The 57,671-nt window shown below is 57.1% G+C and carries 39 protein-coding genes, 1 tRNA gene and 1 pseudogene (2 of these 41 running past the window's edge); 8 read left to right on the top strand and 33 right to left on the bottom strand.

The window, feature by feature from the left end:
- Together istB and istA are read right to left on the bottom strand one after the other, a co-directional pair.
- Positions 1–374, bottom strand: the 5' portion of a protein-coding gene (gene istB, locus B0G52_RS15930; protein WP_094045998.1) for an IS21-like element helper ATPase IstB. 370 nt of this gene lie to the left of the window's left edge; 374 of the gene's 744 nt are visible here — the first part of the coding sequence; the start codon lies at positions 372–374; the stop codon falls past the left edge of the window.
- A gap of 3 nt (positions 375–377) precedes the next feature.
- The gene (gene istA / locus B0G52_RS15925) at positions 378–1,931 is read right to left on the bottom strand and encodes an IS21 family transposase (RefSeq protein WP_094045996.1); all 1,554 of its coding nucleotides are present in this window, start codon (positions 1,929–1,931) and stop codon (positions 378–380) included.
- Between the two features lie 642 nt (positions 1,932–2,573).
- Here istA and B0G52_RS15920 point away from each other — a divergent pair.
- Entirely contained in the window at positions 2,574–3,917 is a 1,344-nt protein-coding gene (locus B0G52_RS15920; RefSeq protein ID WP_094045994.1) for an RNA-binding domain-containing protein, read from the top strand.
- 5 nt (positions 3,918–3,922) lie between these two features.
- On the opposite strand, the pseudogene B0G52_RS36200 reads toward B0G52_RS15920, so the two are convergent.
- Positions 3,923–4,057 (bottom strand): annotated as a pseudogene (locus B0G52_RS36200) (chromosome condensation regulator); the annotation flags it as partial.
- Positions 4,058–4,157: 100 nt separating this feature from the next.
- Positions 4,158–5,642 (bottom strand): competence protein CoiA, encoded by a 1,485-nt coding sequence (locus B0G52_RS15910; protein WP_094045992.1) that lies wholly within the window; start codon positions 5,640–5,642, stop codon positions 4,158–4,160.
- Positions 5,643–5,990: 348 nt separating this feature from the next.
- Here B0G52_RS15910 and B0G52_RS15905 point away from each other — a divergent pair, with 348 nt between their 5' ends.
- Both B0G52_RS15905 and B0G52_RS15900 read left to right on the top strand, forming a co-directional pair.
- Positions 5,991–6,260: a helix-turn-helix domain-containing protein gene (locus tag B0G52_RS15905; protein ID WP_094045990.1), complete on the top strand. Its 270-nt coding sequence runs from the start codon at positions 5,991–5,993 to the stop codon at positions 6,258–6,260.
- Positions 6,261–6,337: 77 nt separating this feature from the next.
- Positions 6,338–7,567 carry a site-specific integrase gene (locus tag B0G52_RS15900; protein WP_094045988.1) on the top strand — a complete coding sequence of 410 codons (1,230 nt, stop codon included), beginning with the start codon at positions 6,338–6,340 and terminating at the stop codon, positions 7,565–7,567.
- Between the two features lie 42 nt (positions 7,568–7,609).
- Here B0G52_RS15900 and B0G52_RS15895 read toward each other — a convergent pair.
- The 4 genes from B0G52_RS15895 to B0G52_RS15880 all read right to left on the bottom strand — a co-directional run bounded on the left by B0G52_RS15895 (position 7,610) and on the right by B0G52_RS15880 (position 11,392).
- Positions 7,610–7,697 (bottom strand) — tRNA-Leu (locus tag B0G52_RS15895).
- A gap of 114 nt (positions 7,698–7,811) precedes the next feature.
- Positions 7,812–8,462 carry a helix-turn-helix transcriptional regulator gene (locus B0G52_RS15890; RefSeq protein ID WP_094045986.1) on the bottom strand — a complete coding sequence of 217 codons (651 nt, stop codon included), beginning with the start codon at positions 8,460–8,462 and terminating at the stop codon, positions 7,812–7,814.
- A gap of 34 nt (positions 8,463–8,496) precedes the next feature.
- The gene (gene ppdK / locus B0G52_RS15885) at positions 8,497–11,208 is read right to left on the bottom strand and encodes a pyruvate, phosphate dikinase (protein ID WP_094045984.1); all 2,712 of its coding nucleotides are present in this window, start codon (positions 11,206–11,208) and stop codon (positions 8,497–8,499) included.
- Entirely contained in the window at positions 11,198–11,392 is a 195-nt protein-coding gene (locus B0G52_RS15880) for a GapA-binding peptide SR1P (RefSeq protein ID WP_094045982.1), read from the bottom strand. The genes ppdK and B0G52_RS15880 overlap by 11 nt, the downstream gene beginning before the upstream one ends.
- Positions 11,393–11,603: 211 nt before the next feature.
- On the opposite strand from B0G52_RS15880, the gene B0G52_RS15875 reads away from it, so the two are divergent.
- Positions 11,604–13,709 carry a catalase gene (locus B0G52_RS15875; protein ID WP_094045980.1) on the top strand — a complete coding sequence of 702 codons (2,106 nt, stop codon included), beginning with the start codon at positions 11,604–11,606 and terminating at the stop codon, positions 13,707–13,709.
- Positions 13,710–13,739: 30 nt separating this feature from the next.
- Here B0G52_RS15875 and B0G52_RS15870 read toward each other — a convergent pair whose 3' ends face one another.
- From B0G52_RS15870 to B0G52_RS15855, 4 genes are all read right to left on the bottom strand, one after another.
- Positions 13,740–18,263, bottom strand: coding sequence for a DUF7948 domain-containing protein (locus B0G52_RS15870; protein WP_158223731.1), 4,524 nt, complete (start codon positions 18,261–18,263; stop codon positions 13,740–13,742).
- A gap of 99 nt (positions 18,264–18,362) precedes the next feature.
- Positions 18,363–18,923: a flavodoxin family protein gene (locus B0G52_RS15865; protein WP_094045976.1), complete on the bottom strand. Its 561-nt coding sequence runs from the start codon at positions 18,921–18,923 to the stop codon at positions 18,363–18,365.
- Between the two features lie 185 nt (positions 18,924–19,108).
- Positions 19,109–21,178 (bottom strand): OmpL47-type beta-barrel domain-containing protein, encoded by a 2,070-nt coding sequence (locus B0G52_RS15860; protein ID WP_094045974.1) that lies wholly within the window; start codon positions 21,176–21,178, stop codon positions 19,109–19,111.
- Between the two features lie 12 nt (positions 21,179–21,190).
- A complete protein-coding gene (locus B0G52_RS15855) occupies positions 21,191–23,302 on the bottom strand; it encodes a hypothetical protein (protein ID WP_143762572.1) in 2,112 nt (703 codons plus the stop codon).
- A 372-nt stretch (positions 23,303–23,674) separates the two neighbouring features.
- On the opposite strand from B0G52_RS15855, the gene B0G52_RS15850 reads away from it, so the two are divergent.
- Positions 23,675–24,448 carry an IclR family transcriptional regulator gene (locus B0G52_RS15850; protein ID WP_233162703.1) on the top strand — a complete coding sequence of 258 codons (774 nt, stop codon included), beginning with the start codon at positions 23,675–23,677 and terminating at the stop codon, positions 24,446–24,448.
- Between the two features lie 63 nt (positions 24,449–24,511).
- Here B0G52_RS15850 and B0G52_RS15845 read toward each other — a convergent pair whose 3' ends face one another.
- Positions 24,512–25,339: a helix-turn-helix domain-containing protein gene (locus tag B0G52_RS15845; protein WP_158223730.1), complete on the bottom strand. Its 828-nt coding sequence runs from the start codon at positions 25,337–25,339 to the stop codon at positions 24,512–24,514.
- A 172-nt stretch (positions 25,340–25,511) separates the two neighbouring features.
- On the opposite strand from B0G52_RS15845, the gene B0G52_RS15840 reads away from it, so the two are divergent.
- A complete protein-coding gene (locus B0G52_RS15840; RefSeq protein ID WP_094045967.1) occupies positions 25,512–26,891 on the top strand; it encodes an ABC transporter substrate-binding protein in 1,380 nt (459 codons plus the stop codon).
- 663 nt (positions 26,892–27,554) lie between these two features.
- On the opposite strand, the gene B0G52_RS15835 is transcribed toward B0G52_RS15840, so the two are convergent.
- Genes B0G52_RS15835 through B0G52_RS15800 form a run of 8 tightly spaced genes read right to left on the bottom strand, consistent with a single transcriptional unit; the run spans position 27,555 to position 39,671 of the window.
- A complete protein-coding gene (locus B0G52_RS15835) occupies positions 27,555–28,538 on the bottom strand; it encodes a carbohydrate ABC transporter permease (RefSeq protein ID WP_094045965.1) in 984 nt (327 codons plus the stop codon).
- A complete protein-coding gene (locus B0G52_RS15830; RefSeq protein WP_094045963.1) occupies positions 28,535–29,431 on the bottom strand; it encodes a carbohydrate ABC transporter permease in 897 nt (298 codons plus the stop codon). Before B0G52_RS15830 ends, B0G52_RS15835 begins: the two co-directional genes overlap by 4 nt.
- Positions 29,428–31,659, bottom strand: a complete 2,232-nt coding sequence (locus B0G52_RS15825; RefSeq protein ID WP_094045961.1) for a DUF5696 domain-containing protein — start codon at positions 31,657–31,659, stop codon at positions 29,428–29,430. Before B0G52_RS15825 ends, B0G52_RS15830 begins: the two co-directional genes overlap by 4 nt.
- A complete protein-coding gene (locus B0G52_RS15820; protein WP_158223729.1) occupies positions 31,652–33,700 on the bottom strand; it encodes a YIP1 family protein in 2,049 nt (682 codons plus the stop codon). Before B0G52_RS15820 ends, B0G52_RS15825 begins: the two co-directional genes overlap by 8 nt.
- Before the next feature lie 27 nt (positions 33,701–33,727).
- A complete protein-coding gene (locus B0G52_RS15815) occupies positions 33,728–34,585 on the bottom strand; it encodes a carbohydrate ABC transporter permease (protein ID WP_094045957.1) in 858 nt (285 codons plus the stop codon).
- On the bottom strand, positions 34,586–35,557 hold the full coding sequence (locus tag B0G52_RS15810; RefSeq protein WP_094046030.1) for a carbohydrate ABC transporter permease: 972 nt from the start codon (positions 35,555–35,557) through the stop codon (positions 34,586–34,588).
- A 5-nt stretch (positions 35,558–35,562) separates the two neighbouring features.
- The gene (locus B0G52_RS15805; protein WP_094045954.1) at positions 35,563–38,541 is read right to left on the bottom strand and encodes an extracellular solute-binding protein; all 2,979 of its coding nucleotides are present in this window, start codon (positions 38,539–38,541) and stop codon (positions 35,563–35,565) included.
- The gene (locus B0G52_RS15800; RefSeq protein WP_094045952.1) at positions 38,538–39,671 is read right to left on the bottom strand and encodes an ABC transporter ATP-binding protein; all 1,134 of its coding nucleotides are present in this window, start codon (positions 39,669–39,671) and stop codon (positions 38,538–38,540) included. The genes B0G52_RS15805 and B0G52_RS15800 overlap by 4 nt, the downstream gene beginning before the upstream one ends.
- 239 nt (positions 39,672–39,910) lie before the next feature.
- On the opposite strand from B0G52_RS15800, the gene B0G52_RS15795 reads away from it, so the two are divergent.
- Both B0G52_RS15795 and B0G52_RS15790 read left to right on the top strand, forming a co-directional pair.
- Complete coding sequence (locus B0G52_RS15795) at positions 39,911–41,302, top strand: extracellular solute-binding protein (RefSeq protein ID WP_158223728.1); 1,392 nt, start codon at positions 39,911–39,913, stop codon at positions 41,300–41,302.
- Positions 41,303–41,326: 24 nt separating this feature from the next.
- Complete coding sequence (locus tag B0G52_RS15790; RefSeq protein ID WP_094045948.1) at positions 41,327–41,707, top strand: RidA family protein; 381 nt, start codon at positions 41,327–41,329, stop codon at positions 41,705–41,707.
- 84 nt (positions 41,708–41,791) lie between these two features.
- Here the strand turns inward: B0G52_RS15790 and B0G52_RS15785 are convergent, their stop codons facing one another.
- The 12 genes from B0G52_RS15785 to B0G52_RS15735 all read right to left on the bottom strand — a co-directional run.
- On the bottom strand, positions 41,792–42,547 hold the full coding sequence (locus B0G52_RS15785; RefSeq protein ID WP_094045946.1) for a LamG domain-containing protein: 756 nt from the start codon (positions 42,545–42,547) through the stop codon (positions 41,792–41,794).
- Positions 42,544–43,338: a creatininase family protein gene (locus tag B0G52_RS15780; RefSeq protein ID WP_094045944.1), complete on the bottom strand. Its 795-nt coding sequence runs from the start codon at positions 43,336–43,338 to the stop codon at positions 42,544–42,546. Before B0G52_RS15780 ends, B0G52_RS15785 begins: the two co-directional genes overlap by 4 nt.
- 28 nt (positions 43,339–43,366) lie before the next feature.
- Positions 43,367–44,206, bottom strand: a complete 840-nt coding sequence (locus B0G52_RS15775) for an SMP-30/gluconolactonase/LRE family protein (RefSeq protein WP_094045943.1) — start codon at positions 44,204–44,206, stop codon at positions 43,367–43,369.
- A gap of 15 nt (positions 44,207–44,221) precedes the next feature.
- Positions 44,222–44,971, bottom strand: coding sequence for an SDR family NAD(P)-dependent oxidoreductase (locus tag B0G52_RS15770; protein WP_158223727.1), 750 nt, complete (start codon positions 44,969–44,971; stop codon positions 44,222–44,224).
- A complete protein-coding gene (locus B0G52_RS15765; protein ID WP_094045939.1) occupies positions 44,952–47,294 on the bottom strand; it encodes an FAD-dependent oxidoreductase in 2,343 nt (780 codons plus the stop codon). Before B0G52_RS15765 ends, B0G52_RS15770 begins: the two co-directional genes overlap by 20 nt.
- A 76-nt stretch (positions 47,295–47,370) precedes the next feature.
- On the bottom strand, positions 47,371–49,605 hold the full coding sequence (locus B0G52_RS15760; RefSeq protein ID WP_094045937.1) for an NHL repeat-containing protein: 2,235 nt from the start codon (positions 49,603–49,605) through the stop codon (positions 47,371–47,373).
- Positions 49,606–49,626: 21 nt separating this feature from the next.
- Positions 49,627–50,730: a hypothetical protein gene (locus tag B0G52_RS15755; RefSeq protein WP_233162700.1), complete on the bottom strand. Its 1,104-nt coding sequence runs from the start codon at positions 50,728–50,730 to the stop codon at positions 49,627–49,629.
- A gap of 261 nt (positions 50,731–50,991) precedes the next feature.
- Complete coding sequence (locus B0G52_RS35610; RefSeq protein WP_158223726.1) at positions 50,992–51,153, bottom strand: hypothetical protein; 162 nt, start codon at positions 51,151–51,153, stop codon at positions 50,992–50,994.
- A 1,152-nt stretch (positions 51,154–52,305) separates the two neighbouring features.
- Complete coding sequence (locus B0G52_RS15750) at positions 52,306–53,274, bottom strand: NAD(P)-dependent alcohol dehydrogenase (protein ID WP_094045933.1); 969 nt, start codon at positions 53,272–53,274, stop codon at positions 52,306–52,308.
- A gap of 99 nt (positions 53,275–53,373) precedes the next feature.
- The gene (locus B0G52_RS15745; protein WP_094045931.1) at positions 53,374–55,971 is read right to left on the bottom strand and encodes a winged helix-turn-helix domain-containing protein; all 2,598 of its coding nucleotides are present in this window, start codon (positions 55,969–55,971) and stop codon (positions 53,374–53,376) included.
- A gap of 36 nt (positions 55,972–56,007) precedes the next feature.
- Positions 56,008–57,027 (bottom strand): FecCD family ABC transporter permease, encoded by a 1,020-nt coding sequence (locus B0G52_RS15740; protein ID WP_233162698.1) that lies wholly within the window; start codon positions 57,025–57,027, stop codon positions 56,008–56,010.
- A protein-coding gene (locus tag B0G52_RS15735; RefSeq protein WP_369827072.1) for a FecCD family ABC transporter permease crosses the window boundary here: on the bottom strand, positions 57,024–57,671 show its 3' portion. 342 nt of this gene lie beyond the right edge of the window; only the last 648 of its 990 coding nucleotides appear in the window; its start codon lies beyond the right edge, outside the window; it ends in the stop codon at positions 57,024–57,026. The genes B0G52_RS15740 and B0G52_RS15735 overlap by 4 nt, the downstream gene beginning before the upstream one ends.

Here is a 57,671-nt window from a genome sequence, read left to right as displayed (position 1 = left end):
CAAGCGGAGATCCCCAGCGCGCAGCCGATATAGGTTTTCCCGGCACCGGATGCACCCATGATAATGACATTATGCTTCTCATGAACGAAGTTGCCGGTAGATAAACGCAGAATTTGAGCTTGATCCAGCCTCCGGTCTACATGGTATTCGATATCTTCAACGCAGGCGTTTGGATAACGAAGTGTCGCCTTCTTGATGAGCTTGTCCAGGTGATTGTTCTTCCGCCGGATCCACTCTGCGTCGACAAGAAGTCCAAGCCTTTCTTCAAAGGATAGGGAACCAAACGACGGCGTCTGTATCTGCTCTCGGAATTGTTCTGCCATTACGCTAAGCTTCATGCTAATGAGTTTGCTGATTGTCGTCTCGCCCGCCATTGACTAGTTCCTCCCGTAATAACTTGCGCCACGCGTGAAGCCATGCGGATTTGAGGGGCGATTGCCAGAGTCGATATCTGCCGCTGTCGCTTGCTCCGCCACTACCATGTCCTGACCGGACTTGAGAATGGTGCTGACATGCTTAAAGCTGGGGTTCGGCGTATAGCTCAGCGCTTTCTCACAGGCGGATTCTACGCGAACAAGCGAATATCTGTCTGCGAGCTTAAGAAGCCCCATACAAGCCTTGTATCCCTGTTGCTCAACGCGATGTCCGGTTAGTAGGGCTCGGATAACCGTAGTCGTGTAGGGTCCGAGTTTCTCCGCCCAAGCGATGAAACGCTCGGCGTTCCACTGAACGTACTGCTTATGCTTGTCCGGCATGTGGTCGGCAAGTGTGTGATATTGTCCGGAGCGGCCGTAGAGACGAGGATGCGAACAGATGCGATGATGGTTGTAAAAAACCTCGATCACGCCGCGGGTAATGCGCACGTCTACCTTGTGCTTGATATATTCATAGGGAACGCTGTAATGCATCTTGTCGACAGCTATGTGATAATTAAACTGTACGGTAGCGACTTTCCAGGTGGCGCACTCGTACGCAGAAGGGGGCAGCGGCAATAGGGCGTGTTTCTCCTCGTCAAGAAACGCGCTCAGGCGGCTACCTTGCTTTTTCTGAAACGGTCGTTTATTGAACGACGTCAACTTCTCATCGATGGCTAAGTTCAGTTCTGTCAATGTAAAGAAGGTTTGCTGGCGCAATGCAGCCAGAATCCAAGTGGAAATGATGCCGACCGTGCCTTCGACGCCGGGCTTGTCCTTAGGCTTGCGAACACGAGCGGGGATGACGGCCGTACCGTAATGCTCCGCCATTTCGTGATACGTCTTGTTAATAACGGGAGAATACCAGGAGGATTTTTCGACGCCGGTCTTGAGGTTGTCCGGCACGAGTATTTTAGTAACGCCGCCGAAATAAGCAAATGCGTTGACATGAGCCGTAATCCAGCTTTCTTGATTCTGGGACAAGAAGCCCTCCACGTAAGCGTACTGACTGCAAGACAGTGCGGCGACGAAGATGTAGACCGGGAGCAGTTCGCCCGTTTCGACATCTACGATTTTCGCTGTCTGGCCAGCCCAGTCGACTTCCAGTTGCTCACCAGGCTTGCGCTGAATATGCATTGTGGCTTTCGTCGTCGCAGCGTATTTGCGGTAGTAGTTGCAGAATTGCGTATACTTCAATGGGATTTCGTGACTTAACCGGCATACCTCGCAATACTCGCTCCAAAGCAGACTGAGCGTGACGCCGCTTTTAGCCAATTCCCGATGGATGTATTCGACATCCGGGATTTTTCGTGAGGAGACCTGCGCTTTTTCGGGGAAAAGCAGATACTGCAGATCCGCATCCGCTACATCCTCAGGTAGCGGCCAAGTCAGTTCCCTCTCACTTGCACGACTCAACACCTCGGATACGGTGTTTCGCGAGCATTGGCAACTTGATGCAATGCTCCGCTGGCTGAGCCCCATGCTGCTCAGCCGCAAAATGTCTCGATACTTGGTCATTCGGTGACCTCCCGCTGTAAATTTGCGTTCCGCTTCCGGATACGCATGCCTCCATTGTAGTGGAGACATTCAGCGGTGTGGCTCTCACGATTAACATCGTGGCTCTATTTCATTAACAAGGTGGCTCTCACTCATTAACTCAATGGCTCTATGGCTCCGAAATATTCAAGGCATGCGGGGAACGTACCGGATGAGTGGTTATGTAATTGTCAAAGAACGGTCGAGGTCGTGTCCCTCTACCATCCGTTTCATTTTTGAAGTCAAACCGGACCCTTCTTTCAAAAAAATCGGACATAAAAAACGCAGTACCAAACTCGAAATAGAGAGTTCGATACTGCGACGGTTTATTAAAGGAACTACTGTTAAGAGTAACTGAACCATTAAACTCGTAGGCTGAGAAAATATAGCATCAGCTAGAAACAGTATTAAGAACGAGTAAAATAGTTGAAGATCATTCGTGCCTTATCTCAAATGAGGACAAAAATTTATTCCAAGTTGATGGTATGATTATGGTATGTAGTAATCCAAAATTCCTTTTACGTCAGAATCAGAACACCAAGAAGCCAACATACATTGTCTAACATAGCATGAACGGAAGGTCATCTTTGTTTTCAATTTATTTTTGGAGAAGAGGGAGATCTTATGCTAGAAAAAATAATGATTAACAACTTCGGACCATTTAAAACTTTTGAAATGAACTTTAATAAAAATATTTCTTTTATTGTGGGTAGAAATGGATCTGGGAAAACACAATTATTAGGTGCTATTTTGTCTGTTTTTTATGGCAGACATTCCATTAAAACTATTAATTCATCCGCTAAAGAAGATATGCATATTTCATTGAGTTTTAAGCTACATGATAGTCAAATTGAAGTGATAAGGAGTTCTTCAGACGGCAAGTTATTTTTAGAGAATCACACACGTAGTGTTTCTAACGATAGAATATCCCAACTAAGAAAAATTGATATAGGTGAGTATGAGCCAATAATTATAAGTCATGAAAATAATTTATTAAATTTTGATATAGACCTTGTGAAGAAACATCTTTTCCAATTGAAGCTTGATAATGATGCAATGCAATTTTTGCTGAATATAATTAATCGAGTTGAGCAAACAAAAGTAAAAAATGCATATCTAATAAACTCTGGTGGAGAAAGATACATTCTAAAGTTACTGGGACTATTGTCTTTTGCATTAGAAGATAAGAAAAAGCTAATCTTAATTGATGATTTTGGAGGTTTACTTGATTCTTATTCATTTTCACTTCTATTGAGTTTATTGGACTCAATATCAAGGGATATACAAATAATTCTAGTTATGAGCAGTTACCACTTAGAGTCTTTACAATTGAAACAGTCCATTGAAATACTCCATGAAACAAATTACAGCGATAGCAGCAAGAGAAGTAAACATGGATTCAATTATGATTTTTGGGATTCTGATTTATTCATTAAAAACCAACTTTCAAACTCCCTTAATAACAAAAATAATTTAGTTCAATACGTGATAAATTCCAAAGTTGAATTCGAAGAGAACATTGATATGGAATTTAAAGAAGTTAAAGGAATAAATCCAATTGATTCTATTATTAGTAGTGTGGATCAATATGTTGTAGCATACCTAAATGTTAAGAGAAATAAAATCGGAAAAATTTTATGGGGTATTAGTGATGATAGGACTGTTGTGGGAGTCAGGCTTGAATATAGAGAAAGAGATAAATTAAAACGAGATGTGGTCAACAAGCTTTCTCAAATATCCCCTCCTGTACCAAGTCAAGTTTATTCAATTTCATTAGTTGACGTTTATGATGATAATATGAAACTTATAGAGAATAGATACATCATCGAAGTTAATGTTCATCCATATTCTTATGAATACTTTTTTTCTACGGGTAAAGATGAGGTATTTATTAAAACTGACGGTGGAAAGAGAAAACTTAAGGTTCATGAAATGCAAATTGAATTAACGTCTAGAAGAGAAATTTAATAACATGTACCGTCCGATCTAAGTCCGATGGTATGAGAATTTCCCATGTTTGTCGCCTTATGAATATTACCAGACTCGACCGCCACAATATCGCGCCAGTCGCTTACATCACATTGACCGTATTCATCATCACGTACAGATCCCCCCCTCTTATTCGCGGGCGGGACACTTCGTAAATATCCGTTAAAAAGAAGGCCAGACACAAAGGGGGCCTTCTTTTCTTGTGTCTCCCACTTGATTCTAATCTTTTTCTTCCAATTCCCTTAACCAAGAAGGGTTCTCAATCTCTTCGATCACCTCGATTTTTATACGACACATCAGCTCTTCAGCTTCTTCTACAGAGTCACATCGTACAAATCTGGATGCTATTTCCTCTTTGGTCACTTCGCCGCGCGGCTTCAAGAAGTATCTTACATCAGCTAGTCGCTTCGATATGTACTTGGGATTGTACCCTGCAAGCTTCGACAACTCATTGTCGTAATTGCCAAACACAGTCCATGCAGTCATTAGCTTATCGCTATAACGATCTACCAAGAAATCAGTGAAGCTACCAGCGATGTCATTTAAGAACTCAAAATCATATAACTCCATTCCTTGCGCGTCGATAAAATTGGGCTCTAGATTAGGGTATTGACTATAAAATGGCGACATTTCAGCGATGACTTTCGACTGTAAGTCGGATTGTCCCCGAATTGAGTGATGCTCTTTAAGGAAAGTGTCCACTTTTTCGACAAAAGACTCGTATTTATAAACAATTGCAGCGGGATCCATGGATAGAATATCTTCCACCACTGTTGATCGGTTCTTAGCCAAAACACCCATGAACAAGCGTGAAAACCTCTCGTCTCGATTTTCAGTGGAATATTTCTCAATTAGAGCTAATCGATCGTCAATCAATTGTTTTTGTTTTAATTGTTCCTCATACCAGAATTTCTGATATTGGCGCTCAACACGTTCAGTAACCTTGTCATCAATCGCAGGAAAGCTCAGAGCGGCGTAGTGGTAATCCTTCAGCCATATAAATTCTGTACTCTCTAAAGGTGTGGAATGTGCTATAGGGCTATGATGCTTGTAACTCCATGGTTTTGCTTTTGGTTTACCTGGATACCGATAGGTCGAATTCATAAAGTTACAGTCAATAGTAAGCATTGATGTGTTGATGTCCAAATAGTAGCATAATCCGGCATGATTGTAGGCAGATTCTAACGGTTCACGGAATAATCGCGCATGTTCAACGGATTTTGAATATTTTAGGTAAATATCCGCATCCATAATCCAAAAATCGTGAATACCTGCTTTCTGGTAAAGCTGATGTCGCTCACTCCAGCTTGCCTCAGATAAAGGGCTATGCTGGAATTCAAAAGCCCACTTTTGGCCGGCAAGATTATCCAAAAGATGCTCGACCAAAATATCTGCTATTTGTTGAGTTGCAGGGATATAGACCTCCAACTCAATGTTTGCATCAGGGAACTCACGCTTAAGCCACCCAAACAGAAGTTGTTTTCCTTTTATATGCGCTTCTGTCTCGGGCTCATGCGTATTTACTACACATTCCATCCTTTTGTGAGCGAAGTGGGCGGACACCTTCTCCCCCTTTTTATAAAGGACCGGATTGTTACAGCTTGGACAGAGCAATTCGTTTAATTTAGAAAGATGTCTGGCCGATTCTTCATCACAACTGTAGGCATAAAGATCAATACCATAAACACTCCGAGAACGCAGCATACGAGCTCCCACACTCCTCCAATAAATCTATTATACATTAACCATAGCATTTTTGAATAAGCGACGACTCCTTATGCATGCAACGCAAAATAGCGATAGTAATAGACTTTCGACTGAACTGTAGCCGATTCAGGAGAATGTCATTGAGAAAAACTTAGTCTTAAACGGATAACGTTAGTTCAATGTCAATAGCAACGGTCTAAGACTTTATTTTTCAGAAAGTGTTGTCAGTGTACATGGAAAAACTTTTTTCTTGGAAACGTCCGATTTCATCGAAAAAATGAAACGGACAGTAGAGGGATATTTCTGAATCTCTATGTACTTTGGTATTTACTAAGGAGATCACCTATGCCGGATGATGAAAATCAATCTATTGTTGAAACTGCCCCTTATCAGCTTCTATTTCAGGCTATGCCCGATGTCGTAACTGTCGAACAAATGTGTACTATGTTAGGCGGTATCAGTACCAAAACAGGCCGCAAGTTACTCCAGTCCGGTCGCATTGCCCATTTTCGCATCGGTCGCTTCTATAAAATCCCGAAGCTGAGCATCATCGATTATTTACGGGAAATCATGGCCCTTGGCACACCGCGCGATCACGACACTTTACAGCTTTGAATCCTTTTTGATTACGTTGTTATAATGAAAGTGTCGATGGTAGGAAGTCAGGGCTGCTATCCTGGGAGGGATACGAAATGGTAGCAGGCCACCTACAAGAAAAGAAAGGCAATTACTATATTGTTCTGAACTACAAAGATGAAGAGGGTAAGCGAAAAACCAAGTGGATTGCAACAGGATTGCCTACAAAGGGCAACAAGAAAAGAGCAGAGGGTATGCTGCAAGAAGCACGAAAGAATTTTGAAATTCCTGCTGTATCCGTTGAGGAGGAAGTAGCGTCATCAGTTAAGGAAGAAGCAACACCGGATGAAGAAAATCCAGCCGGTATTCTGTTCGCAGATTTCATGTTGGAATGGCTTTACATGATGAAGTATCAAGTTGAAATAACAACTCATGCGGCCTATTGTTTTAATGTGGAGGGCAAAATTGTTCCTTATTTCAAAGAAAAGGGGATTTTGCTAGAAGAACTTCAAGCGAAGCATTTGCAAGACTTCTATCTGTTTGTCCTGAACAAGTACAAGATCACTGCCCACACTGCTCAGAAGTATCATGCGAATATTCGTCAGGCGTTGCAACATGCCTTTCGGATGGATATGATTCCTTCCAATCCGGCAGATAAGGTTGAGCGGCCTAAGAAACAACAGTTTGTGGGAAGCTACTACACGAACGACGAACTTAATCAGCTATTCGAAGCAGTAAAGGACGATCCTGTTGAATTGGCAGTGTATTTGGCCTCGTTCTATGGCCTCAGACGGAGCGAAATTGTCGGATTAAAGTGGAGCGCTATCAATTTTCAGCATCAGACCATTTCCATTCGTCACACCGTCACTTCCATATCGTATGAAGGGAGACAGATCATTGTAGAGAAGGATCGTGCAAAAAATAAATCGAGTTATCGTACTCTGCCGCTCGTACCTGCCTTTTTAAAACTTTTGAAACGGCTGTGGGAAGAAGAACAACAAAATCGTGCCTTGTTCAAAGACTCCTATTGCTACAAATATGAAGAGTACATCTACGTGAACAAGCTGGGAGATCGAATCAAGCCTGGATATATCACACAACATTTTCCGATTGTTCTTCAAAAACACGGGCTTAGGCATATTCGTTTCCACGATCTTCGCCACAGTTGCGTGAGCTTGTTGCTCGCAAACGGTATAAGCTTGAAAGAAATCCAGGAATGGCTCGGGCATAGCTATTACTCCACGACGGCTAATATTTATGCTCATATGGATTACAACTCTAAGGTTTCGTCAGCGCAGGTCATGAGTAACACCTTACAAATCCCAACCACGCAAAAAAGCCCCTGAACCGTCGCAAGGACAATTCAAGAGCTTGTTCATTATAAGGTATGGTGCGGTCGAGAGGACTCGAACCTCCACGGGGTATTAGCCCACACGGACCTGAACCGTGCGCGTCTGCCAATTCCGCCACGACCGCATTTGTGTTGCATGTTGTTTGGCGTCAACGTTTAATATACTATCACGGACAACCTGCATGGGTCAAGCGTATTTCCAAAATAAATTTAAAACAAATCAAATGGCCGATGCTAAGCTATTCCAACGCCAGCTCCAGCAGCGCTTTCGTAATCGTCGTCTTCGTGATTCGGCCGACCACCTCGACCTTGTGCGGATCGCCCGCGGCACTCGACGCCGCTTGGACGACCGGCAGGCTGTCCACTTCATAGGAGATCATTTTGCTCGCCGCGCTAAGCAGCGGATCGTCCGGTGCGATCGTATGAATGTTCGGCTGGCGGGTCATGACCAGGCTGATCGGCATCGACGGAGCGGCGGCGTTGCCCAGCGTGATCCGCAGCAGATCCTTGCGGGACACGACGCCGGCCAGACAGCCGTCCGCATCGCTGACGAACAGCGTGCCTACATCCTCCAGAAACAGCGAGACGACCGCGTCTCCTACGGTCGCGGTTTCGGAGATGACGACCGGCGCGGATTGATAGTCCCGCACCTTCATCCCCTGCAGTCGCTCCGATGATGCTCCTTTGCTATGTACAAAGCCGCTGCCCAAGGTGTATCCCACCTTGGGCTTGGCTTCCAAATAATGAAGCATGACCAGCATGGCCAGGTCCGAACGGATCATGGGCCGCGTCGAGTTCAGCCGCTCGGCGATCAGCTCGCCGGAGATCGGCTGTCCCTCCTCGACGATCTTCAAAATTTGCTGTTGACGGGATGTCAGTTCGATGGCAATAGCCCCCTCGTCTAACCTTCATCCCTCTATATTATCAAACCGCGCGCGCCGAAGGAACGGGGTCCGCAGATTTCGCAGCGTTCGGCTGCGGGCATCCGTACACGATCGCCGCCTGGGCCGCGGCGATTCGCGCCATCGGCAAGCGGAACGGCGAACAGCTCACATAGTTCAGTCCGACGCGGTGGCAGAAGAAAATCGAGTCCTTGTCGCCGCCGTGCTCCCCGCAGATGCCCGTCTTCAGCTCCGGCTTCTCGGCCCGGCCCGCAGCGACGCCCCATTCGATCAGCTTGCCGACGCCGTCCGTATCCAGCGACTGGAACGGGTTAACCGGCAGAAGCTTATGATCGAGGTAGTGGGTCAGGAATTTCCCTTCCGCGTCGTCGCGGCTGTAGCCGTACGTCATCTGGGTCAGGTCATTCGTGCCGAAGGAGAAGAAGTCGGCATGCCGGGCAATCTGGCCCGCGGTCAGCGCCGCACGAGGCACCTCGATCATCGTGCCGACCCGGTACGCGATCTCCCGCCCTCCTTCCTCTTCCGCCACACGGCGTGCGGCGAGGTCAATGCGGCCCCGCAGCAGCGCAAGCTCATTCGCATGGCCGACAAGCGGCACCATGATCTCCAACAGTACCGAAATTCCGCGCTCCGCGCAGCGGGAAGCCGCCCGGAAGATCGCCTCGGTCTGCATGTCGTAGATTTCGGGATGGACGAGGCCGAGCCGGCATCCCCGCAAGCCGAGCATCGGGTTCACCTCGGCCAGCGACCTTACCTTGCGCAGTGTCGCCGCAAGCGTCTTCTTCTCGGCTCTCTCCGCTTCCCCCAACGCGGCCGACTCTTCCCCAAGCTCCTCCAACCGTCTCAGCAGTTCCTTCTCCTGAGGAAGAAATTCATGCAGCGGAGGGTCCAGCAGCCGGATCGTCACCGGAAGGCCGTTCATCTGCTCGAACATGCCCTCGAAGTCGATCTGCTGCATCGGAAGCAGCTCGGCCAGCGCCTTCCCCCGCTCGGCTTCTCCGTCGGCCAGGATCATCCGCTGCACGACCGGAAGACGGTCCGGCGCGAAAAACATATGCTCCGTCCGGCACAGACCGATGCCCTGAGCGCCGAACCGCCTTCCCGTCCGCGCGTCCTCCGGATTGTCGGCGTTCGCCCGCACTTCCAGCGTGCGAATCTCGTCCGCCCAGCCCAGCAGTTCGTTCAGCTCTTCCGTCATTTCGGCTTCGCGCAGCGGAACTTGTCCGCCCAGGACGCGTCCGCTGGCTCCGTCGATCGTCAGCCAGTCCCCTTCGCGCACGATCCGCGAACCGATCGTCATCCGCCCTTGCTCCTCGTCGATCGAGATGCCTTCGCAGCCGCATACGCACGGCTTGCCCATTCCTCTGGCGACGACCGCGGCGTGGCTCGTCATGCCGCCGCGGCTCGTGACGATGCCTTCGGACACCAACACGCCGTGAATGTCCTCCGGCGTCGTCTCCGGCCGGACGAGCAGCACCTTGATTCCGTCCTTGCTCCACGCGGCGGCGACGTCCGCATCGAAAACCACGCGCCCGGCAGCCGCCCCCGGCGAAGCCGGAAGCCCCGTCGCCAGCACCACCGTCACTTCCCGCTCGTCGATGCCGCGATGCAGCAGTTGATCGAGATGCGACGTTTCGATGCGCTGCAGCGCCTCTTCCTTCGTAATAACGCCATCCTCTGCCAGGTCGACCGCGATTTTGACCGCCGCTTGCGCGTTCCGTTTCCCGTTTCTCGTCTGCAAAATGTAGAGCTTGCCTTTTTCCACCGTAAATTCGATGTCCTGCATATCCTTATAATGCCGCTCCAGCCGCTCCGCGACCTGCGCCAGTTCCTCATACGTCTCCGGCATATCGACGTGAAGCGAAGCGACCGGCTGAGGCGTCCTCGAACCTGCGACCACGTCCTCCCCTTGCGCGTCGATCAAGTATTCGCCGTACAGCTCCTTCTCTCCGGTAGAAGGATTTCTCGTAAAGACGACGCCCGTGCCGCAATCGCCGCCCAGGTTGCCGAACACCATGCTCTGAACGTTCACCGCCGTCCCCTGGTCGTCGGGAATCCGATTCAACTGACGATAAAACTTCGCGCGGGGATTGTGCCAGGAGCGGAACACCGCCTCGATCGCCATCCGAAGCTGCTCGCGCGCATCCTCGGGAAACGGCCTGTCGGCCCTGGCCGCAATACAGCTCTTGTACTCCCCGATCAGCTCCCGCAAGTCGTCCGCCGACAACTGCTGATCCGTCTCCGCGCCTCGGGCCGTCTTGATCCGGCTCAATATTTTCTCGAAGCGGAACGCCTCGATGCCCAGAACGACCTCGCCGAACATCTGCAGCAGCCTGCGGTAGCAGTCGTACGCGAATCTGTCGTTGCCGGTCTGCCGGGCCAAGCCCTGCACCGTCTCGTCGTTCAGCCCCAGGTTGAGCAGCGTATCCATCATCCCCGGCATCGAGGTGACGGAGCCGGAACGGACCGAGACGAGCAGCGGGTCTTGCGCGTCCCCGAGCCGCTGGCCTTTGCGCTCCTCGAGCCTGCGAAGAGCGGACAGCGTTTCCTGCCACAGCGCATCGGACAGCCCCTCCTGGAAGTAGGTCAGGCAGGCCGCGGTCGAGATCGTAAAGCCTGGAGGCACCTGCAGCCCCGCGCGCGTCATCTCGGCGAGATGGGCGCCCTTGCCTCCCAGAATGCTTTTCATGCCGGCATCGCCTTCGTGGAAATCGAATACTTGCTTAACGCCCATGACCGTTCTCCTTCCGATTCTCGCATTGGCATTTCTCGTTGTCGCATACGCCGTATAGCTTCTTGAATCCGTTCGTCGGCAGCGTGCCGATCATGTCCAAGCAGTATTTGCACAGCACGATCCCAAGATCGTTGGGGGTTGTTCCGGCAGCTATTACGCCATCTTGATGAGCCAATTGCGCCATTCGGACCACCTCATTGGTTTAAGATATTCCCTAATATACGTCATTAAAGAGATATAATCAATATATAATACTCATAATTTGATCTATTTTTTTATTTATGACTCATATTAAAACACAGTGGAACCTGAAATCCAAGAGCGAACCGGCTTCGGATAATAGGCGCGCAAAGGGGAATCCTAACCGTAAATTTCCAAGACAGGAGCGATCGCCCATGCATGAGAAAAAAGACGAAGCGGCCCGTCCGGCGGACGAAAACGCGAAGCAGCGCCAACTTGATCATTACCGGGTTCACGACGAAGGGCAGCCGCTGACGACGAATCAAGGGTTGAAGGTGGAGGATGACGAGCACTCTTTGAAAATCGGTCCGAGAGGGCCGACGATTATGGAGGATTTTCATTTTCGGGAGAAAATGACGCACTTTGATCACGAGCGGATACCCGAAAGGGTCGTTCATGCGAGAGGCTTCGGCGCGCACGGCTTCTTCGAGCTGTACGAATCTCTCGCCGAGTTCACCAAAGCCAAGTTTCTGACCGACACCTCCGCCAGAACGCCCGTCTTCGTCCGCTTCTCCACCGTCGCCGGCTCTCGCGGCTCCGCGGATACGGTGCGGGACGTGCGGGGCTTCGCCGTCAAATTTTATACCGAGGAAGGCAACTACGATCTTGTCGGCAACAATATGCCGGTATTTTTCATCCAGGACGCCGTCAAGTTTCCCGACTTCGTCCACGCGGTCAAGCCGGAACCTCCGAACGAGATTCCGCAAGCCTCTTCCGCCCACGATACGTTCTGGGATTTCGTCGTTTCGAATACGGAGACCGCCCATATGATCATGTGGGTCATGTCGGCGCGGGCGCTGCCCCGCAGTTTTCGCATGATGGAGGGGTTCGGCGTGCATACGTTCCGCTTCGTCAACGAGGCGGGCAAGGGACACTTCGTCAAGTTCCATTGGAAACCGAAGCTGGGCGTGCACTCTTTCGTCTGGGACGAGACGCAGAAGGTGGCGGGCAAGGACCCCGACTTCAACCGGAGGGATTTGTGGAACGCGATCGAGCAGGGGAACTACCCGGAGTACGAGCTGGGCGTGCAAATCCTGAAAGAGGAAGACGAGTTCAGCTTCGACTTCGACATTCTCGACTCCACGAAGCTGTGGCCGGAGGAGCTCGTCCCGGTCCGAATCGTCGGCAAGCTGACGCTTAACCGCAATACCGACAACTTCTTCGCCGAGACCGAACAGGTCGCGTTCCATGTCGGCCATATCGTTCCCGGCATCGACTTCACCAACGATCCGCTGCTGCAAGGCCGGCTGTTCTCCTACACCGATACCCAGCTATTAAGGCTCGGCGGGCCGAACTTCGCGGAAATTCCGATCAACAGGCCGATCGCGCCCGTACATAACAACCAGCGGGACGGGATGCACCGAATGACGATCAATCCGGGACAGACGAGCTATCACCGGAACAGCCTGGCCGGGGGCAGCCCGCAGCCGGTTCCTTCGAACGAAGGCGGATACCGCCATTACGAGGAGAAAGTGGACGGAAGGAAAATCAAGGCGAGGAGCGACAGCTTCGAGGACCATTACAGCCAGGCTGCCATGTTCTGGCACAGCATGTCACCGCCGGAGCAGAAGCTGATCGTCGATGCGTTCCGCTTCGAGCTTGGCAAGGTGATGTCCAAAGAGCTGCGCCAGCGCGTCGTCGACGTGTTCAGTCACGTCGCGGAAGATCTTGCCGAGCGAATCGCAGCCGGAATCGGAGCGACGGCGACCAAGGGCGTCGCCGCGCAGCCCAAGCACGTGTCCCCGGCGCTCAGTATGCTGAACACGGTCAAGTCGGCCGCGACGCGCAAAGTCGCGGTGCTCGTCGGGACCGGCTTCGCCGCGAGCGAGGTGAACGGCCTGATCTCGGCGCTGACCGGAGCGCAGGCGGCCGCGGACATCGTCAGCGCGACGCTGGCTCCGGTGCAGGCGGACGACGGGACGATGACGGAACCGCAGCAGTCGCTGCTTACGGCGGCGTCGGTGCTGTACGACGCCGTCTACGTCGCCGGCGGACGCTCCGGCGTGCAGGAGCTTCTGGCCGAAGCCGCTGCCGTCGATTTCGTCCGGGAAGCGTATCTGCACTACAAAACGATCGTCGCCGTCGGCGAGGGAGCGGAACTGCTCGCGGCCGCCAAGGCGATCCCGGCAGGCGCAACCGCCGGCAGCGCTGAGTTGCCGCCAGGCGTATTGCTTCAAGACGGAGCAGCGAACGCCGAAGCGTTCCACAGCTCCGTCATCGACGCCATCGCGCAGCACCGCCATTGGAACAGGAACGTGTAGGCTCTCCGGCGAGAGCCGCGAAGCCCGCCCTCACTCCTCTTCCACAAGGACGCGAACGGAAGCGGAGGCGCGCAGCGTTCCCAGGTTATCCGCGGTCAACGTCGCCGGGCTGACCAGCACCAGATCCTCCTCCACATCCGGCAGCTCGAACGGAATGCGAATCGTCTCGTTCGCTTCGATCTCGAAGCGATCGGTACGGAAGTCGATCCCGATCAGCGGCGCCGTCAGCCTCAGATTGAGCAGCACGACGTTGCCCGTATTGCCGAAACGGACCGTGAAGAACACCGTCTCGCCGGGACGTCCTTCCGGGCGGTTGACCGTCTCCGCGAGCACGGCGCCGGGCAGCGTCTGCGTCTCGATGAACACCGCTCCCTGCTGCAGCGGCGTCTGATCCGAGAACACCGCGACGTTGTTGCGGAACTCCGTTCCCCCGACCGCGTCGGCCGGAATCGTGAACGGCAGCGCGAACTCGCGAGATTCTCCCGGCGCCAGCGCGGCAATCCTTGTGTTGAAGCGAACGAGCAGATCGATGACGCGCACGTTCGTCAGGATGCGGTCGGAAGCGTTCGTAACCCGGATCGTCTTCGTCACCGTATCTCCGGGCTTCGCCGTCTCCGGCTGCACTTCGTTTTGGATTTCGACCAGCGTCGCGGGAAGGGCCAACAGCACGCGGGCTTCGCTCGTCGCCGGGAAAGCGTCTGCGGGCCTCTCCAGCCAGTCTACCGTCACCCGGTTGGAGAATACCGTCCCCTGCACCGCCGTTGTCGGCACGTCGAACGCGAACAACGCGATTTCCGTCTCTCCCGGCAGGATGACCGGAATGAGAATCGCCGTGCCGGTCAGCGAATCGTTAACCGTTACGTTCGTGGCCGGATTGACGCCGACGTTTTTGATTTCCACTGTATAGCGTATCGTTTCCCCCGGCGCGGTCACGTCCCGGTCGGGAAGCTTGCGCACCGTCAACGTCGTCGTCTGATCCGCTGCCGGACGGACGACGACTTTGGCTTGCGTCCGTTGAACCGGCGTCTGATCGGAGCTTACCGCGAATTCGTTCGTAATCACGCTTCCGCCCGGCGCGTCCAACGGTACGACGAACGTTCCCGCCCTCACGATCGTGCCTCCGATCGGCAGGCTCGGCACCGTCTCCCCGATGCCGAGCAGCGCGTCCTCGAGAACGATATTCGTCTGTTCGAAATCTCTCAAATTCCCTACCGTCAGCGTATAGGTGATCGTCTCTCCCGGAAGCGCGAGCGGCCGGTCCGCCGTCTTCTGCAGCGACAGACCAAAGCCGATCACCGTCACCGTCGCCTCCACGCGCTGGGTTCCCGCCTCCGCCGTCTGAACGATCAGCTCGTTGACAATGTCCGATCCGATCAGAGCGTCGGCCGGAACCGTGAACGGAATCGAACGTTCGAATCTTTCGCCTACCGCCAAATCCGGAAGCGCCTCGTCGACGCCCAGCAGCGGATCGACGATCCGGATTCCCGTAATCGGCACGTTCCCGATATTGTTCAGGACGAGCGTATACGTGTAGCTCTGTCCGGGAGAGGCGACCGTCGTGCTGACCAGCTTGCGAATGCCGATATCCGGGGAGGCGGCCACCGTCACGTCGACGCTGTCGGACACTTGCGGCGCCTGGTCGCTTGTCGCCACGGCCAAGTTCGTATACACTCTCGGCGGCACTTCCAGAGGCACGAGGAACGGAATCGTCAGCACCCTCTGCTCCCCGATCCCTAGCCTGGGAACGACCTCGTCGAAGCCGACGATGTCGTCGGTCACCTCGATGTTCGTCAGCTCCGTATTGCCCGTATTCGTCAGCGTAATCGAGAAATTGAGCGTCTCTCCGGGGAAGACGACGATCCGATCCGCGCTCTTCTCAATCTCGAGCCGCGGCGCCGGCAATACTTCGACGATCGTTCCCACCGATTCCGGCTGCGGCAAATTGTCCGCCCGAACCTCGACGACATTCGGGATCGTCAGGCCGGCTTGCGCGTTCGGGGGAATGACGAACGGCCAGTCGATAATAACGGTGCCGCCGACCGGAATGTTCGCGAACGACTGATCGAGTCCGATCGTCGGATCGAATACCCGGACGTTAAACAAGTCGACGTTGCCTTCGTTAACGATCGTGATCGTATAGACGATCGTCGCGCCGGGCACGCCCGCGCGCGGATTGGCCGTCTTCGCGATCGACAGCGCCGGATCGTTGACGACGAGCAGATGAGCTTCGGCGATAATTTCGCCCGGAAGCTGATCCGCCTTGGCGAACACGACATTGACCAAGATGCCGGACGGATGGTCGGGGGGAACGAAGAAATCGGTGTCGAAGCCGAAACCCTGGAACGGCGGCAGCTCGGGAATGACTTGAAAAAGGCCCGTCAGCGTGTCGTGGACGAAGACGTTGGATAACGGAACGGGACCGTTGCGAAGGAAGATATGAAATCGGACATGCTCGCCCGGCCGGACCTCGAAGCGGTCGGCGAACTTCTCCAGGAACAGCTCGGCGGCCTCGCCGAACTTCGTAACGAACGCGTCAATGCTGTTGCGAAAAGGCTGGACGACGCCCGGCGTCACTGGAAAATCGGCCGAGAACGTCACGCCGGTCACGTAAATGTTGTCGGACGGGTCTACCGCGATGCCGTAGCCATCGTCGCTTGCGCCGGTGCCGCCCAAATAGGTCGAATATTCGAGGAAAGATCCCGTCGGATTCAGCACGGTCACGAAAGCGTCGTTGCCTCCGAGCCGAGAGTGCTGGAACGCATCGGGCGTCACCGGATAGTCCGTCGACGTCGTCGTGCCCGTAACGAGAATCGAGCGGGCCGAGTTGATCGTCATGTCGAAAGGCGTATTGGAGCCGTTGCCGCCGATCAGCGCCGAATAGATCAGCGTCGAACCGGTCGGATTCAGCTTTGTGACGAAGATCCGGCGAATGCCCAGCGGCGTCGCGAAGGCGCCCGGAGTCACCGGGAAATCGGGCGACGTCGTCGTGCCCGTCACATAGGCGTTGCCGGCGTCGTCGATGGCGATAGCCTCCGCGTCGTCGTTAAGCGTCGAGCCGAGAATCGTGGAGTAGACGAGCGCCGTGCCGCTCGGATTCAGCTTGGTGATAAAGGCGTCGATGTCGCCCTGGAGCGAGGTCTGGTAAGCGCCGGGAGTCGTCGGAAAATCCGGCGCGACCGTCTGCCCCGCGATATAGGCGTTGCCGGACGGGTCGACGGCGATGCCGTTGCAGTTCGACGTCCCGCCCTGCCCGCCGAGATACGTGGAATACACGAGCCCCGATCCGCCGGCGTTCAGCTTCGTGACGAAGCCCGTCGGAACCTCGCCTACGTTTGTCATAATCAGCGCGCCGGGCGTCACTGGAAAATCGGACGAATCCGTCTGCCCGGCCACGTAAGCTTCGCCCGAAAAGCCGAGCGCGATCGCCAGCCCGCTGTCTCCTCCGGTTCCGCCCAGCAAGGTGGAATAGACGAGCGTACTTCCGTCTGCGCTCAGCTTGGTCACGAAGGCGTGGGCTCTGGCGGAGCTGGGCGCCGGCTGGAACGCCCCCGGCGTCGTCGGATAGTCGCTCGAAAAGGTAGTGCCCGTAATATAGACCTGGCCCGACGGATCGAGCGCGATCCCGTTGGCGATCTCCCTGCCGCTCCCCCCGATGTACGTCGAATAGATCAGCGCAGTGCCGGTGGGGTTCAGCTTCGCAACGAACAGATCTTCCTCTCCGGAGAGCCTCGACTGGAAAGCACCCGGCGTAACGGGGAAATTCGCCGAGGTCGTCGTACCCAGCACGTAGGCGTTGCCGGCATCGTCCGCCTCGATCCTTCTTCCGGTTTCGATGCCGCTGCCTCCGAGGAACGTCGAATAGAGGATGCTGGGGTCGATGACGAGCGGATGCGAACGGTCGTACAGCGTCGTCGTCTCGTAACCGATAAGCCAGCTTCCGTCCTCACGGGCATGGACGACGTATCGGCATTCCACCTCCGTCGTCCGGCCTTCGATTTCCTGATAAGCGACCGGCTTCTCGTCTATCAAGTCTCCGTGCGGCGTTCCGAGCACCAGCGAACCGTCCTCGTCAATCCGCACTTCCTCCGCCCCGGCGAAGCAAAGCCGGATGTCCCCGGCTCCGGCGCCGGGCTTCACGATCCAGTCGAACTTCAGCTTGCCCGCGCTTCCGCGGACGACGGCATCGATGCCCGGCCAGATGTCCGGATACGCCACTTCCCGATAGGCGGGCACATCGCGAAGATGATGACTCGGATCTCCGCCCTTCAAATAATGGAATCGCGCGCCGCCCTCCTTCGCCCCCTGCGGCTCGGCCGAAGGATTCGCGTCCGCGAACTTCCATTCGAGCACGACCCCTTGAGCGCCGGAAGCATCCGGCGCATCGGAACGATCCGCAGCGATCAGCGCCAGCGTCATTCGCTGCGCCTCGAATACGCATCTGAATCCTTTGCCTTGAGCGCAATAACGAACTTCAGGCTCGAATTGCCCTTCGTTCCGGACGAACAGAAGCGGCAGCGCTCCGTAGTTCAAGCCTGCTTCCTTAAGAACGGTCACATGTTTAGCTCCCTTCCAAGACATTTATCCATGTTATGAATCCAATGTCCGGAAGGTGTAACCAGACTCCGGCAACAACCGCTGCGGCGTCGGGAGATTCTATCGTTCGTGCAGCTCGGCCCGCAGCCGCTGCGCCTGGTAGCAAGCAATCTTGTCGCCCGCGATCTCGCCGGGCTGATTGGCCTCTCCCAGAATGTAGCCGCCGTACTTCATGCCGAAAAACTCGAAAATGTGCTGAAACTGCTTCACGAGAGGCAGTCCCTTCAGCCGGGGCTCGTCCCCTCCCACCGCAATCACATAGGCCGTCTTCGCTCTCATCCGCCCCCGGAACTGAGGGCGGTCTGCGTCCCTTAGCGTCTGCGACCAGCGGTCGACGAAGTTTTTCATCACGCCGGTCATCCCGTACCAATAGATCGGCGTCGCGAACACCAGAACGTCGTGCGGAAGCACCCGGTCGATAATCGCGTTATAATCGTCGTCCACTTCCCGGAAGCCTCCGGGAGCATGGCGCCGGTCTTCGATCGCCCGAATGCGATAGTCCCTCAAATAGATCCGTTCGACGGCCAGCCCCGCGACGGCTTGCTCCGCCAGCATCTCCGTATTCCCTTCGTCCCGCGTTCCGCCGTAAATGACGGCGATGGACTTGACTGATTCGCTCATCCTGCAAATTCCCCTTCCAATTGGTCGTAAAAATAGCGCAGACAGACCGTTTCAGCCCATTCTACGCATAATTTGGAAATTGTCAACAGAGGCTTCAGGGCTTTCTTCCCTTGGAAAAAAGCAACCGGCCCGGAGCAAATGAAGCTTGCCCCGAACCGGCTGCCGCCGCCGGGCTCAAAGCCCGGTTATTTCGTCACCTGCACGATAATCGTGTCGCTCGAAGTCGCGCCGCCGGCGTTCACCAGCTCGCCGCGGTACTCGTATGTGCCGATCGCCTTGCCGCTGACCGGCACGACGGCCGACTGCGCTTGCGGCGACTGCGCCGTGAGCGGCACCTCCGCGATCAGAACCTCGTTTTCGTACAGCCGATAAGTCGTACCGTTTATGCCCCACCACAGGTTCATCTGAATGTCGTAGTTGCCGTCGCCGTCCCAGTTGTTGCTCGACAGCACCGGCTTGGCCGGCAGCCCGTGCGATACGGTGACCGTCCGCGTATCGCTTGTCGTCGTGCCGAACTCGTTGATCAGCTCCGCGTAGTACACATAAGTGCCGTTCTCCTTGCCGGATATCGAAGTCACCGCAGACTGCGCTTGCGGCGCCTGATCGGCAAGAAGCTTCGTATCGATCAGCACGCCGTTCTCGTACAGCTTGTAGATCCGGCCGTTGTTGCCCCACCACAGGTTCATCGTGATGTCGTAGTCCCCGTCCATCAGGCCGGTATCGTGCCCGTTGTTATCGGACAGAACCGGCTTACCGGGAACGCCGGTGCTGCTCGACGCGATATTGCTTACCGTTGCCGTCGCCGTGCCCGCATTGCCCGCGGCGTCGACCAATTCGAAGGTGAAGCTTCCATTATACAAGAACTCGTAGCTGTCCGCGCCTTCGTTGTTCGCAATCGTCACCGCTTCGCTCGGCGTTATCGTCGCCGTCACCGTTCCCGAAGTCGGATCTGTTGTGCTGTAAGCGACCGTCGCCGTCGGCGCGGTCCGGTCGACCGACACGACCGTCTGCTTCGCTTCTTCCGCATTGCCAGCCGAATCGACGCTCCGGTATTCCAGCGTATGAACGCCGTCCGCCGAGATCGCGAACGGTCCGCTATACGCCGTCCACTCACCGCCGCCCAGACGGTATTCCGTGAAGCCGCCGCCGCTTCCCCCGATCGCCTCCAGGCTGACCGTTACCTCGGAGACATACCAGCCGTTCTCGCCGTCCGGCTGCTCCGGCTGCAGCGCAAGCGAAGTTTCCGGCGGCTGGCCGCTGCCGCCCTCATCGAACAGCTTGTCCAGGATGTAGGCGGCCCGCTTGTCCTCGGCATCGCGTTTAATCTCGAACCAGCCGTCGATATGCGCGTACAATTCGTCGATCTCTGCTGCGCTCAAGCTGTTCAGATTCGGGATCTGGCTGCCGTTCGCCTGCCCTTGCGCGATCAGCGGCAGCACGAGCGTGTTGTAGAAATTCGCGTCGTCCGCGTCGCCGTTTAACCACTCGGCCTGCAGCTCGGACACCGACGCGTTGAACGACTGCCAGGCTTGCTGGATCACGTTCTTCTGAATCGCCGTGCGCACGGCCGGCGACGGTTCTTCGATGTCGAACGTGTTAAACCGTCCAACCTGGTGCACCTTGCCTCCCCACGTGGGAGAATGCGAAGGCGACCAGCGGATCATCGCGAACTCCCAATCTTCGCCGTCAAGCGGCACGTACTTGTAAGCGGCTTTCCAAGGGATGTACAGCACGCTGCCCCAGCCCGTAGGAATCTGCTCGTTGGTCAGCACCGCGTTGCCCTTGAGCGGCAAGTTATCGCGATATTCCGTCTGCCATTCGTAATAGTTCACGGCGCTTCCGTTCGTCTCGAAAATCATTTGGTGGTACGGCAGATCGCCCAGCCCGTATTTGACGAACAGCTCGATCGAGCTGTTTTTCAACACGCCGTTCGTATCCAGCTCCTGCTCGTTCGATTGGAAGAAAATATAGACGCCGTCCTCGCGATACGCCGCGTACAGGCCGGTATCGCGCGGTCCGCCCGGCTCGATCGGCGTCTCCCACCAATACTGCACGAAGCGATTTTCCTTATAATCCGGATTGTCGAAGAAGTCGCTGTTATACCAGGCCGTCGGCGTGGATAAGTCCTCGGTCGTGTAGACGACTTCATAGCTCACCTTGGGGGCGTTCGCCTCCGCATACGCATGCGGGAAAGACGTGGCCGCAAGGAGCAGCGCCGCCAGCAGCAGCGCATATCGCTTGGCTTTTCTCAACATGGGCATACCCTCCTAGTTCCCGTTTTCCAGATCGAGCAGCTTCATGATATGGTCGATGATGCCAAGGCGAAGCAGATCCGAGTTCGTCTTGCGCTCGTCCGTCGTCTCCAGCCAGTTCAGCGCTTTGTTGGCGGCTGCGATGCGCGCCGAATTACCCGAGTTCAATGCGTCTTCAGCTACCTGCTTCAGCTTCGTCGCGTAGCGGATGTCGTCGATGCCTTCGCGGAAGCCTTCCCACGCCATCGTATCGATCACGTCCGACTGCGTCGGATAGACGAAGCCGAACGCCCGGTAGGTCGCGTCCACGTAATCCGCCCACGGGTTGACGTACTGGCTTTCGAAATACCAGATATAATTGTAGACCGCGTCGTAATTGGCCTTGTACAGCCACATGCCGTGACGCTGGCGCATCAAGTCGGGATTTTCCGGACCGGAGTGCGGGTGGGCGTAGTTCGTAATGATCTTGTCCTCGCCCATCGCGTGCCAGGCTCCCGACTTCTCGCGAGTCGGGTCTCCGACCCAGTTCAGGAAGTCCTCCTTGATCTCGAGATTGAAGTGATCGTCGTGTCCGGTCGCGAAAATTTTGGCGCCGATGTCCTCCTTGACGTATCTCCACATTTCCTGCTGCCACAGCAACCGCGGCCATTCCGCTTCGTCCCAAGCGTCGAAGTACACGTTCGTATGACCGAGCGCCTGCGTAACGATGTCGAACGCTTGCTGGGTATACGCTTTCGGCGCTACCAGCGTCTGCTCATAGGCGGCGTAGCGCTGCTCCATGAGCGCCAGGTTCTGAGGCGTCGGATTCGCTTCGTAAGCCGCTTTGGCTTGCAGGTACTGCCCCCAGATCGAATAGTCTTCGTTGGATGGGAACAGCGGGCCGACTCCGAACAGCGGATTCAAATCCATACCGGCTTCTTCCATCAGCTCCAGCTGGCGGAGATAGACTTGAGGATTATTGACGTCAATGGCGGCGTTCGTCGGCAGGTTGATGACGTTGTGCTCGACCAGATTGCGATATTGGTTGAGAAGCCTCGTCTCCGCTTTCTGCACGTCGCCGCCAAAACCCGTGAGCGCGTCCTTCATGCGGGAGTTATGATAGATCATCGTGTAGAAATCTTTGTCGAGATCGTAATACGTTTTCGGAGACGGCAGCTCGAACGGAAGCACGCGGATTTTCAGCGTGATCTGTCCGGCGGGAACCCCGTTCGCCGCAATGTCGATCGTTCCGGTGTAGATGCCTTCCGGCGTGCCGCTCGGCACCTTCGTCGTGATCCACATCTGCTTTGATTCGCCTTGCTTCAGCTCGATCGGCAGCAGCACCGGACTGTCTTCGACCGGAGCGGTGTAAGATGAGAACGCCGCCGGCGGGCTGCCGGAGATGTCCACGTACTGCGAGCCCGAGGGATAGTCGACGCGAACGGAGTTGCGCTTCGTCTGATGGTCGACCTTCACCAGGTTCTCGTCGTGAAGCAGCAGCTCGGGCGTCAGCATGTCCTTCGTATCGTCGAAGAAATAGCTCTGCCAAGCCGTACCGCCCTGATACCACGTCTTGACGACGCGCAGATCGACCGCGTCCGCCTGTATCGTTCCCGCGGTCCCTTGCAGATCGTTGGCCGTAAACGTGACCGAAGCCGCGTCTGCAAGCGGAACGAGGACGAACGAAGACGCTTCGTAATCCCCTTGAGCCGACACGACCCGAATCTGATCGGTAATCGCGCCGTCGGTCGGAATCGTATTCGGCAGCCGCTTCTCGGGGCTCAGCGCCGGAACGCCGTAGACGATAAACGGCGTATCCGTCCATACTCCGGAAGCTTGTCCCGCATCCTTCGCCAGTTGCAGCGCATATTCCAATCTTTCTTTCGTCGCCAGGCCTTCGTCATTCGACAGCCCCGGAGCAGCGATCGCGGCATCCGCGTCGCTCTTCACCTGCTGCAGGTACGCGAGCAGCTGCGGCCGGCTCGTCTGTCCGATTTCCGTGCCGAGCTTGGCGCTCAGATCGGTCAACTGCGACAGCGTCCAAGTTCCGGACGTCGAAGCGCCCGTTCCCGAATTGGCGAACGCGTTCGACGCCATCGTCAGCAGCAGACAAGCGACAAGCATGGCATACCCATAACGTTTACGCATAATCGAACTCACTCCCGTCAAATTGATGTCTTTCCCAACCCCATCCTCAACTGGGCAGCACCGCGATGTAAACGCATACAACACTAGAAACGTTTCGCGAGTTCCCTCCTCTCCCGATGTCGGCAACCTGCTTGTCACTCTAGTAAATTTTGTTTAATTCTTTCACATTATAGCATGTATTTCATATATATAAAACTATAATTTTCATGTTTATGAATACTTTTTTATATAAGGAATAGTCGGTTATGAAAATAGGACAGGAATATTCTGGATAACAAAACTCGATAGTGCTATCGACAAGTTGGCGGGAGTACGGTAATATGAGGTTATGTTTCATATTGGTGAACTAATTTCAAGAAGGGTGTTATCTGCATGGGACAACAAACGCCAAAAGTCAAGTCAGCAGACCGGGTATTGGATATATTCGAGCTCTTTACCGGCGAGAAGGATTCGTATAATCTCACGGAGATTTCCAAAGGCTTGAACATGCCGCCGAGCAGCACCTATCTGATTCTCCAGAACATGCTCCACAGGGGCTACCTGGAGACGGATCGCTCCGGCAAGCAATTCCGCATCGGCTACAAGCTGTTCACGATTCGGTCCGGCTACATGCGCAGCTCGAGCTTAACCGGAGAGTTTAATTTAATCGCGGAGAAAATCATCGACGACCTGAACGAGACGACCAGCCTGGCCATTAAGGTGGGAAGCGATCTGCTCTATATCGGGGAGAAAGTAAGCACGCAAGCGCTCCGGTTCAATCCGAACGTCGGGACGACTTTGCCGCTGCACGCCACGGCCTCCGGCAAGATCATGCTGGCCGACATGTCGATGGACGAACTGCGGGCCCTCTACCCTCACGACGAGCTGGAGAAAGTGACCGACAAGACAATCTCCACGTTCCAGGATCTGATCAAGGAGCTGAACAAAGTGCGCTCCCAAGGATTCGGCTACAACATGGGCGAGACCGTGGACGGCGTCCACTGCGTCGCGGGACCGATCCATGACGCCGACGGACGTACGGTCGCATCGGTCAGCATCTCGATTCCGGTCGTCCGGATTACCGGCGAAGTGTGGGGCAAAGTCCACGACTGGATCAAGCGGGCTTGCGAAGAACTGAGCATGAAAGTGTACGGACACCAAAACTGATCGACCTCCAGGCCAACCGGATGACCACTCTCCAGTTGGCCTGCTTCGTCCCCGGGCATCCCCTCACGCTTCCCGGTAAGCCCGCGGCGTCACACCGATCTCCCGGGTGAACACCCGGCTGAAATACAGCGGATCGTGAAAACCTACCTCCAGCGCGACGACCGATACCGGCTTGTTGCTTCCCCTTAGCAGTTGCATGGCTTTATCCAGCCTGACTTTCGTAATGTATTGCACCGGCGAGCAGCCGACGTACCTCTTGAACAGCACCGAGAAATAACTGCTGGACAGCGACACCTTGCGAGCCAGCAACTCTCGTTCCAACGATTCCTGATAGTGGTTGTTGATATAGTTGACGCAGTCCATGATCGAACGCTCGGCCGAATCGTCCTGCTGACGCTCATGCAGCTGTTCGCTGATCCGCAGCAGCAGATTGAAGAAGAGCAGCTTGGCTTGCCCGGTATATCCGCTGTTCTTCTCCGACCAGATCCGGTAGAGAAGCTGCATGTCGGAGCGGAGCCCTCTGTGATCCGTCATCGGCTCGACGAGGCCGAACGGCAGGCTTTTCTCGGACGGTTCCTCGCAGCGGGTAAGCTCTCCCTGCCATCGGACCAGCTTAAAGTCGTATTCGATCATAAAGTAGCGGAGAGGCGCCTCGGGAGCGTTGCGAATGACGAGCTTGCGCTTAAGCGGAATTTGGGCGACGATTCCTTCCGACAGCGGATATTTCTTCCCGTCCAGCTCCATGTTGCCTTGACCCTCGTACACGTAAAACAAGCTGAGCCTGCTGGTCGACTTTTTGTAGATTTGCGTCCCCTGCGTCTCCCAATGCTCCAATTTGCCATGGATAACGTTCAGAATATGCGGATAAAAACGATCAAAAAATTCGTACACGGACCTCATCTCCCGCCGTTTCACGAATATAAAATAATTTTTTAACTTTTTATCCATTACAATCCACCATTATTCCATATACCCGCCCTGTGTTTTTCTGCAAAATTGAAGTGAAGCAACGGATCGTTATTTATACAGAACGTTGTGACCAGAAACCAGGGAGGTTACAGGAATGATTCACAAGTCGCGAGTCTTCTCCGCACTGATTGCCAGCATGCTGCTTCTGACGGTGATTCTGTCGGCCTGCAGCAAGAACGAAACGGCTCCGTCCTCAAGTCCGCCGGCGTCTGAAAGCGCTTCTCCGTCGCCGTCGGCTTCCCCGTCGCCCAGTCCGTCGGAAACGCCTTCGCCGGAACCGGAGCCTGAGCCGGTGGAGCTCAGCGTATTCGGCTCAATCCCGGAAGACGCTTTCGAGTCACAGATCAATCAATGGGTGACAGCGAAACATCCGAACATCACGCTCAACTATCTCTGCTCCTGCATTCTGAACATGCCCGACCTGAAAGCCCAGAAAGATATTACGCCGGACATCTTGTTCGGAGCGGCCGAGGGCGATCTGCGGGTGCTGCTGGGCAGCAATCTGCAGACGGATTTGACGGCGCTGGCCGATTCCGGCATCGTCGACCTGAACCGCTTCGACCCGGCTTCGATCGCCACCGCCAAAAACTTCTCCGGAGGCAAGCTGTACGGCCTGCCGGAAAGCTCGAATCCGATGGTGCTGTTCTATAACAAAGACGTCTTCGACAAGTTCAACGTCCCTTATCCGACGGACGGCATGACTTGGGATCAGCTGTACGAACTCGCCAAGCAGGTCACCGGAACGAAGGACGGGGTCAAATATCGCGGCATCAGCATGTTCTACCGGTTCGCGCTGCTGAGCAACGAGTTTTCCCTGCCAATCATCGACGCCGAATCCGGCAAGGCGGTCGTGAACAACGACGGCTGGAAACGCATTTTCGACAATTTGTCCCGCTTCTACAAAATTCCCGGCAATCAGGAAGGCTACGAGCGCGATTCCGGTCTGGAGCTGAACAAATTCTACGAGCAGAAGAACATTGCCATGGTGCTCTCGCTCTCATCGAGCTACAAACGGCCCGGCTTCGAGGCGCTCAACTGGGACATGGTCGCGGCTCCGACGTTCGAGGACAACAACGGCATCGGCTTCCAGTCGCTTCCGACGATGATCTACGTTACGGACACCGCCGCAAACAAAGAAGCGGCGCTGCAAGCGGTGAACGAGCTGCTGTCCGACGAAGCCCAACTCGCCGCTTCCAAGGAAGGCAAACCGACTCACCTGCTGAACGAGGAAGTCCGCAAGGCATTCGGCGCCAACGTCCCCTTACTGGAGGGGAAAAACGTCTCGGCCATCTACTACAACAAATTCGCGCCTTCGCCGGCGATCCATCCGACGCTCACCTTGAACGCCCCTTCGATTCTCGCCTACGAGTTCGAGAAGGTGATCCTCGGAGAGCTGAGCGTGGAAGACGCCCTGAAGTCCGCCGAAGCCGAGCTCGACAAAGCGGTCGAAATGGAACTGGCCAGCAAGCAGTAACGCCAGCTTGAGAGTCAAAGCCTCAACGCCCTTGCACACCATCTGCCATTCTCGTTAACCCATCCTATTGAATGTCGGGGCCGTCCTATGAGTCATCTAGCAGATGATCATGGGATGGCCCCTATTTCTTTGCTCAATGTTCACTTTGCGGGAGACGTTACTCGATTTCTTAGAACAACGCCCTCCGACTGAGCACCATTTGGGAGGAATTACTCGATTTCTTAGAACAACACCCTCCGACTGAGCACCATTTGGGAGGAATTACTCGATTTCTTAGAACAACGCCCTCCGTCTGAGCACCATTTGGGAGGAATTACTCGACTTCTTAGAACAACGCCCTCCGTTTGAGCACCATTTGGGAGGAATTACTCGACTTCTTAGAACAACGCCCTCCGACTGAGCACCATTTGGGAGGAATTACTCGATTTCTTAGAACAACGCCCTCCGACTGAGCACCATTTGGCAGGAATTACTCGATTTCTTAGAACAATGCCCTCCGTACGAGCCTTGCCCACCTTGCCCTGCCTGCCCTACCTTGCCTCGCTTCACTCTACTCTGCCTGCCCGCCTTGCCCTGTGCCCTACCTTGCCTCGCCATACTCTACTCTGCCTTCTCACGCCCAACTCCCAAGCCAACGCAGCAAGGCGGGGAGCAAAGCCCCGCCTATTCCACCAGCCCGGTGCGCTCGATGCCTTCGGTGAACCAGCGCTGGGCGATCAGATAGACGAGCAGCGGCGGGAAGATGATGAGGAACGCGCCGGCCATCCGCGGTCCTTCCGAGATCGGGTCCTGCCCGACTCCCGCGCTGTAGTCGAGCGCTTTGTTGCCGATCAGCTCCATCTGCATCGAACTGAGCCGAAGGGATAACGGCGTAAAGTCCTTGCTCAGGAACAGCGCCGCCTCATAGCTCATGTTCCAGTACCAGACGAACGAGAACAGGAACACGACGAGGCAAGCGCCCGCGGCCAGCGGCATCATGATGCGGAAGAACAGGCGGAACGCCGAAGCCCCGTCGATCTTGGCCGCCTCCTCCAGCGCCTTCGGCTGCGACAGGAAAAACTGCCGGAAGATGATGATGAACAGCGCCCCCCGTAAGCCCTGCCCGAACAGAGCGGGCACGAGAAACACGAACGGCGTGTTGATCCACCCCAGCTCGCTGTAGATCATGTAGAGAGGAACGATCGTCAGCTGCGGCGGAACGAGGAAGGCGACGAGAATGAGGAAGAACATCAGGTTCTTCCCCGGAAACTTCAGCCTCGCCAGCGCATAGCCGGTCAGCGCGCACGTGAACACCTGGAACACGGAGCCGACGAGCGCGATCGTCATCGTATCCAGGAAGCCTTCGGGATACTTGAGTCCCTTCCATGCATCCGCGTAGTTGGCCAGGTTCAGCTCACGCGGGATCAGCCCGACGACGGGATCGATCATATCGGCCACGCTCTTGAGACTGGTCGAAATCATGTACAGAATCGGTTTGACATACAGGAAGGCAATGACCATCAGCAGCGCGAAAATGACCAGCTTGGCGATCATCCCGTCCTTCACGTTCTGGCCGAGCACCGTCATCTTCAGCTTCTGCGTCTTGCGGTGCGCGAGCGTCTCGGCGATATCGAGCTTAACTTGCTTGTACGCTTCCTCCAGCTTCATCGAAGCTCCCCCCTCCCCTTGGTCGCGCGATAGGTCAGCCACAGCGTAATGCCGAGCAGCACCAGCACGATGGCGAAGTACAGCCAAGCCATGGCGCTCGCGTAGCCGTAACCCGTCGTCGGCGAGAACATATTGTTCCGAACGATCTCCAGCACCGGATTAAACGGGAACGTAAACAGATCGACGATCGTGTACACCGCGTTCAGTCCGATAAAAGGCAGCATGCCGGGGAACGTAATTTTCCAGAAGCTCTCCCACGGCGAAGCCCCGTCCACCCTGACCGCCTCGTACACCGTCTTCGGAATCGTCTGGAAGCCGGCGATGAAGATCAGAATCTGCACCCCGGAATACCAGAGAATGATGACCGCCTTGCCGAGAATGCCGAGCAGCATGTTGGCCGTGCTCTCGTTGAAATACTGCCGCAGAATGACGTCCAGATTGTACTGCTCCATGAACGGCAGCTCGCCCGCTCCCTGCACGAACAGCTCCATAATGACCTGCCCCGTGGCGAAAATGACCGGAAGGAAGAAGAGCGCCCTCATCCATCCCCTTCCCGGAAACTTCTCATTGAGCAGCAGCGATACGAAAAAGGAGAAAATGAGAATCAGCGGGATAATGAGCAGCACTTCTTGTAAATACGTAATCAAAATAATCGGGTAAGCGTTGTTCTCGACCAGCATTCTCCGGAAATTGCTAAGGCCGACCCAAGTGTATTTGAACCCTTCGCTCGTAATAAACACCTGGTTAAAGCTGTTCCACAGCGACCATCCGATCGGAAAAGCCACGAAAGCGACGAATCCGATCATCCAGGGCAGCATGAACAGATAACCCATTCCGTATTCCTTCCAGCGAAACTGCAGAAGCTGTCTGCGCCGCGAGGTTTTCCCGCTCATTCGCTTCTCCCTCCCTCGACGCCGAATTGCTTCGTGTTATAGTCGACAGTGACCCGGGTACCGTCCTCGTAAGTCGTGACGTAGACGCCTTCCGCCGCCTTCTCGTGATCCGCGATTGGCTGGTGGAGCACGCCTGCCAGACGATCGAAACTGTCGTAGTCTTCGAGAATGCGATCCTTCCAGACCGCATACTCGGTGCTGAACAAATCCTGATAATCGGTCCCCTTCAGCACGCGGCTCTCGGCATAGGTCAGCGTGAAGGACGGAATCGCCCCGTATTCGATCGCCCGCAGCATCTCGTCCTCGTACACGTCGCGCAGATTGCCCGGCGCCGTCGAATAGGCGACCGTGCCGTGAACGGCGATCTGGTAGACAGGCACCGTCTCGTCGACGATAAAATCCCGGCTGGACGAATGCGGCAGCTCCTCGATATAGTCGGCATGCCCGAGCGCGTACTGCTCCCCGCGCTGCACGCCCGCCGTTCCGAGCTGCTCCCTGACGTAGTCCAGCAGCTCCCGGTAATAGTGCACCGTGTCCCCGCGCGTCAGCGGAGCGTTCGATCTGTAGTCGCTGAACGCGATGCTGCCCGGGCCGTCGACGTAGTGGATGCCGTCGATTCCGATCTTCTTCAGCGCGTCGACGACAAGCTTCTGCTGGCGGACCGCTTTTACCGGATTCACGATAAACGCGTCTCCCGTTCCGGACAGCACCGTGGAATCGATGCCGCGAATGCCGTCCGTCTTCTTATAGAAGGAACTGTGCGACTCGTCCTTCCAGGCCATGTAATCGTCGAACAGAACCGGGACTCCGAGCTCGCGCATGCTTTGCGCGAACCGTCTCGCCCCCTTCTCGCCGCCAAGCTCCGAGACGATCGGAAACCGCTTGTCGGTATACGTATGGCCGCTGTTCTGCCAGCCCTGATAGATGACGCTCATGTTCGCCACGCCGGCCTCGCGCAAATCCCGGACGATGCGCTCCGCCTGCTCGAACGTCGTCGCCGCCTCGTACCCGCTTCTGCCGAATTGCGGCTTGTTGCCGCCGCCGATGATCGACAGCATGAGCGGAACGCGGTCCGTCGCCGCCAGCGGAGCGCCCAGTTGTCCGCTCTCTTGCAAATAATCGCGATAGGTATGCGCCATCCCGACGTAATCGGCTTCCTCTCCGGACAGCAGACGATATTCCACCCGACGGTCTTCCGCCGTCCGCTCCTTGCGCACCGCCTTGACCGTCTCCTTCGTAATGCCGCTCACCTTGCGGCCGTATTCTTCGCGATAGCCGAAGCTGACGCCGATCGAATGATACCGCGAGCTGTTGCTCGGCGTGACCGCTTTGATCTTCGCCGTATACGCCCCTTCCTTCACGATCGCGGCGAACGCGCGATCTCCGCGCCTCAGCCCGTAGAGCGGATAGGCGATCTGCTCGCGCTGCGCCTGCATGTTCTCGTCATAGTTGACGTGCGCCGGGTCGTCCCCGTAGATCGGAAACTCGTAGCCGCTGGCGACCGAAGGCCGTTGGCGGTCGTACAGGATCAGCCCTCCCGGGCCGTCCGGCACGAACAGATAACCTTCCTCTCCGCCCGCCGGAACCGCGCCGAAGTAAGGCAGCAGCTGCAAGGAATACAGCCAGTAATCGCCCGACTCCCGAATGCCGTCCGACGGTACGGCCGCTTCCAAGCCGCGGTCGGTCACCGTGAATTGAATGACGAAGCTCAGCTTCTCCTTCTCGTACGTATAAGTCGCCTGAACGCCCGCGTCGCCGATCGGGACGTAGTCGATCGTCAGCCCTTTCGTGAGCGTGCTCAGCATCGTTCTTCTCGTCTGCCCGGCGACGACCACCTCGGCGACGAACGGAGATTGCAGATTTTCCAACAGCGCACCCTTGACCGTCTCCTGCTTGAGCTGCTCCGGCGACGGATTGCTCCGCCACTTGTACCCGCCCGTCTTGTCAAGAACGACAAGCTGGCTCGTCTTCGGCTCCAGCAGCAGCGAATACTTGGCACTGTCCCCCGCAAGGGCGAAGCCTTCGCCGTCGATACCGCCCGCCTGCCATGCGGTCCCCTCCAACACCGGAGCGAACTGCGGCACGGGGCCGGCGATTCCCATCGCCTGAAGAGAAGGAAGCTTATCCCGTCTGCCGTAGACGATCGACGCCACCGCCACGACGACGATAAGCGCGAATAGGAGCAGCAGTCTGTATTTGCCGTTTGAAGGCCATAATTTTCTAAGCACGGAAGGTCACCTCCCGGTAGATCTGCGCAATAAAGTCGTAGAAGTTGTACACCAGGCCGGATATGATCGTCGCGAATACCCAGATGACCCCGATCGTCAGCAGCGTAATGACCGCGTTCTTGATCGCCTCGGTGAAATCGAAGTTATGAATGACCTGCGTCATGACCAGGAACAGAACGATAATCCAGATCCACATCGCCTGCCGGAAGAGATCGATGATAATCCATTCCTCCAGCACGACGAAGTTGGTCAGAATCGTCGCCGGGATCGTGATGACGATGTACGGAACGATCGCGAAGGTGCTCGCCTGCAGCACTTCGCGGAATCGGCCTTCCCCGCCTTTGACCGTGCTCACCAAGTAGTTCGCGATGACCCACGTTACCCAAGGCACGATCAGGAACGCCAGGGACAGCGGAAGATTGTACTCGCCAAGATCGTAAGGATAAGCGATAAAGCCGGAAGCGAACACGGACCAGATGTGAACCGCGACCGCCAGCGCGAGCAGGAAGACGATTACCGCGACGGAAATATTGCGATCCTTCAACCGATAAAAGCCGTTGTACGGATGGAACATCAGATAGAGCGCGTCCCTCAATTCCCCGGCATACCTCCGAACGAGCGGCGGCCATGATCGCTTGCGCACGAACGCCGAGAGGCGGCGCGCTCCGAACGACACTCCCCAGATTCCGGCGACCAGCACGACGACCGCGAGCAGGAAGTTATTTTTCAACCATTCGTACCGGATGTACCAGTAAGCGTCGGAATAGCCTTCCGGATCGTTCGACTGCTTGAAGTAATCGAGCGCCGCCGCGTAGTCGCGATCGTGCAGGGCGATCTTGCCCAAGCCGTTATAGGCGATGTTGAGCATGCCGTTCTGCCGGATGACCTCTTCCCAATAAGACCGGCTGCGTTCGTAATCGCCTTCGAAGTACAAATGGGAAGCCGTCATATACGTGTCGCCGAAGCTCGTTCTCTTGAACACCTGGATCAGATTGGACGCATTGTCCGCGACCCATAGCTCGTTGGCGCTGTTGATGTCGATGCTGATGCCGTAATCGGTAATGCCCAGCTGGCGCGCTCCCTTCTGGGTCGAGCCGAAATAGAAGACGGCCTCTCCCGTCGGGTCGTAGACCGAGATGCTGATTATGTTGTTGCGGTTTAATCCGTACAGGAAGCCGTTGCGGTCGATCGCCGTATCGACGAGATTGTCCTGGTGGAACTCCTTGTTGCCGAACGCGTCGAAACCTCCGGCGTTCAGCTTCTTGATCTGTCCGTCGCTGGCCTTCCCCGAGCTGGTCGTCACCAGGAAGCCGTCGTCCGACAGCGTCGCGTTCTGGATCGGATTCGGCTGCTTGGCGATCTCGCGGGCCAGTTGCCCCTCGTTCAGCAGCGCGCGCTTCAGCCGGTCCAGCCAGCTCAGCTTCGCCTTGTTCGCGCCGAAGAAGCCGGTGAACTCGCCTTCGGGACTCATGCGCAGCAGTCCGAGGAACGTATCCTTGACGACGATATACATGACGCCCCGACGGTCGGCGACGATCTTGGTCGGCAGGAAATGATAGTCCGCCGTCAGCGCCGTCGCTTCCGGCTTCTTGAACTCGCGCAAGAAGCTTCCGTCCGGCGCGTAGAGCACGATCGACTGCCCGCCGGTATTGGCCGCGTAGATCGTCCCGTCCTCCGCGACGAACACGCCTTCCGGCTGGGTCAGCTTGCCCGGCCCTTCCTCGTGTCCGATGCTGCGCACGTATTCGCCCTTCTCGTTTAACTCCACGATGCGGTTGTTGCCCGTATCGGCGATATACACATGATCGTCATCCGCGATGTAGATGTCGCCCGGCGACGACAGCGCTCCCTCCATGCCGTTGCCGTCTATGATCCGGTCCGGCACGTAGATCGGCTGCGTGCGGATGTTGCCGGCGTTGAGATCGTTGTACCACGTATAATACGGAAGCTGGGCCGAAGCGAGCTGCGGGGCCCACAGGCCGAGCAGCAGCATGCAAGCAATCGCCTTAACGGCCAAATCTTTCCGAATGCGGCCGAACATCTGCATCCCCCCTCTCCGTCCCCTTGTTCATTTCACGCCAGAATGCAGCATCGTTTGAATCATTTTTCGCTGGAAGATCAGGAAAATGATCAGGTTCGGCACGAACATCAGCAGCCCGATCGCGGCGGCGATGCTGATCTGCGCCACTCCGGGAATGTTCTGCGTCATCGCTTCCGCGTAATAGGACAGCGTCTTCATCGTCTCCTTGGTCATATAGAGCGAAGAAGCCTCGACGTCCATATACACGATCTGGAACGTGATGATGCCTGCCGTAGCGACCGCGGGCGACGTCAGCGGAATGATGATCCGCAGGAAAATGTACATGTCCGGCGCGCCGTCCAGCTTGGCCGCCTCGATCAGCGAATTCGGAATCTGGTCGATAAACTGCTTCATAAGAAACACAGCGACCGGCGATGCCAGAAAAGGAAGCACGTGCGCCAAATACGAATCCTTGAGTCCCAGACCGCTCACGATCAAATACCGCGGAATCGACACCGTCTCCGGCGTAAACATCAGCGCGATCATGACCGTGCCCATAATAAGCGCCTTGAAATGAAAACGGTGCTTGGACAGGACGTAACCCGCCATCGTGCTGACGACGATAACGGCCAGCGTCGTGATCGTCGCGATAACGGCGCTGTTGAACAGGTAGCGGCTGAACGGCACGACGCCCGCCGAGCTGTGAAGGAACATCTGCTCGAAGTTGTACATCGTCGGATTCTGCACGAAAATTCTCGGCGGGAACAGGAACATTTCGTTCAAAGGCTTGAAGGCGTTATTGACGAGAAAGATGATCGGCAGCAGCATGAAAATGCCGACGGCCGCGAGAAACACGAACAGCATCATTCGCGGGAAACGGAACTTTCTGCGGAATGTCAGCAGCATCTACTCATCCTCCTTCGTGCCGAACAGCTTGTAGCTCAGCCGCATGATCGCATAGCTCATCAGGAGCAGCACGACCGACAGCGCCGACGCGTAGCCCCATTCGTATCTGAGAAACGCATAATCGTAAATGTGGTTGTTGATGACGTGTCCGGCATATTGCGGCGTGATCGCCATGCCCGACAGCCCGCTGGAGATGGAGCCCGCCTTGATCGCGCTGACGATCGCCATCACCGCGCTGAACAGCATCTGCGGCTTCATGCTCGGAATCGTGATGTAGTACACTTCCTGCAGGCTGTTCTTGATGCCGTCGATCCGGCCCGCTTCGTACAGCTCGGTGTTGACCGTCTGCAGGCCGCCGAGCATCGCCAGGAAGCCGACGCCCATGTTCGTCCACAGCGTGACGATGATCATGAACGTCATCAAATACTTCGGATCTTGAAGCCACAGCTGCGGGGACTCGATCAGCCCGAGGCTCAGCAAAATATTGTTCAAATAGCCGACGCTGTCGCCGCTGAACGCCGCGGTCCACACCATCGTCAGCGCCACGGAAGTCGCCATGATGGACGGCGCGTACACGGCCAGGGAGAAATAATCGCGAATGCTTCGCGGCAGCTGATGAATCAGCCAGGCGAGCACGAAAGACAAAATGTAGCCGCCGGGACCGACGATAATGGCGAACTTGAGCGTATTCGGAATCGTATGCTTCATGAATACGACGTCCTGCGTGAACATATAAATGAAGTTGCTGACCCCGATAAAACGTGGAAATTCAAAGCCGTTGAACGAGGTCAGACTGAGCAGCATCGCCAGCGCGACCGGCACGATAATGAAACAGATGAAGCTGAGCAGGAACGGCGCCAAAAACAGATACGAGAGTCGATCCGCCCAGCATTCGCGCAGGAACCGGACGATACGGGCCCGATAGCCGCTTGGCGCGGACGGCTTGCGGGCGGCAGCTTCAATGCGGGTCACGGTTTTCACGGCGTTCTCCTCTCGTAGGGTTTGTCATAAGGCGGAACAGCCAGGCGATCCATCGACGAGGCGCCGAGCTCCTCCTGCTTGCGCATCATCTCCCGGGCCAGCGACATCTCGGATTTCTCGAGCGCTTCCCTGGCGGGCATGCCGCCGACGACCGTATTGTTCCAGGCGAATTCGATCTCTCTCGCCAGATAGTAGTAACCCGGAACGTAAGGCATATTTTTGACCCATCTGTCCTGCTCGTTCAGAGCGGCCAGATCCTCCTCCGGCCAAGGAATCGTCTGCATCGCTGCCAGGTTGGCCGTATTCCAGCGGTAGGCGATGCCCGCGAACGATTCGATATCGTTGCTGAACCGGCTCTGCACTTCGTCCGACGTCCACCAATCGATGAACCGCCACGCTTCGTCCTTGCGTTCGCTCTTATTCAGCATCAGCAGCGACGACGGCTCCTGGATCCGCACCATCGACTCGTTATGCGACCATCTGGCCACCGTGCCGTCCGGCTGCTTGACGCCGGGGAGAGGAATCATTTTCCACTTGCCTTCGATCTCCGGCGCCCCGACGACCAATTGCACGTACATATCGAAGTCGGCCACGCCGATCGGAATGTCGCCGTTGCGGAAGTGGTGGATGAAGACCGGAATATCCTTCGGCAGATTATACTTGCGGTACCAGTCGGTCCACTGCTTGAAGGCGGCCACTCCCTCTTCCGAAGTCAGATCCGGCCGCAAGCCGTCCTCCTCGTAAAACTCCGCTCCGTGCTGATAGAACGGGATATGGAAGTTTTTCTTCGGCAAGTTGAACGTCAGCCCGTTCTCCTGAAGCGTGGGGAGGATGCGCGCGACGTCGTCCCACGTATCCGGCGGCTCCAGGCCCAGGTCCTCGAAAATGTCGGTGCGGTAAAACATCATATAGTAGTTCTGCGTCTCGGGCAGACCGTAGAAGCTTCCGTTATATTGGTAGGAACGCATCAGTCCCGGATTAAACCGCCCGAACACTTCCTCGAAGCCGGGATAGCCGCTCAAGTCCTCGGCCGCTCCGCGCATGGCGAAGTCGACCGGGGTTTCCAGCGGAACGCCCAGCGCTACGTCGGGCTGATCGCCGGCGACGTTGCCCAGCAGCAGCACGTTCGTATTCGGCATCAGGTTGATGTTCACCCGGATGCCCGTCTTCGGAGTGAAGTCCTGCTGCACCATCAAGTCCAGCAGATCCACGTAATCTTTGCCCCGCTGCACCCATACGGTAAGCGTATCGTCGTCATCCCTGACGTTCGTGTCGTATTCCTGGAAGAACGAACGGAAGAAATCGGCCGTCGAATAGCGCACCTTGCTCCAGGAACCGGGCACCTTCAAGCCGGGATCGGCGTCGGGCGTGCGGACGATCAGATAGTCCAGCTCCATCGCCTGCGATTCGATCGTCTGAATCCACGTATTCAGGCTCGTGCGCACCGTCCCGAATTCCGTAACGCGATTCGGAATGTCGTTAAACCGGTCGAGCAGCTTCTGCAGCCGATCCGCGTTGACGAGAAGCGCCGTGACCGAGTCGGTGTTCGCCTGGTTAAGTCCGTTCAAATACTCGCAAATATGCAGGAGTCGATCGATCAGCGCCTGCAGCTCCGCCTCCAGCCCGGGGTCGAATTTGCGCAGATCCCAAGTGCGGGCCGTATCGACGTTCTGATCGCTGCCGTAGCCGTAGTTGCCGGTAATCGCGCGAACGTCCCGCTCCATCCGGAGCAGCCGGTCTCCGATGTCGAGCAGCGATTCGGTTACCGGACGAACGGCCGAAGTATCGACCACCATCTCGATCAGATGCTTGCCCTCTTCTAAATAGAAGAGATAGGGCTTGCCGTCCTCGGCGGCGATGGGAGCGATCTCGAACGCTTTGTTCGGCGCGAACCGGTAGCTCTGCATTTCCCGGAACGGAACCTCGCCGTCGATCAGCACCGTCCGGTACGCGCTCGATTTGCCGTTAAAGCCTTGATAATATTTCGCGTCGATCGCGTAATAGCCCGACTTCGGCACCGCGATCTCCCAGCCGACCCGTTCGCCGGGCTTGGTCCAGCTCGTGCCTCCGATCGCGTTGTAGACGATTTTCCCTTTCGGATCGGGAGAAATGTAGGGCTCGGACTTGCTCTGAAGCTGAATGGTGACGGACGACTTGAACGCGTAGCGCTCCGCCTCGACGATGCCGTGCCAAGGCTCCCCGCCGTTCGTTCCCGAGGGGCGGCCCTTCAAGTAATCCTCGTAAGCGGGCGCCTGCCGCGGCGCAACCAGCCTGATCGAGTGAAGCGACAGCGGCCCTTGCCCGCCGACAAGCCGCAGCGTATGCGCGCCCGCCGTCAGCGTCCATCGGAGCGGCTCGGAGCTGACCACGTAATTCGCCGCCTTCTCGGCCCGCCAATCCGCCAATTCGTCCTGTACCGGCCGAATTTCATTGCCGATCGCGTTGCGCTCGTACGGATAGACGCTGTCCCTCCAGAGCCGATCGAAGCTCACCCTCTCCGCCTCGGCGAACGGATACGCCCCGTCGATCTGGATCCCCCGCACGACGGACGAGAATCCCGCTTTAAGCGGCGCGTAGATCAGTTCAAGCTCGTAAATGCCGTCGCGAGGCACCTCGACCCGCCATTCGACCCAGCCGCGCGAATTGCTCCAATCGAGCACGTCCGCTCCCTTCGCCTGATCGCTGCGGCGATCCAGCTGCGCCTCGGGGGCCGCCGAGACGTAATCCGTCGCCATGACGATCGCTTCGGCGCCCTCGGCGGGCTTCAGCGCTTCATACTCCGCGCTTGCAATCCATTGAATATAAGGCGCGGGAGCGCCTTCCGAAGCTCCGATGCCGGACAGCACCTTCTCCGCGCCGAAGACGGGATAGGCCTCCGTCTCCCCTGAACCGGATCGCCATAGCAGCGAGAACGCGGCTCCCAGCAGAACGATGCCGCCAACGAAAACAAGGGTCCGCGTTGTTTTCCGCCTCACGGATGTCCTCCTCCCCGCGACGTCAGGGACAAGCCGCTGTCGCGATCGAAGAAATGGGCTTTATCCATCCGAATGACGAAATTCGCCGAATCGCCCGGCTCGATCGGCGTATGGGCTTCCGCGCGGGCGGTCAGGCTCTCCTCGCCCATTCGCGCATATAAGTAGGTGTTCGAGCCAAGCGGCTCTCTCATATATACGGAGGCGCTTACACTCCACTCCGCATATCGCTGGACCGCCTCGGCTTCGCACAGCACGTATTCCGGGCGAATGCCCAGCACGACCGAGCGCAGATTGCTTTCCGCCGAACGAAGATAAGGATAGTAAGATTCCGGTATGCTCAAATCCAACCTTCTGCCGCGGAAGAAGAAGCGGTCGTCGATCGAGACGATCGAGCCGGAGACGAAGTTCATCTGCGGCGTCCCGATAAATCCGGCCACGAACAGATTGCTGGGCTCGTCGTACAGCTGCTGCGGCGGAGCCACCTGCTGAATCCGGCCGTCCTTCATGACGACGATGCGCGTGCCCATCGTCATCGCTTCCGTCTGATCGTGCGTGACGTAGACCATCGTCGTCCGCAGTTCTTTATGCAGCTTGCTGATCTCCATCCGCGTCTGCGTACGCAGCTTGGCGTCCAGATTGGACAGCGGTTCGTCCATCAGGAACACTTGCGGCTCGCGAACGAGCGCCCTTCCCAGCGCGACGCGCTGCTTCTGTCCCCCGGACAGCTGGCTGGGCTTCTTCGTCAGGAAGTGCGAGATTTCCAGCATCTTGGCCGTCCGGTTGACGCGAAGCTCGATCTCGCTCTTGGCCACCTTGTGCAGCTGAAGCCCGAGCGCCATGTTCTCGAATACGGTCAAATTCGGATACAGCGCGTAATTCTGGAACACCATGGCGATGTCGCGATTTTTCGGGGAGACGAAATTCATCAGCTTCCCGTCTATGCAGATATCGCCCTCGGACACCTCCTCCAGGCCCGCCAGCATGCGCAGCGTCGTCGACTTGCCGCATCCGGACGGGCCTACCATGACCAGAAACTCCCCGTCTTCGACCTCCAGGTGAAAGTCTCTGACCGCCGGGTCCGGCTCTCCTTTGTAATATTTGTACACGTGGTTAAACGTCACGTTCCCCATCGCCCTTACCCCCACGATTTATGTTGAAAACGTTTCAAGTACGTGAAATAATGATATCAAATAAAATAACGATCGTAAACAGATATCTCCGCGTTTTTATTTTGTATGTGAATTTTATTCCTTGACATGAAAATGTTCCGTGATACAATTTAAGCATGATAACCCTTTCATAACTAAAAATGTATTCGTTGATCGGCGCACGGGGGTTCATTACTATCCTATTCGGGGAGTGTCTGCTCATGAAATTGGGGAAAAGGTTCATCCGGCATTACCGCTTGGCAAGCTTGATCGCAATTATCGCCTTGCTGCCGCTGTTGGGCGCTTGCTCGGGCGGAGGATCAGGAGGCAACGCCTCTCCATCCGCTTCAAGTCCACCGGCATCCAGCTCGCCTGAGGCAAGCGCCTCCGAGTCACCGAGCGAAACGCCGGATGCCGAGCGCGAGCCCGTCACGTTAACGGTGCTGGCCTGGTTCATCGGTCCGAACCAAGCGTTGTTTGACAAGTTCCACGAAATGTATCCCTGGATTACGATCGAATCGAATACGAACATCGACAAGGCGGTCGTCAACAACGTCATCGCCGGGGAGAAGGCGGATCTCGTCTTCCTGGACGCGGGCTTATCCCAATGGCTGTCGGGCGACCTGCTGGAAGAGCTGACTCCGTACATCGAGAAGGACCCCCGGATTCAAGCAGCGGTCATGCAGGACGGCTTCATGGATGCGTTCAAGACCGGCGGCAAGCAATGGGTGCTGCCTTATGCCGACATTCCGATGTGGGTCATCGTGAACAAGGAGATGCTTCATAAGTACGGCTTGGAAATGCCCGGCCTCGACTGGACGTACGACGACTTCCTGGAGATGGCGAAGCAGGCGACGGATCCGGCCGCCAACGACTGGGGCATAAGCGGCATGATCGACGAGTTCACGAACATCCTGACGATGGCCAACGGCAGCGCGCCGAACTATCGGTATATGAATGAAGACAGAAGCGCGAGTCTCGCGAATACGCCCGCCGTGTTGGAAGATTTGAAATGGTCCCAGGAGCTGACGACGAAGTGGCACGTACGGCCGAGCGATATCGAGAGAGAGAAACTCGGCATGCAGGGCGATCCCGTGGAAGTGTTCCTGCAAGGCAACTCCCTGTTCACGCTTGGCGCCGACTGGTACTTGGAGACGCTCAAGAAAGCGGACTTCGAATGGGATGTGCTGCCGATGCCGGTGGGCAAAGCCAAGCAGGCTACCATTCACCAGACCGGGCTGATCTCCATTCCGAAAGCCTCCAAGCATAAGGAAGAAGCTTTCTTGTATCTGAGCTTCCTCTTCAGCAACGAAGCGCAAAAAACGATGATCGAAAACGGAAGCGGCTCCTGGGTGCAAGATCAGGAATTGCACAACTATTATGCGCAGGCGCCGGTATGGCAGGGCAAAAACGTCGACGCCGTACGCCGCAGCTCGGAAATCTGCTGTTACTCGCCCGACGCGAGCATTGCCGATCTCGTCACGCTGGTCGACACCGTCAACGGTCCGATCGCCAGCATGATTACCAAAGGCGGTGACTTCAGCAGCCGGATTCCCGCGGTTGAAGCTTATAATCTGAAAGCGGCGGAAACCAGAAAAGCGCTTGGCTGGTAAAGCGGCAGGGGAGGAGCAGGTCTGTTGAATACGAATCTGAATTATGGAATGGATGAAGTCCCCTTCTCTCCCGCTACGCCGACGGATTCGCTCCTGTTCGTGTCAGGACAGGGAGCGACCGATCCGGTAACCGGGGAAGTGACTGCGGACGATCTGGAAGGCCAGACGCTGATGACAATACGGAACATTTCGAAAATACTGGCTCAATCCGGATTAACGCTGGAGGACGTCGTGAAAGTGAACATTTATTTGAAAAATCGCGCCGACTACGAATTGTTTAATCGCATATACGCCCGTCTCTTCCCTCGGCCTTATCCGGCACGAACGCTCGTCTATTGCGATCTCAACTTCGACTTGCTCGTAGAGATCGACGTCGTTGCCCAGCTTCGCAAGAGCACTGAGTAATTATGGAAGGATAGCACGGAGTGCATGGATCCCGAACGGGATTCATGCACTCTCTTTTTTTCTATCTCGGGCGCACCCTCTCGTTCACCCGTGAAGCTGCTCAATCTCCCGCTCGCCAAGAGCCCGATTGAATACAGCCAGACCGCCGAGCTGTCCGGCGAAGAAGTTGCCGATCTCGCCCGAACGGTCCACGGCGCCCACGGTGAAGTCGGCCCCGGTCGGGCCTCCGTCGAACAGGCCGCCTTCGTACAAATAAGGATTAAACCGCTCTCTCTCGTCCAGCTTGCCGTTCAGATAGGAGCGGGCGTATTTTCCGTCGTAGGTGAAAGCGACGAACTGCCAGAGATCGAGCGGCACCGGCGTCTGGCCGATGGAGGCGTCCATGCAGTACAAGTACCCGGGCGTCGGTCCCCCGATCGACGAGACGTGGCCGCACACCTGGTCTCCGCTGTTCCAGATCGCCAAGTTCAGAAACAGTCCGTACTGCCGCTTCTCATCCGTCTCGTTCCATATTCCGGCGATAAACTCGCAATGGCTCTGCGCCGTCCTGCGCCGCTTCACCCATGCCGCTACGGTGACCTCGGCGTCGCGGCCGGCGATGTTCAAGCCTTGCGCTTGTTGGCGCGGAACCCTGAGCCAATCCCCTTCGCGCAGATTGGCGCTGTACGGGCCGAATACGCCGTCCTCCGCCCGTTCGACCGGACCGGACATCTCCAGCAGCTCGTAGCGATGCGGTCCCGGACTGTGAGAGACTTTGCTCTCCCCGGAAGGCTCTTGGAAGTCCCAGAAAGCGACCAATGCCGAATGACTCTTAATAATAGAAGAAATAGAGTTGGTCATTGCCCTTCTCGAACCCCTTTCTCTCCTCGCTCCATCGCTTCGTAGACGTTCACGAGCCAAGCGGCCGTGCCTCGCACGATCGCTTCCACGTAACGCTCTCCCCGCTCCTTCGTAGCCCGGATCGGCGCGTCGGTATAGCCGTCCGCTCCGGTCAGCTCGCCGTGCCGGCCTATAAACGCGCCAGGCGGGCCCGAATTGATCCAGGCCCGCTCCTCATGCTCGGTCGCTATCCGTCCGGAGTCGACCAGCTCTTCCCGCAAAGCCATGACCGCGGAAGTCTCGAAGCCTCCCGCATGGCCCGGAACCATGCCGACCTCGTCGGCGTTTTCCTTGCGCAGCTCCTCCCGCGACAAGCTCCAATAGGAGGCCGAAGCCGTCCACACCGGATGCCTCACCGCAAGATCGCTCGCCGTCTGGTGCATGATCGGCTCGTTGCCGCCGTGTCCGTTCAGGAACGCGATTTTGCGGAAGCCGCCCGTTACGAGGCTCTCCCCGATGTCGCGCAGCATGTGCAGATAAGTGGCGGAGGAGAACGACAGCGTCCCTCCGAACCTTAAGTGATGATCCGAGCAGCCGATCGTCAGCAGCGGGCAGAGCAATATCGGAATCTCGCGCGAAGCCTGCCCGACGGCGCGAACCGCCACCGCTTCCGTAATCAGACTGTCCGTATAGACGGGCAGATGCGGGCCGTGCTGCTCCGTCGCGGCCAGCGCCACGACGGCCAGACAGCCTGCTTCCGCTTTTTGCTTAAGCTGCTCCCGCGTATGCTCGTGAAACAAATACGAGTTCATCGTCCATCACCTCTCCTTGCGCCGAGAATTAAGCTTGCTTCCACATTCCCCAGCAGCGGCCGGGTTGCTCAGCCGTAAACGATTGAATGTTGCCGACGTCCGACACTGTCACATAGCAAGTCCGGCCATCCGCACCGCCGAATGTCAGATTCGTGCAGTCCATTCCTTGCAGCCCGATTTCCCGGATCAGCTCTCCCTCCGGCGAGATGACGGCGATGACGCCTTTGCCGAACCGGGTAACGTACACATTGCCGGCCATGTCGCAGCGCATCCCGTCCAGCAGATGATCGGGAAATTCGATCAATAGCCGCTTATTGCTCACTTCTCCGGCAGCGGTCAGATCGTAAGCCCATATTTTGCGCTGCACCGTCTCGTTCACATAGAGCACGTCGTCGTCCGGACCGACCTCGATGCCGTTCGTCGTGCCCATGCCCGCTTCCAGCAGCTTCACCGTTCCGTCCGTATCGATGCGCCACATATTGCCGGTATGGTCGTCCCAGTTCGGATCGCTCGCGTAGATGACGCCGTTTCTTGCGATCGCGATGTCGTTGGGCTGATTCATCCGCGGCTCGTGAGCGTGGACGGACACCTCCCGCGTCTCCATATCCACCTTAAGAATGTTGTGGCCCGTAAAATCCGCGATAAACATATCGCCCGCACGGTTAAAACGAATGCCGTTGCCAATGCTTCCTGTAGGCAATTCGACGAAGATGCTTCCTTCTCCTTGCGGAGTCACCCGGCCGATCGTCCCCGACCGCGCATAATTGACCGCGTACACGTTGCCCTGCCCGTCGCAGGCCGGACCTTCGATTCCAGCGGTAAAGCTGCCGGGCGGCGTAAGAGCTCTCGCTTCATTCATGCCGCTCATCCCCCTGTCTCATTTCTAATGGAATCCCCCGTCTACCTTATAGCTCGCACCGGTGACATAAGAGGAAGCGTCGGACAGCAGGAACGCGGCGACCTCGTTAATCTCGTCCGCGCTTGCGCTGCGTCCGAGCCAGGCTCTCTGCCGGATCGCATCCTTCTGCTGCTCGGTTTGGTTCGCCACCCCTTCCTTCGTATCGAAGTCGCCGGGCACGAGCGCGTTCGCGCGGATGCCGTATTCCGCATAGTCGGCGGCGATGACGCGCGTCATCTGGTCGACTCCCGCTTTGGCCGCCCCGTAGGCGAGGCATCCCGGCGACACGACCTGCCCCAGGATCGAGGAAGTGTTGACGATGGAGCCTCCGCCGGAACGAATCAGCAAGGGAAGCGCGTACTTGTTCAGCAGGAACGTGCTCGTCAGCGTCCCCCGGATGGCGCGCTCCCATTCCTCCAGCGACATCTCGACGGCCGGCTTCCAGCCGCTCGCGTATACGTTATGATAGGTTCCGTCCAAGCGGCCGAACACGCGCTCCACGTCGGCAATGACCGCCTTGACCTCCTCCTCGTCGCACATGTCCGCCTGTCTGAGCTTCAGGCGACGCTCCCCGTAACGTTCCTGCAATTGCGCGATGTCGGGATAGCGCTCCAGCGGCGTGAGATCGCAGCCGTAAACCGCAGCTCCTCGCTCCAGGAACATGGCTACAGCCGAGCGGCCAAGCGTTCCCAGGCAGCCGGTAATCAGAATCACCTTATCCTGCAGCGTGTTCATCGGAATCCCCTTCCTGTCTCTCGTTCGGAATGTCGGTATCGGGCGGATAGCAGCGGATTTCATAGATTGCGGCGGACGGGTCTCCGTTCGTCTCATGTACGACGACGCGCAGCCGTTCGGCGGCGATCGGCTGCGCGAACGGAATGACGAGCCTGCGCTGGTAGTTGTCGTCCAACTCCGCAACCTTCTCCCAGCCTCCGTCGGCATAAGCTTCGATCGTCAGCTTCTTCGGACATTGCGGGTCCCTGTACAGCGCCGGATACTGCATATATCCGCGCAGCAGGTGGCCGGGCAGAGTCAGCTCGACCGAGCCTATCCCGACCGGCTCCGGCCACGTCAGCTCCAGCCATTGAGGCAGCGCTTGGGACGGATCGGAGCGCCACAGGTTCGTATAGCGGTACGGCCTCGTCACGCCGCTGAGCGCATTGGCCGCTTTGTAGCACCTTTGCGGCGGCTCGACTTGAAGACTCATCATGACGCCGTTTCCGAGCTTGCGCATTTTGCTTTCGCCGATCTCATAGGCGCTCACGTGCCCGGGCTCAAGCGAAGACGCCGCATGCCATTGGACATGCGGATTCGCGAGCAGATCCAGCCTCACGTAGCGGCCGCGATACTCATGTACATCCAGCCGCAGCGGCCATTCGATCCACTGCTCCTGTCCGGACGGAACGGTCAGCGAGGCCGAGGCGAGCGGTTCCCCGGGAGAAACCCGATAATCCCACAGATGGTCTACGGCATAGAGGCGGACTTCGATCTCCTGCGGCGCTCCGGATTCGTTGCTTAAGTTCACGGCCAGCAGGTCGAGTCGATCCGCTCCGACCGCAATCCATTGCCCGCGCCTTGCCGTCAGCGCATCCCCCTGTCCAGGCGCGGGTTCGGAGGAAGCGAGCGCCGCTTCGCTGCTCGCGCTTGCGGTCGCCCGTCTGGCCAAGTCGCGTTCGTCCTCGTTCTTGGCGTGAAGGAGAAAACAGCCGTCACGCAGCAGCGTCTGCTGCACCTTGCCGATGCTTCTGTCCGGCACTTCGCGAACGCGTATGCCTTCCCACAGGGCAATCGCCGCGGCCGTGCCCGCGGCTTGGCCCATTAACGCGGTCGTCCCCATTACCCGCACCGTGCCGAGCGCGGCATGAGTCACGCTGACGTTGCGTCCGGCCATCATCAGATTGTTCATTCCCTTGGCAATGAGGATGCGCAGCGGTATGCCGAAAGGCCCGACATAGCTTTTCGCCATATAGCTCTGACGCTCCGGCGCCTCTACCGCGGACTTCTCGCTCACCTCCGCGAGCAGCCCTCCCGGCTCGTGCAGGTCGATGAACCAGCCTCCGTAAGCCGCCTCGTCGGGAAATACCGTTCGCAGCAGCGGGTCGTGCTCCGTCATCCAATATTCGCCGACGATCCGGCGGCTCTCCCGCTTGCCCGGCACCTGTCCGATCCAGTCCAGCGCGTAATTCCGCGCTTCCTCGCGGACGACGGGGTCGCGGTTTTTAATGTAATCCCAAATGCCGAGGGCATGGCGGGTTAGCTCGTGGCGCAGCGTTTCGTTGTCATGGATCGTATGCCACGGCACGGACAATTCGAGCCACCAGAAGCCGCTGTACGGATTTACCCCCCGGCCCCGCTTCCAGAAGAAATCGGGATCGGCGTAACGAACCGCCCAATCCGGAGCCTTGAACGGCACGGGGCGGCCGACGTCTTTCGCCTTGATATGGATAGAGCTGCCCATGACCGCATCGCTGGCCTGCTCCGGAGCGTGCGGCTCTCCGAACTCATCGCGGCTTTCCGTTCCATAGCGCCACTCGCAGCCGGCCAGCGCGGCGACGACGCCGTCCCCGGTACAGTCGATGAACGTCTCCGCGCTCAGGCGAAGCTCCGTCTCCGCATTGCCGACGCGCGCCACGACCGCCTCCACCGTCCGCTCGTCGCGCATAACGACATCGATGACGGCGGAATTTAATCTGATCGTCAAACCGGGCGTCGATACGGCCATATTGTACATGACCATGTCCCAGACGCTGTTGATATAGCCGTTGTCGAACACCGGGCTCTCGTGATTGATCGCACGCTCCTCGATCAGCAGCTCGGAGATGATGCCCGTCTCGCGCGCATAGGCATGAAAGCTAGCCGCCCCTTGCGGGGGCACGCGTATTTCCGACGAACTGTTGCCTCCGAACACGGGCCGATCCTGCACAAGACACACTTGCGCCCCATGTCTTGCCGCGGCCACTGCCGCGCAAAATCCCGCCAGACCGCCTCCGCACACGACGATATCGTAACGCTCCTCAACGATGCGCGGGCCTCCCGCCGTCCTCTGCCATGCGTTCACTTTGCTACCTCCGTGAATTCAAGATTCGACGCAGAAACCGCTTCGTGATCCGAATTGGTCTGTTCGAACGGTTTCTTTATGGAAAAGAGACGCCCCGATACCGGATAACGCAGCCGTACAGCTCAGCCGAGCCGACGTACAGCGTATCGTCGCCGCGCTCGTACGCAAGGCGGGAGATGTGATGAATGCTGCCGAACTCGGTCGACAGCGAGTTCAGCTCCCGATTGTCCTTGATCATACGCGGCCGGCCGAGGTCGACGAATCCGCGATCGCGGGAGAAATAAAACACGTGACCGGCCTCCTGCTCCCCGCCGTAGATGCCGATCGCTTCGCCATCGCCGATTCGCACGAAATCGCGAAGCTGGCCGCTGGCGTACAGTCTGCCGTACACCGTTCGCTGGCGCAAATCGGGAGTCAGCGTAAACAGCAGGCCGTCCATCGTTCCGGCGACAATCGTGCCGTCCGCCAGCACCGTTCCGCCCGTCAGCAGCGCCTTGAACATCCGTCCGCGGATCGACGCCGCCTTCACGGCCAACGTCTCGGCCCGCTCTCCCGCGAGCGAATAGACGAGCAGCTCGTCGTTCTCCCCGCTCAGCAGCAGACGGTCATCGTCCAGCGGAAGCAAAATCCCGTCGTTCGGCTCGACCTGCAGCCCCTTGAGTTGGCGGAAACGTCCGCCCCTGCCGATATGATAGACGGCCCCTTCTCCATCGCTGCCCAGCAAGCTTCCGTCCACTGTCGCAGCATGAAGCCGGGTCAGCTTGGGCTCTTCATCCCCGGCCCATTGCTCCGCTCCGCCTCCGATCGGATCGACCAGCAGGATGTGTCCGTTCGTCGTCAGGACGGCTGCCCTGCCGACGCCGAACGGAATGCAGCTCGCCGGACCTCCCCCTTCATAGAGAGTGCGAATCCGCGATGGCCGATCTTCTCCAAACTCAGACTCCGTCGCAACGATGCTGCCGCGCCCTCCGAGCGTATACAGCTTGCAGCCTGAGACGTGCAGATGGCAGACCGCCGTATCTTTCCAGTCCATCGTCTGGTGCAGAGGCAGCGTGCTCGTTTCTTTCGCTTCGATATGCATGAAGGCGGCGCTGCCGACGCCGTTGTAATCCGGCTCGAAGTACGGCCGGAGCTTCGCGTCCGGCGCATCCGCCCCCGGAGGCTCCAGCTTGCCGACGTCGACGGCGAGAATGTACGGAGAAAACTCCCCGCACACGTCCACCATATGAAGCAGACCACGATCGTCGAAAATCATCTCGCAAATGTATTGCGAATCTTTGCCGCCCCATGTAATCAGTCCGAGATTTTCCGGCCTGCCGCCGCCGAGCAGATCCCAGCGCACAAGCCGGATCGGGCAGTATTCGTCGTGCGTCTTCAGCCCGTAGTAGAGAACGAAGTGGCCGTCCGCGGCGAATCCCCCGATTCCGTAGCCGTTTACGGACGGCACGTCGGCGGGCAGAATCGAGCCGTGACGGGTCGCCTCCAGCGTCTCCGGGTCCAGCTCGATAACTTCCCCGTCCATATTGCCGACGAGCAGCAGCGTATTCCGCGGCGTATGAAGCGCGAAAATAAACTGCCGCCGATGCTTCGTGCCGCTCGGAGGAAGGAAGCGCAGCTTCAGATCCTCGATCTCGTCCTTCTCGGGATCGTATCTCCAGAAGCCGCCGGAATAAGAGCTTCCGTACAGCCGCCCTTTCGCGTCCTTCACCAGACGGCAGGAAGAGAACTCGGACACTTTGCCGTAATCTTTTACCTCATTCGTCTCCAGGTCGATTCGATAGAAATGGCCTCTCATATAGCCGAGAAAATAATAGAATCGCGGATCGTTGCCAAGCATTCCCCCGTAGATGCTCTCCCGCGGCACGGGAATGCCCTTGATCTCCGCCGCGTTCGTGTCCGGATCGACGATCATCAGAATCGAGCCGGGATACCCCTCCCACGGATGCTCGTAATGCTGCTCGAACATCCACTGCCGATGACCGGACGCCGGAGCCGTATTGTGCGTCGCCATAATGAGCCGCCCGTCCGGCATGAAGTCGATGCTCGTATGTATTTTGCTGGGAGGCATCTGTCGGTCATCGACGATCCATATTTTCGCCACGTCGAAAATGAGCCGCAGCTCCCCCGTAGCCGGATCATATTCGTACAGCAGCGCGGTCAGCGGCTTCTCGTTCTCCCCGCACACGCTGACATAGAACCGGCCGTCCGGAGCGCGCACGAAATCCCAGACCGCGTTATGCCCCTCTTCGTTAGGCAGCTGCGTAAAACGCGCAAGCTCCTCCGGTATGCCGGCTAACAAATTCGTTGTCACCGTCTGTTCCTCCCCCAAGCCCTATTCGTAGACGATATGAAGCTGCGGCGTCTCCAGTCTCTTCCCTGCGTGCAAGGAGTCCATCGCGGCGCAGATCATCCCGGTCGTCAGCAGCGTCCGCTCGGACGGGAACGGCTCTCTTCCGTTGATGACGAACGCCTCGATCATGCGGGTAAGCCGTTCGAAATGAGCGAACGGCCGATCCAGATCGCTGTCGCACAGCGCCGCCGTCACCCGGTCTCCGTCGTGGCGGAAGGCGAAGCTCCACTGCTCGACCAGCCGTTGGAACTGAAGAATATACCCTTTCGTTCCGTCCAAGTACTCAATCGCAAACAGCGCCGGAGCCGGCTCAAGCTCCCTCGGATGCTTGGCGGGCAGTCCCGGAATCGCGCTCAGCGCTTGAAGCATCAAGTCCTCCGGCCATTCGCCCCGGTCCATCGCGGCCCAGGCTTCACCGCCCGTTCCCCGCAGCAGACTTATCGCTCGGACGCCGGTTTCTCCGCCCGCCCTTCGCTCCGTAAGCGATTGCAGAACTTCCATTGCGTGAATGCCGTAGCCTTCCAATCCGCCCGAGCTGATGACGACGGCCTCACTCAGCGAATGCAGCAGCCGCGGATCGAAATTCGGCACGTAATCGCAATGCGGAATGGACGAACCACCCATGAACGGAATGCCTCTGGCTTTCATCTGCTCGTACATCCATACCGCATCGTCGTAATCGTGGGCCAGATGCTTGTCGGAAAATATCGGAACGGCCAGACCGAGTTCGTCCAGCGCCGCAAGCGTCTCCTCCAGAAACCGCCTGCGGGGATACATCATCTGCTCCTTCTCGTTGACGGGATAATCGCCGTGCTCCCCGATGATGACGACTCCGTCGATCGGCTCCGGACAATGGCTGGCCATAATAGCCTCGCGAATCGTCGCGCAGATCGGAATGCCGCGGCGCGCCGCCTCCTCCCGGCTCATATCGTTAGCGGGAACCTGATCGGTATAGAGGCTGACGACCTCGATGCGAGGACGATAGTTCAGACGACCGAGCAGCCTGCCGACGATGACCTCCGCATGGGAATTGTGCCTGTACTCGGTGACGATCGCCGCCACCCTTTTTCTAGCGCTGCCGCTCACCTTCAGCCCTCCTGATCGCCGACGTGACTCATCGGCTAGCTGTTAAGTGAATTTTATCGTCGATCTCGGGTTCCGTCAATCAGTTTTTCACGTATGTGTAAATGTTTTTATATTTTGTGTGATTTGGCGGATTGAAAACGCAGAACTTTGTATATCATTCATAGACATGAAATGAAGAGGGGTGTCGGAAGTTAACAAGCGGGGGAAAAGCGGGACCCGGCGAAGGAAAACGGGGATCGGACAAGCCGAATCCCCGCTTTCTTATTTCATCCGTTTAATGCCGACGATACCGAGGATAAGGCCGGCAAATCCGGCTACAGATAAGACAATCTTCAGCCACAGCAGCGGAAGGGCCATGGAGAAGCCCAAGCACAGCAATCCGGCGACCAAAAACATGACGGGGGCGTTGGAACGTTTATTCAATGCGATAACTCCTTTTCCTTGTACGCGTGTTAGGTTTGAATCCATTATATCACTATCCCCCAAGCTAACGCGTCCCCTGCTTCCTCAACTCCGGGAAAAAATAATCAACCAGCACCTTCCGCCTCTTTTGTCGCTATCCCCTTCCGTCAGTCCTGCCCAGCACCACATCTCTCTTTCACCCCTTTTGCCGCTATCCCTTTCCGTCAGTTCGTTCGCTCTCTCTCCCCTTTCATCCTCTTCGTCTTTTGACGCTATCCCCTTCATTCAGTTCGCGCCGTACCTGTCCTACCGCTTTTGGCCCCTTTGCCGCTATCCCTTCCGGTCAGTTCAGCCTCCCGCTGCCTTACTTTATATCTCCTTTTGCCGCTATCCCTTTGAATCAGTTAGGAGTCACGTCCAGTGGCTCGCGAATTGCATCCATTCTTCCATCGGTCACATATCCGGAACCCGCAAAGTCTAGCAGCCGTTCCCGGCTTGGCAGAGCCTCAACGATCTGCTTCTTTTTTAACGGACCCGACCAACCTGATTAGACGGGATACCGGTAAAAGAACGGAAAAGGCGCTACGTACGTATTCAGAATGTGGCGCAGACAAACTGAGTGGACGGGATACCGGCAAAGAACAGAAAAGACGCTACGCGCGTATTCAGAATGTGGCGCAGACAAACTGAGTGGACGGGATAACGGCAAAAGAACGGCAAAGGTGCTATGTACGTATTCGGAATGTGGTGCAGACAAACTGAGTAGACGGGATACCGGCAAAAGAGCGGAAAAGACGCTACGTACGTATTCGGAATGTGGTGCAGACAAACTGAGTAGACGGGATACCGGCAAAAGAACGGAAAAGGCGCTACGTACGTATTCGGAATGTGGTGCAGACAAACTGAGTAGACGGGATACCGGCAAAAGAGCGAGAAAGGCGCTAACCACGTATGCAGAATGTGGCGCAGACAACCTGACTGGACGGGATACCGGCAAAAGAGGCAGAGAACGATAAACCGCGCCGCCGGATCACTTACTTCGTATTACACATGGGCATGCAAGCCACGCTGGCCGGCTCTCTTGAAATATCTGCCTCAGTACGCTGCTCCCACATATGCTGGCCCTAACAAAAAGAGCCCCGCATTTTCCGGCGAAAATGCGAGACTTCTCTCTCAACCTCCGATGACGATGACGACGTTGCCCTTCTTGCGCCCCGTGTCCACATAGCGGTGGGCTTCTGCGGTCTGCTCCAGCGGATACCGGCGGTCGATGACCGGCCGGAGCGCTCCCGTGTCGCAGAGTTCGCTAATGAAAGCAAGGTTCTCCTTGTTCTGCATCAGCCCCGCGGTGGCGAAAATCGCCTTCCGACCGCCGGATGCAGCCGTTCGCAGCATGTTGAACAGAATGGACGCCGACGGGACCGTGGACAAATAAATGCCTTTGGGCGTCAATGCGCGCTTGCATTGCCCGTAGGTGCGTTTGCCGACTGCATCGAAAATAACGTCATAGGTTTGACCGCTTGCGGTGAAATCCTCTTTGCCATAGTCGATGACCCGATCGGCCCCCATCGTCTTGACGAGTTCCGCATTGGCCGCGCTGCACACTCCCGTAACCTCTGCTCCGTAGTGCTTGGCAAGCTGCACGGCGTAGATACCGACCGCTCCGGACGCGCCGTTGATCAGCACCCGCTGCCCGCTGCGGACTTTCGCCTTGTCGCGCAGAAAGGTCAGCGCGGTCAGAGCGCCGTCGCATACGGCGACCGCCTCTTCGTAAGTGAGCCCAGCCGGCTTGACGATAAGCGGAGCCGCCTCCGGCAAGCACATGTACTCGGCATAAACGCCGAACGTCTTTGCGCTTAAGCCGAATACCTGGTCTCCCGCTTTGAACGAGGCCACGCCGGCTCCGACCGACTCGACCTCCCCAGCCAGCTCCGCGCCCAGAATCGAATATTTAGGCTTCCTGAAACCGTAGATGAATCGGATCAGGAGGGGATCGCTTTTGCGGAAAGCGCAGTCCGACGGCCCCACTGTACCCGCGCGTACTTTAATCCTCACTTCGTTGCTCTTGGGGACCGGCTTCTCTACCTCTTGCAGCCGGAGAACTTCCGGCGTTCCATACTTCGTGCACACGATCGCTTTCAATCCCAACACCCCCGGCATCGAATAACTGCAATCGATAGTAGTATACCTGTCGGCAAGGAAGTCCGTGTAGCTACTTAAGTATCGTTTTCGGCTTTTCCGCTACAGCAGCCCCAGCTCCCGCGCGCGGGCGACCGCTTCGGTGCGTCTCTGAACCTGCAGTTTGTCGAAAATGTTCCGGTTATGCCCTTTCACGCTGCTGAGCGCGAGAAACAGCCGTTCGCTGATCTCCTGATTCGAGAGCCCTTGCGCCACAAGGCGAAGCACCTCCAGCTCCCGCTCGCTTAACGGCTCGATCAACGGCTGAGCCTTCGGGATATCGGACGGGAACGCCGCAAGCAGCTTGGCGACATACCCCCGCTTGATCCCCCGCTTCTGCGCTTCGGACAGCAGTCGCTTCATCGCTTCTCCCTCGTCGACGAAAATCCGCACGAAGCCTCCCGGCTCAGCCATCGCGAGCGCGTCCCGAAGCAGGCTCATCGCCAGCTCTCCGTCTCCGGCGCCTGCCCGGGCAAGCGCCTCGACAACCGTCGCTCTCAGCCGCTCGTCTTCCCAGCCCAGCTCCTTCATCCGCAGTCGCAGCGGCTCCAGCAAAGCCGCTGCCGCCGGCCAGTCTCCCTGCGCCAAGCATACGCGAGCCTGCCACAGGGGAAGCTCGTGCGACCGTGCAGACTCGGCAGCCGCCTTCAAGTCCCCCTCCCTTAGCGACAGCTCCGCGCGAGCGGCCGCGATCTCGGACAGACGATGCGAGAAACCGTGCTGCCCCGCCAGCAGCTCCGCTTTGGCCAAAGCGGCCGAAGCGCCCGCCTCGTCGCCCTGAGCCAGTTTCAGTCGGAAGAGAAACAGCTCGCACGCCAATGCTCTGTCCGTGCTCTCCAGCAGGGGCGCGAATCGGGCGCTCGCTTGCCAATGCCGCCAAGCCGCATCGAGTTCGTTCCGCTGGTAGCCGATGCGGGCGAGACCGAGATGGGCTTCGCAGAAGGCTGGCAGCGGGGCGTCTCCGGCCTTCTGCAGCACGCCTCGATACGTAACCTCGGCCAATTCCAGCCGATTGGCCTCCTCCTGCACGCTGCCCAATCCGATCCCCGACATGACGGCGACAATGTAATGGCCGATCTTCTCGCTGACCGCGAGCGCTTCGGCGTAGGCCCGGCCGGACGCTGCGCGGTCTCCGAGCAATTGATATGCGTAACCTAACGCCCAGGTCGTGGCGGTGCGGACAGGCAAGTTATCGGGATGCAGATGGTCCAGAGCGCGCCGGGACTGTTCCATAATGACGTCCGCCTGGTGCATCGCGACGGCTATGGTTGCCCGAATGGAGGCGATGTGCCCGATCAAATCGCGGCCGCGATCGTCCGGTTCCGTCAGTTGCAGGGCGGCTTCGGCGCTCTGCAGCCTCGGCTCAACGTCCGCCAACCGGCCGACGAACAGCATCGCCGAAGCGTACATGACTCCAAGCCCCGGTCGGGCGCTTAGCTCCGGTTCCGGCAGCGATTTCAGCCAGTCCAGCACCGGGACCGCCGCGCCGCGGAACAGCAGAGGCATGCCCCTGCCTTCGATCAAGCGCTCGGCGCGATCGACGTCCCCGGCCGCCGCGGCATGACGGAAAGCTTCCAGCTCGAAGCCTTCTTCTTCGTACCAGACGCTCGCGCGGCCATGCAATTCCGCCTCGCCGCCGACCTGCCGAAGGCGCCGCTGCAGCAATTCGGCGAACAGATGATGATAGCGATACCACCGGCGCTCGTCATCCAGAGGAACGACGAACAAGTTGGCCTGCTCCAGCGACCGCAATACCGTCTGCCCGGCCGGCTCCCCCTCCTTTCTGCCGAGAACCGCGTCGCACAGCGAACCGCACATGCGCTCGAGAACGGAAGTGCCCAGCAGAAACTTCTGCACGTTTTCCGGCTGCCTCTGCAATACTTCTTCTATTAAGTAGTCTACGACGTGCGGATGGTTGCCCGTAAAATCCCGAACAAAACCGTCCGCGTCCTGACGTCCCCGCGCCGATATCGCAGCCAATTGCAGTGCGGCAATCCACCCCTCGGTGCGAGCCTCAAGCAGAGCGACGCTTTCCGGAGACAGATCGAGATCCATCGCCCGATTGAGAAACAGCGACGCCTCCGCATGGTTGAACCTTAGATCCGACACCCTCAGTTCCGTCAACTGGTCTCGTACGCGCAGCTTGGACAGCGGGAAGCTCGGATCTTTGCGGGTGGCGACGACCAGGTGCCATCCAGGGGGCAGATGTTCCAGCAGAAATAAGATCGCCTTGTGGATCGGCTCGGATTCGATCGCGTGATAATCGTCCAGAACGAGAATAAAAGGAGTGGCGAGAGCCGACATTTCGTTGATGAGCGGCGTCATGACCGCTTCGATCGGAGGCAGTTGGGGGGATTGCAGCACGCCAAGCACGCTTTCCCCTATATTCGGCGCAACCGTCCTTAAGGCCGCAACGAGATAGGCAAGAAAACGCGCCGGATCGTTGTCCCCCTCATCCAGAGACAGCCATGCAGCCGGCCGTCCGCAGCCGGCGAGCCACTGGCCGGCCAGCGTCGTCTTGCCGAAGCCGGCGGACGCGGAGATGAGCGTCAGCTTGCGGCTCAGCCCCGCGTCCAGCCGTTCGGTTAAACGCGGACGCCGAACCGCTTGCGACCGCGGAGAGGGAATATATAATTTCGTGGATAGAATAGGTATGGACATAGTTTTATTATAAAATCGGCCGCTTCAGGGCGTCAATCAATGCTTGGAGAGCAAGTAAAGAAAATACGGAGCGACCAGCACGGTGATGATGATGCCCGTCGGAACGTCCGCACCGAAGCTGACCGTTCTGCCGAGCGTATCCGCGAGCAAAATAATGATCGCGCCGACCAGTCCCGAGGCGGGCAGCATCGCTCGATGTCCCGAACCGACCAGCCTGCGGGCGATATGCGGACTGATCATGCCGACGAAGAAGAAGTTGCCGCCGAGCGCGACGCTGCCCGAGGAGAGCGCCACCGCCGCGAGCGACAGTCCGATAAACTCGCGCCTGATCGCTACGCCAAGCCCCGATGCGGCATTGTTGCCCAGGTTCAGCGTATCCAAAGTGCGTGATTTATAGAAGACATAGAGACCGATCGCCACGATCCACGGCAGCAGCACGGAAATGTACTTCCAATCGTCGCCCCACAGGCTTCCCGCCTGCCAGCGCAGCGCGAATTCGTACTGTTTCTCGTCCAGCTTCAGCGTAATCGCCAGCGTTAGCGCACCGTACCCGCTGCCTACGGCTACACCCGTCAAGATCAGACCGGTAGGCGAAATCTCCCTGCCTCGGCGGTAGGCCAACAGGAAGATCACCCCGGCCGCCGTGATGCCTCCGGCAAAAGCGAGCGCAGGCAAAATAAACGGCGCGAAGAAGCCTTTGACCGCAAAGAGCGTAACGTACAGCAGAACGAACAAGCCGGAGCCCGAGCTGATGCCGAGCGTCCCAGGGCTGGCCAAGTCGTTCTTCAGCAGCGTCTGCATAATCGCTCCCGCGACCGACATGCCGATGCCGACCAGGATGGCCAGCGTCATTCGAGGCAGGCGGAACTCGAACACGATCAGATTTTGCTTGTCCGTCCCTTGCCCCGTCAGCACGTTGAACACTTCCGCCGGGGTCAGATTCATTTTGCCGACGTTCATGCTCACCAGCGCGATCGCAAGCAGCAGTCCCGTCAAGAGCAGCAGTATGCCAAGCGACCGGGCCGCTCCGTATTTGACGGATTCGGTTCCGTTCAAGAGAACTCCCTCCTTTGCTTGCGCACAAGGTACAGGAAGTAAGGAACGCCGATCAGCGCGAACACGATTCCGAGCGGCGTTTCATGGGGACGATTCATCATTCTGCCGAACAGATCCGCGCCCATCAGGAAGATCGCTCCGTACAGAGCCGAAGCCGGAACGATGTGCCGGTAATTGACCCCGATCATATACCTGACGATATGAGGGATGATCAAACCTACGAAGCCGACCGGTCCGACCACAATCACGGACAGTCCCGTCAGCACGAGCACGATTACTGTGGCCGCTCCCATCACCCACTTGACGCGCAATCCGAGCCCGGCCGCCATTTCCTCGCCGAAGCTCAGTATCGTAATCGCCGGGGACAGCACGATCGCACCGATCATGCCCGCCGCGAACACCGGAGCAATGTACGCCAGCTCGATCCACTTGGCCCCTGCCGTGCCTCCGGCCGTCCAGTAATCGAGCGCTTGGCCGATGTTGTATTTGATCGCCAAATACGTGCTGAACGACCCGAACAGCATCGAGATCGAGATGCCGGCCAGCACCAGCCGCTGCGGAGTCATTCCCCGCTTGCCTACGTAGGCCAAGTAATACGTGATCCCGGTAGCGAACGCCGCCCCGAGACAGGAATACAGCATCGT

This window comes from Cohnella sp. SGD-V74, assembly GCF_003001675.1.
In the GTDB taxonomy this organism is placed as follows: Bacteria; Bacillota; Bacilli; order Paenibacillales; family Paenibacillaceae; genus Cohnella.
Note: the sequence above shows the minus strand (reverse complement) of the source record. Positions and strands in the feature narration are given on the sequence as shown.

Coding starts and splice junctions, on each gene's coding strand:
- istA (WP_094045996.1), bottom strand. CDS start 1,931: ATGACCAAGTATCGAGACATTTTGCGGCTGAGCAGCATGGGGCTCAGC.
- B0G52_RS15920 (WP_094045994.1), top strand. CDS start 2,574: ATGCTAGAAAAAATAATGATTAACAACTTCGGACCATTTAAAACTTTT.
- B0G52_RS15910 (WP_094045992.1), bottom strand. CDS start 5,642: ATGCTGCGTTCTCGGAGTGTTTATGGTATTGATCTTTATGCCTACAGT.
- B0G52_RS15905 (WP_094045990.1), top strand. CDS start 5,991: ATGCCGGATGATGAAAATCAATCTATTGTTGAAACTGCCCCTTATCAG.
- B0G52_RS15900 (WP_094045988.1), top strand. CDS start 6,338: ATGGTAGCAGGCCACCTACAAGAAAAGAAAGGCAATTACTATATTGTT.
- ppdK (WP_094045984.1), bottom strand. CDS start 11,208: ATGGGCGTTAAGCAAGTATTCGATTTCCACGAAGGCGATGCCGGCATG.
- B0G52_RS15880 (WP_094045982.1), bottom strand. CDS start 11,392: ATGGCGCAATTGGCTCATCAAGATGGCGTAATAGCTGCCGGAACAACC.
- B0G52_RS15875 (WP_094045980.1), top strand. CDS start 11,604: ATGCATGAGAAAAAAGACGAAGCGGCCCGTCCGGCGGACGAAAACGCG.
- B0G52_RS15865 (WP_094045976.1), bottom strand. CDS start 18,923: ATGAGCGAATCAGTCAAGTCCATCGCCGTCATTTACGGCGGAACGCGG.
- B0G52_RS15860 (WP_094045974.1), bottom strand. CDS start 21,178: ATGTTGAGAAAAGCCAAGCGATATGCGCTGCTGCTGGCGGCGCTGCTC.
- B0G52_RS15855 (WP_143762572.1), bottom strand. CDS start 23,302: ATGCGTAAACGTTATGGGTATGCCATGCTTGTCGCTTGTCTGCTGCTG.
- B0G52_RS15850 (WP_233162703.1), top strand. CDS start 23,675: ATGGGACAACAAACGCCAAAAGTCAAGTCAGCAGACCGGGTATTGGAT.
- B0G52_RS15840 (WP_094045967.1), top strand. CDS start 25,512: ATGATTCACAAGTCGCGAGTCTTCTCCGCACTGATTGCCAGCATGCTG.
- B0G52_RS15835 (WP_094045965.1), bottom strand. CDS start 28,538: ATGAAGCTGGAGGAAGCGTACAAGCAAGTTAAGCTCGATATCGCCGAG.
- B0G52_RS15830 (WP_094045963.1), bottom strand. CDS start 29,431: ATGAGCGGGAAAACCTCGCGGCGCAGACAGCTTCTGCAGTTTCGCTGG.
- B0G52_RS15820 (WP_158223729.1), bottom strand. CDS start 33,700: ATGTTCGGCCGCATTCGGAAAGATTTGGCCGTTAAGGCGATTGCTTGC.
- B0G52_RS15815 (WP_094045957.1), bottom strand. CDS start 34,585: ATGCTGCTGACATTCCGCAGAAAGTTCCGTTTCCCGCGAATGATGCTG.
- B0G52_RS15800 (WP_094045952.1), bottom strand. CDS start 39,671: ATGGGGAACGTGACGTTTAACCACGTGTACAAATATTACAAAGGAGAG.
- B0G52_RS15795 (WP_158223728.1), top strand. CDS start 39,911: ATGAAATTGGGGAAAAGGTTCATCCGGCATTACCGCTTGGCAAGCTTG.
- B0G52_RS15785 (WP_094045946.1), bottom strand. CDS start 42,547: ATGACCAACTCTATTTCTTCTATTATTAAGAGTCATTCGGCATTGGTC.
- B0G52_RS15780 (WP_094045944.1), bottom strand. CDS start 43,338: ATGAACTCGTATTTGTTTCACGAGCATACGCGGGAGCAGCTTAAGCAA.
- B0G52_RS15775 (WP_094045943.1), bottom strand. CDS start 44,206: ATGAGCGGCATGAATGAAGCGAGAGCTCTTACGCCGCCCGGCAGCTTT.
- B0G52_RS15770 (WP_158223727.1), bottom strand. CDS start 44,971: ATGAACACGCTGCAGGATAAGGTGATTCTGATTACCGGCTGCCTGGGA.
- B0G52_RS15745 (WP_094045931.1), bottom strand. CDS start 55,971: ATGTCCATACCTATTCTATCCACGAAATTATATATTCCCTCTCCGCGG.